Raw genomic sequence first — 56,178 nt, 5'->3', positions numbered from 1 at the left:
GGTGATCTCATATTCCTGCGGATTGACGCGCGGGGCGAAGCCCTCATTGGTACCGAAGGCGATAACGATCAGATCGGGCTTGTAGCTGCGCAGTTCCTCCGCGACGACCGAATCGTCGTTGCGGCTGAAATGGACGAGCTGCGAACCGACCACGCCGACATTGGAAAGCGCCACGCCGCCCCGATCGCGGAAGGTCGCCCAGCTGGTGATCGTCACCGGGCCGCCCTCGGTCACGACCGACACAGCGCCCTGCGCCTGATCGAACTCCATCTCGCGACATTCGGGCCGGGCGATCAGCGCACCCAATTCGAACCGCTCGGACTGCCCCGCGACGTTGATGACGAGCGCCCCTGCCCCCGGCTCAGCGATCGCGCAGATAACGAAGCGGTCGAACATCTGGTTCGCCGAGGCAGTCAGCCCGATACGCGCGCCTGAGGCATTGGAAGTGATACTGAACCCTGACAAACCAAGCGCCCCGCGCGGATCACGGGCGCCAGGGCCGAAGATCGAGGAGATCGTCCAGCCCGGCGACATCTCGACACTCACCCCGCGCGGGTTATAGCCCTGAAAGGGCTTGCCCGGTGGCATCACGCCACGACCGGCGCTGCCATAGCGCGCCTGCAGCGCATCGCGCCAGGCGCCGGTGATCGCATCGCCGGCGGTGTGGCTATCCCCAATCTGGAGAATATGAACCGGCTTGCCTCCGCCGCGCGCGCCTGCGAGCTTGTCGAAATAGGGCCGCAGCGCCGAATAGCCGCACAGTCCGCCCGCGCAGTCGGCGGTGACCGAGGGTGTTGCAGCAGTGGCAGCGGCCATAGCCAGGAGGCCGATCATTGGCGGCTCCTGCTCTGTTCCTCGAGCGCGGCACCAATATCGGCAGGCAGCAGATCGGTCGGAGCGCCCTTGGCCGGTGGATTGGCAACCGGAGTCTTTGGCTTGTCGGCCTTCTGCTCGCTCTTGCCCTCTGGCTTGGGACGCGCCTCGCCATCTGCTTTCGGCTCGGCTGCAGGCGCACCGGTTCTTGCGGGTGTCGCCGGCTCGTCTGCAAGCGGATCGTCGAGACGGGGTGGCCTCGGCGCGGCCTTCGCGGGCGGCGGAGCGAGCGCTTCCGGCGGAGGCGCCACCACCGGGGGCGGCGGTGCGGTGCCGCCAGCACGCGCACGCGCCTGATCGACATAGCTGCGGATGCGGCCGGCAAGGCCTTTGGTGATACGCACATAGCCAGCATAGGACATATGGATGCCGTCGTTGGCACGCATCAGCACGGGTTTCCCGGTAGCGGGATCCGGCAGATAGGCCGAATAGCGGCCGCCGGAATCGACACTGTAGGGAGCGGTCTCGATGAACGGAACGCCCAGACGGCCCATCAGATCGCGATAAAAGGCGTTCATCCGAACGACGTCGGCGTCATAGGCCGCCTCGCGCATCTTGGGGAGGCCGACCCAGTAGACGATCGCCCCCTGCTCACGCAGCATGGCGACATAGGATGTGACGCGGCGCGCGATGGCGGCCTGCCATTTCGGGGTCAGCAGCGCGTAGACATGGCCACCATCGGCGACGCCCATCATGTCGTTGGCGCCGAAGGAGATCACCGCGACGTCGACCGGCGCCTGCGCGAGCCGAGCGCGATCGTGGGTTTCGAGGTTCAGCGTCCTGTAGCGGGTGAAGCCGGTCGCCTGCTGGCTGAACTTGACGACCTGATAGCCGGACTTGCGGCTCAGCTGGTTGTAGAGCGCGGTCCAGATGCCGTCACCGAAACTGTCGCCGAACACGCCGACACGCACGGGACGGCCCGCCGCAATCGCGTTGACGATACCCGGCTGGATCGCCCGGGTCTCGGCCGTGACCGGCTGTTCGGGAAGCGGCGTTCCGGTGGCGCGCTTGGCCGGCACCGGACCTTCGTCACCGACGGGCGGCGGAGGCGCCACATCGGCATCGGCCGCAGCGATTTCGGTGGGCGCGACATAGCTTGCCTCGGGCGCGTCCTTGACACCGAAGGCATAGCCGATCGCCGCCCCCGCCGCCACGCCCAGAAACAAAACCGCCGTCCGATCGAGCAGAATTACCGCTGCCTTCATCGTGCCACCCGCACTTACTCCCAAACTACCTCGACGCGGCTGGACTGGTCAGCGGAACGCGATACCGATCGTCCTTAATATGCGGCGCGGCGCACTGTCGAGCGCGATCGGGCGGCCGGACGCGGGCAGATCACGGCTGGGCGGTTCGGAGGCCGGAAAAGCCTCCGAACCGCTGCCACAGGCTCGATCAGACGCGGGCGCGCTGCTCGACCACGCTTTCCAGGATGGTCAGCGGCAGGGCGCCTTCGAGCAACACCTGGTGGAACTGGCGCAGATCGAACTTCGCGCCCTGGATCGCCTTCGCCTTTTCGCGCGCGCGCACCCAGCTCATATGGCCGACCTTGTAGCTGCACGCCTGGCCGGGCCAGACGCAGTAGCGGTCGATCTCGCGCTGGGTCCGCGGGCGGGCGAAGCCGCTTGCCTCGACCATATAGTCGGTCGCCTTTTCGCGGCTCCACCGCTTGTAGTGGATACCGGTGTCGGTCGCGAGGCGCACGGCCCGGAACAGAAAGCTCTGGAGGAAGCCGACGCGGCCGAGCGGATCGTCGGCATAGACGCCCATCTCGTCCGCCAGCTGCTCGGCGTAAAGTGCCCAGCCTTCGACATAGGCGCCGAAGGGGGCATCCTTGCGCAGCATCGGCAGGTCCTTGGCCTCCTGTGCCAGGCTCAACTGCAGGTGATGACCCGGCGTGCCTTCATGATAGGTCAGGCTCGGCAGCGTGTAACGCGGCCAGTCGCCGGTATCCTTGAGGTTGATGTAATAGATGGCCCCGCGCGAGCCATCGAGCGCGGCCGAGTTGTAATAGCCGTTGGGCGCGCCGTCCTGGATGAAAGGCGGAACCCGCTTCACCTCCAGCGCAGCCTTGGGCAGGGTAGCGAAGGCCTCAGGCAGACGCGCGTTAATGCCCTTCACGACACCGTTAATATAGTCGATCAGCTTGGCACGGCCCGCATCGTCATTGTCGAACAGCTGGCGCGGATCCTTGTTCAGCGCGGTCAGCCGCTCGCCGACGCTGCCCTGGCCCATCCCCTGCCCCTTGAGGATGGTGTCGATCTCGGCGCTGATCTGGGCGACCTGTTCGAGGCCCATGCGGTGGACCTCCTCGGGGCTCAGCGTCGTCGTCGTCGCATTGGCGAGCGCGTCGGCATAGAATTGGTCGCCATTGGGCAGGCGCCAGCAGCCGGCATCGTGAACTGCCGCCTTGCGCAGGCCGGCGACCAGCGCGATCTGCCGGTCTAGCGCAGGGAATATCTCCGCGGTGACGATCTTCTCGGCCATCGCCTGCCAATCGCCGGGGATGGCCTTTTCCTTGGTCCGCCGGGCAATAGACTCCACGAGTACCGTGTTGGCAGCCGGCTGGTCGCGCAGCGCCTTCAACTGGCCGAGCGCGAGATCAAGGCAGAAGTCGGGCGCGAAGGCGCCGTAGCGGACGTCTTCCTGCTGGAAGCGGGTGCTTTCGTCGAGCACCCGGGCAAAGGCGCGAAGCCGCTGGATATAGGCATCGGCATCGCCCTTGCTCTCGATCACATGCTGGGAATCGAGGAAATCGGGCACCGAGGCATAAGGGCCGCTCAGTTGGCTGATCGCGTAAGGAACATAATAGCCGACCGTGTACCCATAGGGATAGCGCGACGCGCCATCGACGCGCTTTTCGAGCATATAGGCGACGACGTCATGGTTGAGCTGGCCGCTCGGCGACAGCTGTGCGCGGTCGATCGCCTTGAGCGCGGCGAGCGAGGCCTTGTCGGCTGCCAGCATACGCGCCTGGCTTTCCTTGGTGTAGCTGTCGAGCTGCGACCGCGCGGCCGCACGCTTGCCCTTGTCGAGGCCCAGGCTGGTCGCCGTTTCGGGGCTCTCGTCGATGTCGCGTTCGAAGATGCCGTCGACGAGGGTGAGGAGCGCCTTGTCTGCGGTGCCGCCGGTCGCGGCGGCCTCGGCCAGGCGCGGCAACATGCCCGCGAACAGAGCCAGGCCCGACGAGCCGATGAATTGACGTCTATCCATGAAAAATCTCTCCCAGAGCGGGTTATGGGCCGGACACTAAGGTCGGCCGCGCACGACGCAAGACTGTATGAGTCGACAAATACAGTCGGCCCCGCTGTCTGCGACGAAAGGAGAGAGAGAAAGGTCGGGGGGTTCTGTTGCCCGGCCCCCCCGGGGCCGCTGGATTCCGCTTCTGTTGCCCGGTGCGGACCGAACCGCGCTAATGCGTCGTAACCTTATCCGTTAGGATTCAGTTACGCGGCAATCGCGAGCGCCTCGTTATCGTTGGCACTTGTCATTTTGAACGGTTTTACGGCGCATTCAGGCCGGGCAAAAACATCGTCTTTGAACACACGTCGATCCTAGTTCGGCCCCGTCATGAAACTCGCCGAAGCGGGTTTCGTGGTGGAGCCGCCGGGTACCGCCCCCGGGTCCGCTGCATCTATTCCACGACATCATTTATCACCATAGCCGGGCGAACCCGGCAGGGACGATATAGGAGAGCGAGCAGCGGATTTGAAGGGCAAAGCGCGCCGACGGCAAAAAGCGTCGGCGCGACGGGCTCAATCCTTCTTCTTCAGCTCGGCGAGGATTTCGCGCAGCAGGACGACGTCCTCCGGCGTCGCGGCCGGTGCCTCGGGCTTCTTTTCCTCGACCTTCTCGAGCTTGCGGACCTGGCGGACGAGCAGGAACATGACGAAGGCGACGATCAGGAAATTGACCGCCACCGTGGCGAACTGACCGAAGCCGATCAGCGGAACGCCCGCGCTCTTGAGGTCGGCATAGCTGGTCACCGAGCCCTTGAAGTCGGCCGGGATCGCGCCGAGCCGCACGAAATGGCTGGAGAAATCGAGCCCGCCGGTAAGGAAGCCGATGACGGGCATGATGAGGTCGTCTGTCAACGACGACACGATCTTGCCGAAGGCGGCGCCGATAATGACGGCAACGGCCAGATCGACCACATTGCCCCGGTTGATGAAGGCCTTGAATTCACTGAGCATCGCTCGCGTCCCCTTTGGCTAGCCGATGAAATTGGTGCGATCCGATCATCGCGCCTGCGCCATAAAGGTCAAGCCGGCCATTGACCTTTGGCGGGACAGGCCTACCTGTCGCAATAATACAGTCCGTTCTACAGGGATTCCCGCATGAGCCTCGATCGCCGCTTCTCCGCTGCCCTGCTCGCCCCCGTCGCCGCCATCGCGGTTTCAGGCTGCGGCATTAACAGCGTGCCCACGGCGCAGGAAGAAGCGAAGGCGAAGTGGGCCGACGTGCAGACGCAATATCAGCGCCGCTCCGACCTGATCCCGAACCTCGTCGCGACGGTGAAGGGCTATGCGGCGCAGGAGAAGACCGTGCTGACCGACGTCACCAATGCACGCGCACGGGCGACCGGCATCCAGCTGTCGGGCGCCGACCTGCAGGACCCGGCCAAGGTCAAGGCCTTCGCCGACGCGCAGAACCAGCTGAGCGGGTCGCTTGGCCGGCTTCTGGCGGTGTCGGAAAACTATCCCGATCTGAAGTCGAGCGACCAGTTCCTGGCGCTGCAGAGCCAGATCGAGGGCACCGAAAACCGCATCGCGGTTGCGCGCCGCGACTATAATGAGTCGGTGCGCGCCTATAACACGCTGATCCGCACCTTCCCGACCGCGATCGGCGCCAAGGTGTTCCATGGTGCGCAGCCGATGCAGCCGTTCGAGGCCAGCGCCGGCGCCGACAAGGCCCCCACGGTCCAGTTCTGAGGCGGCGGTGACGGCGCTCGCCGCCCCGCCCGCCCGCCGATGGAAGGTCGTAGCCGCGCTCGTCGCGCTGTTGCTCGCGCTGGTCGCGGCATGGCCGGCTATGGCGCAGACCTTCCCGCCGCTGACCGGGCGGGTCGTCGACCAGGCGCAACTGCTGTCGCCCGAACAGGCGACCGCGCTGGAGGCCAAGCTCGCCCAGCTGGAACAACAGAGCGGGCACCAGATGGTGGTCGCAACGGTCGCCAGCCTCGAGGATTATCCGATCGAGGATTATGGCTATCGCCTCGGCCGGGCCTGGGGGATCGGCGACAAGAAAGCCAATGACGGCCTGCTGCTGCTGGTCGCCCCCAATGAACGCAAGGTGCGGATCGAGGTCGGCTATGGCCTCGAAGGAATCGTCACCGACGCGCTGTCGAGCGTGGTCATCTCGCGCCAGATCCTTCCCCGCTTCCGCGACGGCGACATGGCCGGCGGCATCATGGCCGGTGCGGATGCGCTGATCCCGCTGCTGCAATTGCCCCCCGACCAGGCCGAAGCCCGCGCGCAGAAGATGGTCGCCGGGGGACAGAAGGGCAAAAGCGGCGGCATCCCGATCGCTTTGATCTTCTGGGTCATCGTCATCCTGTTCATAGCCGGATCGAGCATCGCCAGCCGCTTTTCGGGCGGCCGGCGCTATGGCCGGGGTGGCAGCGGCCCTATCGTCATCTGGGGCCCCGGCTGGGGCGGCAATGACGATCATTGGGGCGGTGGCGGCGGCTGGGGTGGCGGCGGCGGCGGCGGCTTTTCGGGCGGCGGCGGGTCGTTCGGTGGCGGCGGTTCGTCGGGGAGCTGGTGATGGCGGAGATCAGGACCATCAGCGCCGAAGATATCGACCGCGTCACCCAGGCGGTGACGGCAGCCGAGGCGCGGACCGACGGCGAGATCGCGACGATCGTCAGCGAGCGGTCGGACAGCTATAATGACGTGCCGCTGATCTGGGCGGCGCTCGTCGCACTGCTCGCGCTGTCGGTCTATGCGGCGCTGCCAGATCTCTATATCGGCCTGCTCGACCGGCTGACCGGCGGCTGGCACGTCTGGACGATGCGCGAGTGGCTGACGACCCTGGTCTTCGCCACCGCGATCAAGTTTCTCGCGACCCGCTATATCGTCGCCTGGTGGCCGCTGCGCATGGCGCTGACCCCTGCGGCGACCAAGACGCGCCGGGTGCGTGCGCGCGCCGTCGCGCTGTTCAAGGCGTCGACCGAGCGCAGGACGCGCAGCCGCACCGGTGTACTGATCTACCTGTCGCTCAAGGAGCACCGCGCCGAGATCGTCGCCGATGAGGCGATCGTGGCCAAGGTCTCGCCCGATGCCTGGGGCGCTGCGATGGCCGTGCTGGTCGATCATCTGAAGGACGGTCGCCCCGGCGAGGGCATGGCCGCCGCCGTCACCGCGATCGGCGACGTGCTGGAGCAGCATTTCCCGCGCAGCGGCAACGACCCCGACGAAATTCCCAACCGGATGATCTGCCTGTGAACGACGACGTGAAGCCGGTCGAGACGATGTGGCAGGGCAAGTACATCACCGTCCGCCGCGAGGGGACGTGGGAATATGTCAGCCGCACGCGCGGCGTCCGCGCCGCTGTGATCCTGGCGATCGATGAAGGCCACGTCCTCCTCGTCGAACAATATCGGGTGCCGTTGAAGCGCAACTGCATCGAGCTGCCTGCCGGGCTGATCGGCGATACCGACGAGGGTGAGCCGGACGAAGAGGCCGCCGCGCGCGAGTTAGAGGAAGAGACCGGCTACCGCGCGGCGCGGATCGAGACGATCGGCGAATTTTCCTCGTCGCCCGGCATGGTCACCGAGACCTTCTCACTCGTTCGTGCCACCGGGCTCGAGCGCGTCCATGAGGGTGGCGGGGTCGAGGGCGAGAACATCACCGTGCACCGCGTGCCGCTGGCCGAAGTGCCCGCCTTCATTGCCGAACAGCGCCGGCTGGGCAAGATGATCGACGTCCGGCTGCTGTTACTGCTGGCCGGCGACATATTGGGCGACGCGGCCTGAAGGCAGGCGCCACCCGTACCGTCAGATGTTGATCGGACCCACGACGAAATTGTCGGCATAGGCCTGGAGCTTCAGCTTGCGCTCGGGCCCCGCGACGACATGGGCGGTCAGCCCTTCGCGCTCGGCATAGGCCTTGGCCGCTTCGAGCGTCGGGAAGGTCAGGCGGATCTGGCCGCGCGTGTCGCCCGAGCCGGCCCAGCCGGTCAGCGGATCGGCGCGCTTCGCTTCGGTGGGCTCATGCTCCAGCACCCAGCTGCCCGTGCGGGCGCGGCCCGACTGCATCGCATTCTTGATCTGCTGATAGATACGCGCGTGCGCCATATGATCGTCCCGAAGGATTTGAAACTCTCCGCCCCCTTGCCGCACCGGGCCGACCCGCGTCAAGAACGCTGCGCAGCCTTCTTCGTCCGCAGCGTGGGATCGGCGGCAGCCGGGTCGTCGGGCCAGGGGTGGCGCGGGTAACGGCCGCGCATCTCCTTTGCCACCGCCGACCAGCTGCCCGACCAGAAGCCCGGCAGATCCTTGGTCGTCTGGATCGGCCGACCCGCCGGCGAGGTGAGGCGCAGCGTCAGCGGCACCCGCCCGCCCCCGACCATGGGATGCGCCGACAGCCCAAACAGCGCCTGCGGCCGCACCTCGACCGCCGGCCCGCCCTCGGCGGCATAGTCGATTGGATGGCGGCTGCCGGCCGGCGATTGCAGATGTTCGGGTGCCAGCCGGTCGAGCGTCTGCTTGCCTTCCCAGCCGAGCAGGCCATGAAGCGCGTTGATCAGTTCGCCGGGCGCTATGTCGGACAGGCGGCGGCGCCCCTCGACCAGCGGCGGAAACCAGTCGTCGAGCGTCAGCATCAGCATAGCGTCGGACAGGTCGGGCAAGTCGCCGCCTTGAGCCGCTGCGAAAGCCGCTCGCCCGCGCAGGGCCTGAGCGGCGTCACTCCAGTCGAGCAGATCGAGCCCGCGCGTGCGGACGGCGTCGAGCAGGGCGGCAGCGATCATCGCGGGCGACGCGCTCTCGTCGCGTCCGGCAGACAGCACGATCGCCCCAAGCCGCCGCTCGCGCCGTGCCTCCACCGCACCGGTGGCCGCGTCGAAACGGGCGGTACGGCGCAGTTCGATATGGTCGGAGAACAGACGTTCGACGTCTGCCGCCTCGATCGGCACGGCCGACAGGATGCGTGCCCCCGAAGCCGCACCCTGGATCTCCGCCACCGCCAGCCATTCGCTCCGCGCCAGGCTGGACGTCGCGTCGAGCCGGAAGCCCCGCCCGCCGCTCGATATCCAGTCCTCGCCCGAGACTGACCGGCGCCGCGCGATCCGGTCTGGATAGGCCAACGCCACACAGGCGGCGACCATCGCATCGTCGCGCTCCTGCCCTTGCCCCACGAGCCGCGCCCAGCGCGCCGCGAGCTGGCGCGCTCCGTCCGCCCGACGCCCCCGCTCATTTCGCCAGCGGCGCAGGCGCAGATCGAGATCGGCATCCTGCCCGCCGAGACCGCGTTCGGACAGCAGGACCGCAATCTCCGCCGCCGTGCCGGCAAAGCCACCTTCCGCAGCGCGGATCAGCATATGGCCGAGACGCGGAGGCAGCGGCAGCGCGGCGATCGCCTTGCCATGCGCGGTCGGGCGTCCGTCCGCGTCGATCGCGTCGAGCCCGGCCAGCCGCTGGCGGGCTTCGGCCACGGCGGCCTCGGGCGGCGGATCGAGCCAGCGCAGGCTGGCGGGATCGCTCACCCCCCACAGCGCGCAGTCGAGCGTCAGCGACGACAGGTCGGTCTCGAGGATTTCGGGCGGATCATAGGGCGGGAGGCCCGCCGTCGCCGCCTGTTCCCACAGGCGATAGACGACGCCGGGCATCTGCCGGCCCGCGCGTCCAGCACGCTGCGTCGCCGCAGCCTGGCTCGCCCGCTCGGTAACGAGCCGGGTCATGCCCGCCGCCCGGTCATAGCGCGGGCGTCGGGCGAGTCCCGAATCGACGACGATGCGCAGTCCGTCGATCGTGATGCTGGTCTCCGCGATCGACGTGGCGAGCACCAGCTTGCGCGTGCCCTTGGGCGACGGCGCGATCGCGGCGCGCTGTTCGGCCGGATCGAGCGAACCGTGGAGGCGGTGGAGCGCGACATCATCCGGCAGGCCGGTCAGGCGCTCGGCAGTCCGCTCGATCTCGGCAACGCCGGGCAGGAAGGCGAGCAGGCTCCCCTCCCGCTCCTCCACCAGCGCCCGGCGGATCGCGGCGGCCATGTCGTCCTCGATGCGCCGCTCAGCCGAGCGGGGCAGATGGCGGATCTCGATCGGATGACCGCGCCCCGCGCTCTCGACCAGCGGCGCACCATCCATCAGCGTCGAGAAACGCGCGCCATCCAGCGTCGCCGACATCGCCACCAGCCGCAGGTCGGGGCGCAGCGCGGATTGCGCGTCGAGCGCCAGCGCCAGCCCGAAATCACTGTCGAGGCTGCGCTCGTGCACCTCGTCGAACAATACCGCCGACACGCCCGCCAGTTCGGGATCGGCCTGGATGCGGTTGACGAAAATCCCTTCGGTCACGACGAGGATGCGCGTGTCCGCCGACTGACGGCTGTCGAGCCGGGTCGCATAGCCGATGGTGCGCCCGACCGGCTCGCCCGCCAGCTCGGCCATCCGCTCGGCTGCCGCACGCGCGGCGAGGCGGCGCGGGGACAGGAGCAGGATACGGCCGTCGCACCAGCCTTCGCCGAGCAGGGCCGGCGCGACGGCGGTCGTCTTGCCGGCACCCGGCGGCGCCACCAGCACGGCATTGGGCCCTTCGCGCAAGGCGGCGAGCAGATCCGGGAGAACGGCTTCGATCGGCAACATCGAACCGGCTTTGGACCTATAAGCCCCTCTCTTTCAAGGGAGGGGATGGGGTGGGTGCGACGGCAAGGGGCTCGATGCCCCTTGGCGGCGTCTGTCGGTCGACCGGGGACGCTCGCTTCGCTCGCGACCCACCCCCGGCCCCTCCCTTGAAAGGGAGGGGTGAAGCGCGGGTCAGCAAGCGCGGGCGCCTGCGAACTGCGCGGCTTCATTGGAGCCACCGCTTAGGGCGGCAAACAGTGCCAGAACGTCAACGTCGATCAGCACATTCGCAGCTCTGAACCGACAAACCCCTCCCTTTCAAGGGAGGGGATGGGGTGGGTGCGGCGGCAGGGGGCTCGATGCCCTTGGCGGCGTCTGTCGGTCGACCGGGGACGCTCGCTTCGCTCGCGACCCACCCCCGGCCCCTCCCTTGAAAGGGAGGGGTGGATAAGAGTCAGTAGGCGCGCGCCACCGCGAACTGGGCGGCTTCGACCAGCGCAGCCTTGGCCATGCCGTTGGGGAAGCTGGCGAGCGCGTCGATCGCGCGCTGTGCATAATGGCGCGCGCGGGCGGCGGTGTCGGCCAGCGCCCCGGTCTGGCGGAGCAGTGCCGTCGCGCGGACCAGATCCTCGTCCTCGTTGCGCAGGCCCTCGATGGCCTCCCGCAGGAAGTCGCGATCGGCACCTTCGGCGCGGGCATAAGCGAGGATGACGGGCAACGTCACCTTGCCGTCGCGGAAGTCGTCGCCCGCGTCCTTGCCCATCGTCGCGCCGTCCGATTCATAATCGATGATGTCGTCGACCAGCTGAAAGGCGATGCCGAGATAGCGACCATATTGGTCGAGCGCGTCTTCCACCGCCGGTTCGCGTTCGGCGACGACCGCGGCGATCTTGCAGGCGGCAGCGAACAGCACCGCCGTCTTGGCGGTGATGATCTCGAGATAGCGCTCCTCGCTCGTCTCGATCCGGCGCTGCGCGGTCAGCTGGTTGACCTCGCCCTCAGCGATCACCGCCGAGGCGTTCGACAGGATGCGCAGGACGCGCAGCGACCCGTCTTCGACCATCAGCTCGAACGAGCGGCTGAACAGGAAATCGCCGACCAGCACCGAGGCGGCGTTGCCCCAGATCATGTTCGCCGTGCGGCGGCCACGGCGCAGGCCCGACTGGTCGACCACATCGTCGTGGAGCAGCGTCGCGGTGTGGATGAACTCGACCGTCGCCGCGAGCTTGAAGTGACGCTGCCCGGCATAGTCGAGCAGGCGCGCGCAGGCGAGCGTCAGCATGGGGCGCATTCGCTTGCCACCGCCGGCAATCAGATGGCCCGCCAGCTCGGGAATCAGCGGCACATCGGATTGCATCCGTTCGAGGATGACGGCGTTGACGGCGTTCATGTCGTTCGCCACGAGCGCCATCATCGGCTCCAGTGATGGAGCGGCGGCGCGGCGGATCGGGGTAACGGTCGCGGTCATGGGCTTGCCCATGGCGCCCGCGCGCGTGAAAGGCAAGCCCGGAGGCCACCTGTTTCGGCTCCAGCCGAGGCTTTTAAGGGGCCGGACGAAACTCGCCCTTGCCAAAGCGATAGGCTATACTCGATAGGCGGCGAACAGCATGAATTGGGGGCGTGGCGCCACATGGCCGACGAGACGTTGAACCGCTATCGCGAAAGCATCGACAATATCGATGCCGCCCTGATCTTCATGCTCGCCGAGCGCTTCAAGATCACCAAGGCGGTGGGCGAGCACAAGGCGAAGACCGGCCTACCCCCGGCCGATCCCGGCCGTGAGCAGGTACAGATTGAGCGGCTGCGGACGCTGGCCAAGAGCGCCAATCTCGATCCCGACTTTTCCGAGAAATTCCTGCGCTTCATCATCGACGAGGTGATCCACCACCATCGCAAGGCCGGCGCGGCCGGCTGAGCCCACCGCCGGCTAACGGAGCGAGGCCATGTCCTTCACCAAGGCGGTCGACCTGCTCCGGCTCGCGATGATGTGCAGCGGCCGGCGCGGCGTCTCGCTGAGCGAGGTCGAGGCCGAGTTCGCCTGCGTCCGCCGCACCGCACAGCGAATGATGGCCGCGCTCGAAGAGGCCTTTCCCGCCGCCGAGCGCCACATCGGCGAGGATGGCCGCCATTATTGGCGCCTCCCGGCGCGGGCGATCGCCCCCCTCCTGTCCCCCACGGCCGACGAACTGGCGGCCATGAGCGCGGCGGTCGGCGAACTCGATCGCGCCGGGATGACCGCCGAGGCCGGACGGCTGCGCGCGCTCGGTCAGAAGGTCCGCGCGCTGCTGCCGCCCGACAAGGGCAGCCGCCTGGCGGTCGACGAGGAGGCGCTGCTGGAAGCGATGGGCTATGCCGCCCGCCCCGGCCCCCGCCCCACGCTCGACGCGGAGGTCGACGCCGCCATTTCGCATGCTCTCAAAGGCCCGTTCCACCTGCGCATCACCTACCAGAGCCGCGCCGAGAATGCGCCGAGCGTCCGGACGATCGCGCCCTATGGCCTGCTGCTGGGCGCGCGGCGCTATCTGGTCGGCATGGACCTGGCGCGCGACGACGGGCGGCTGCGCCATTACCGCGTCGAGGATATCGGCGAGGCCGCCCCGCTCGACAGCAGCTTCGATTATCCCGAGGACTTCCACCTCGCCGACTATGCCGAGCGCGCCTTCGGCTCCTTCCACAACGACGCCGAATATGGCGAGGTCGTCTGGAAGTTCGCGCCCCACGCCGCCGACCGCGCGCGGCGCTTCCTCTTCCACCCGCGCCAGACGAGCGAGGCGCTGCCCGATGGCTCCCTGATCGTCCGCTTCGCCGCATCAGGGCATCTGGAGATGGCCTGGCACCTCTACAGCTGGGGCGATGCCGTCGAGGTGCTCGCGCCACCGGCGCTGGCGGACATGGTCCATCCGTTTCGGCGGACCGACTTCAAGGCGCTGCCTTAACCCGTCGCCGTCTCAAGCTGTTCGTCGCTGGCGGCGATGGGCAGGACGGCGCCGTCCGCCAGCGAAATGGACGGCTGGTCGAGCATCTCCAGCAGGTCCATGGTCGAAATCGACGCACTGGCCTCTGATGGCTCTGCGCGGATGGACTCGGCCATGGCCCGCGCCATTGCCGCGCATTCGACCAACCCCTGCACGAACGGCCGATTGCGCAACAGGAAGGGCAGCGCGCACAGGTGCACGCGCTTGAGGGCGACATCGCCATCGGTGCCGCACGTAAGATCCTCGGCGGGGTTCAAGCCGCTTTTCCAATCCTCTCCCTCGGCGAGCGCGCTGGCGCAGAGCTGCAGGCGCAAGGTGGGAAAGGGGAAGTGGTTGAGCGCCGCCGCCTGCGAGCCGCGTGCATCGATCAGTTCGTCTACCCGCCCGGTCCAGTCGGGCGAGCGCACCAGCCAACTCAGGCCCGAGCCGGGCGAGATCTCGTAATCCTTGCCCAGAGCCACCAGATCCACGGCCTGCGCATCGTGCAGGGCCAGCATGCGCTCGATCGAAAGATGGGGAACCGCCGCGTAATTGTCGGTGAACACGCGCTTGAGGCCGGCGTGAAGGCGGGCGAGATCGGCTGGCGATAGCGCGGGTATCACCTCCGCAAAGACTTCATGCGCCTTGAGGATGGCAATCCGCCACGCCGGAGTCCGGTGATTGGCATGCCAGGCCTTCACATCGGCCAGATTGGTCCGCGCATGCGCCCACGGGCCGCGCGCCTGCCGCTCAGCGAAATAGCGCTCGGCGAAGTCATCGGCGGTCGCATCGGCAAGGCCGATGGTCTTCGCCCAGTCCGGATCCGCGGCTGCGAGCGCGCGCGCGAACAGGACGAACAACCGATCCAGATCGCCATCCTCGCCGCGCACGCTTGCGGCGGCGCTTTCCGGCGTAAAATGCTCCAGCTCGGGCAGCGGATGCGGAAACCAGAAATCAGCCTCTGGCAACAGACCGTGCCGGCTGAACAGCGTCGCCCGCCAGGGGGTCTCGGCTACATAGACCAGCCGTCCGTCGCGCTCGACAAAGTCCCCGCGCTTCATCGCGATGCCCACAACCGCATCGATAGCCGACAGCGATGAGCCCAGCACGCCGATATGCACCGCAGCCTTTCCAGCGCTCTCCCCGGCCCCATTGCCCTTCGGCGTGATCGGACCATAGCCCGATGCGACGATGACCCGATCGAACGCGTCCTGGAAAGCCGAACCAGCGCCGTCCCGCCAGTTGACCCTGCAGCCATGGGGCAGGGCCACGACATCGATCACATCTGCCTGGCGATGGACCGAAACCGGTATCGGGCTGCGTTCGACAACGAGAGTGAACTGGTCGGCCAGCCACGCGCCCAGCACCACCCGGGAAAAGAAGGCGCGGTCATTGCCGGCATCGTCCCCGATGCCCCAGGCGTCGAGCCTGCCACGCGGCTGGCGCACCGCCCAGACGTTAAGCGGCTCGACCACCGGCGGGATCTCGATCCCTGCGATGTTGGACAATGCATGCGGGTCGTTCAGCTGTTCCGAATAGGCCAGCCCCGGCCCGCAGGTGTCGCCGCTCTCGAAAACGACAATCTCGCGCGCTGCGCCTGTGCGGGTAAGCGCTTCGAGCGTATAGGTGCCGGTCGCCCCCGCCCCGATAATGGCGATGCGTTCGCCCGACGCAGGGGGTGGGCTTGCGGTGGCAGAGAGAGTTCTGGTCATGAAAAAGCGGCCGTCAATCGGAGTTCTGTAACGCGTCCGAAATCACGGAGTTCCGAAGACAGGACGAACCGAGCGACAATTTCCTACACAAGCCGGGCTTCCGCATCCTGAACCCCCTCCCAGAAGGATGACCATTTCTGTCACCCCTATGTCCTACACCGGTCCTCGTCGAACTGGAAAGGACGAAGGACATGAGCATCGGCTTCGAACATCAGCCCATCGGTCGCTACATCATCGACATCGACGGATGCCTGCGCGCCACGGACCAGCGGGTCGTGGACGTGCGCGAATTGCGGGCGCTGCATGGGCGTATGGACGAGGATGCGCTGTTGGTGCGCGAACTGAACGGCGAGACGATCCCTCTGTCGGCAGACGAACGGATCGAGTTGAACGAGCATAGCGTCGCCTTCTTCCGCAGCTGCTCCGGCCCGCGCCTGTTTCGCTACTGCATCCCGCAGGTGACGATGCGCGGTGGCTGGTACGGCGGGCGGGCGATCGCCGCCTGATCGCTCAGGCGAGCAGGTCGAGCGTCGCGTCGGCCATCTTGCCGGCAGTCCGAAGCGCGGCAGCGCTGGCGGTGTAGAGCTGGACGCCGATCATGCGGTCGATGCTTTCCTCGGCCAGATCGACCGCAGGTGCTGCAACCATGCCATCAGCATCGGCGAGCGGGTTTTGGGGGTCATAGCCGGCGCGGTAGCCGGGCTCTTCCTCGAAGCGCACCGCCACGCCGCCGCCCGGCTGGGTCCGGCCGACCGCACGGATCGGCTGATAGACGGCGGGCACCGCTGCAGCGGTGGCGGCAGCGGTTGCGGGCGTATTGCTGGGCAGCGTGCCGAGCGTGCGCGCATTGGCGACGTTCGAGGCGGCGGCGGTGACGATCGCCTGCCCGAACTGCATGCCCGATCGCGCGATGTTGAAACTGTCCATGACGATGCTCCGGTTCGCAGCCGTCATCGGCCGGCACCGGCGAACAAAGGCTTCAGCGACCCGGTTAAGGGCGCGCTAATCGCCTTTCGCCGGCAAATGATGCGCGGGCGGAACCAATTGCCCGGCGACCCATTACGTCAGTCTCGGAAATGCAATATCGCTGCCACGCGGCGGCATGTCATGGGACCAGGGGCATGAACAGGATTCTGACGGGCGCTACCCTTATCGCGTTGCTCGCGCTGCCGGCGATGGCGGGCGCGCGGCAGGAGCAGAACGAAGCCGAGAAGCAGCCGAACCGCGTCGAGGACGTCGGCCGCGGCGCGGGCCGGATCGCGTCGCAACCGGCGCGTGACGTCGGCGTCGCCAAGACCAACATCCCGCCTGCGTTGCAGACGGCCGCCGAGGCACCCTACAGCCTGACCGGCATCAAGACCTGCCGCGACATTTCCAGGGCATTCGCACAGCTCACCGAAGAGCTCGGCCCCGACTTCAAGGCCGGAGACAAGCCCAAGGAGAATCGCGCGGGCAAGCTGGCCGAGGCCGGCGGCAAGACGATCGTCAACTCGATCATCCCGTTCCGTGGCCTCGTCCGCGAAGTCACCGGCGCGGCGCCTGCGCAGCGGCGGCTGGAGCGCGCGATCGACGCGGGTCTGGCGCGGCGCGGCTTCCTGCGCGGCGTCCACCAGACCCGCAAGTGCAAGACCGCGCTAAAATAATCGGCTCACGCAAAGCGCTTTGACGGCGGACGATCCCGCTCTATCCTCCCATTCCCATAACGATGGAGAGGATTCATGCTCGTCATGTTCGTCGGCGCCGACCGCGTCGAAACCGCCGTCAACGCCTCGCAGGTCACCTTCATCTCGCAAGTCACCGAGGGCACGCGCATCCGCTTCGGCGAAGGGCGCAGCGTGACCGTCACCGAGCCGCTGGGCGAGGTGGTCGAAAAGCTCAACTGGGGTATGCGCCCGCACGAATGACGCCGGGCGGATCCGCCTGAAGGCTCAGCCGAGAGTTTCGTCGAGCAGGCGCGCGAGGCGCAGGCCGCCGCGCGCGACCTGATGCCGCAACACCGGGATCAGGGCTACGATCCTGTCATTGTCGAGCACCGGTCGCGTCGCGGGCACCGTCGCGCAGGCGTCGCCGAGCAGCGCCGCATAGGCGTGATGCGCGATCTGCCAGCTCTCGCGGCTCCACTCTTCGACCGTACCGGCGGCTTCGGCCGAACGCTCGGCAACCGGAACCGTCGAGAGAATCCCCATCGGCCCACCCGGCGGGGTCGAGATGGCGCGATCCGCAAGCAGCCCGTCCCAGATGCTGTGCAAATTGCTGTTCGGACGGAAGCCATAATCGGCCTTCATATCGTTGCCCCCGCGATCGTGCCGGTCGCCCGCGTGCAGCGGCTGATGCAGGTCGCCCATGAAATGGACCAAGAAGACCAGCGCCTCGACCCGCACGCGGACCGGCTGGCTGCGGTCGGCGAGCAGGCGCACGTCGCGTTCGATCTGCCGCGCGACACAATTGCCGTCGGGGCAGTTCGCCTTGAGGTCGAACGGCCGGCAGACGTCGATATTCTGGTAATGCCAGTTATAGGCGTAGCTGTAGCGGTCCTTGAGGGTCTTGACGCAGTCGGCCCAGACCGAGGCCTGCTCGATCGTGCGCGCGGGACAGGTCGGCGTCTCGAGCAGGTCGCTGCGCGCCAGCAGCCGCCCGATCCGCGCGCGGGTCTGCGGCTTGACCGAGGCCATGGCGATGGTGGCGACGGTCTCATGCCCATATTCCCACCAGGCATGCGCCGGGGTCGCGGTACCGAGCAGCGCCGCCAGCATCAGCAGGAGCCGAATCATTCGCCGATGCCGTAGAGCTCGACGCGGTGCGGCTCGCCCCCTCGCGCCATGCCGCGATACATGCCCTGGCTGTTGAAGCACCAGCCACCGCGTCCCTGCGCGTCGACGCTGATCAGCCCGCCGACCCCGCCGAAGGCACCGATCTCGCCGATCACCGCGCCCGCCGCCTCGTCGAGGCCCGCGCCACCAAGTCGGACACGCGCCGACAGTTCGTGCGCCGCGCCGACCCGGATGAAATGTTCCCCCGATCCGGTGCAGGAGGTCGCCGCCCCCGCATCCTCGGCCCAGGTGCCGGCGCCGATCACCGGCGAATCGCCGATACGGTTCCAGCGCTTGCCGGTCAGCCCGCCGGTCGAGGTCGCCGCAGCGACATGGCCCTGCGCGTCGCGCGCGACCGCGCCGACGGTGCCATATTTGAGGTCGGCGTCGAAGGTACCGCCCTTGCGCAGCTCCTCATATTGGCGCCAGCGCTCGTCGGTGTGGAACCAGGCGGGGGCGACCTGTTCGATGCCATGTTCGGCGCCGAAGCGGTCGGCACCACCGGCGGTGAGCATGACGTGCGGGCTCTGCTCCATCACCGCACGGGCGAGAGTCACCGGGTTGCGCGCCTTTGTGACCGCGCTGACCGCGCCGGCATCGCGCGTCGCTCCGTCCATGATCGCGGCATCGAGCTCGTTGATGCCGTCGGCGCTGAAGACGGCGCCCCGGCCCGCGTTGAAATAGGGATCATCCTCCAGCACGCGCACCGCCGCCTCGACCGCGTCGACGGCGCTGCCGCCCGCGGCGAGGATCTTCGCGCCGGAATCGAGCGCGGCGACGAGAACGACGCGGGCATGGTCCTCCTGCTCCTTGCTGAGGTTCAGCTGGCGGAGCTGGCCCGCGCCGCCATGGATGACGAGCGTCCAACCTTCGACAGGGGCGCTCCAATAGGAAGAGATGGTGCGATCTTGGGACACGGGATCATCCGGATTATCGGGGCTCCGCGCGCGGCGGCCGCCCGGCATGGCAAGCGAACGCCCTCTTCCCGCGCGCTGCGGGACCCCGGCGAAACCGCACGTGGCGCTCCTCCGGAAAAGCCGGGGCGAACCGGCATGACGGCTGTTCTCATCAGGCGTTTGAGCCTATACGGGCGGCATCGATTTTCAAAGAGCGGAATCCCATGTCCCTTCGTCCCTGGCGTAACATCGAGCGGCGCAAGTCGCGGCAGATCATGGTCGGCAAGGTTCCGGTCGGCGGCGACGCCCCCGTGACCGTGCAGACCATGACCAACACGCCGACCGAGGATGCGCGCGCCACGATCGACCAGATCCGCCGCTGCGAGGATGCGGGCGCCGACATCATCCGCGTCTCCTGCCCCGACGAGCCCTCGACCGCCGCTCTGCGCGAGATCGTCCGCGCGGCGAAGGTGCCGATCGTCGCCGACATCCATTTCCACTATAAGCGCGCGCTGGAAGCCGCCGACGCCGGCGCCGCCTGCCTGCGCATCAACCCCGGCAATATCGGCTCGGCCGACCGCGTCGCCGAGGTCGTCCGCGCCGCCAAGGCCAATGGCTGCTCGATCCGCATCGGCGTGAACGCCGGCAGCCTCGAAAAGGATCTGCTCGAAAAATATGGCGAGCCCTGCCCCGAGGCGCTGGTCGAAAGCGCGCTCGACCATATCAAGCTGCTGCAGGACCACGATTTCCACGAATATAAGGTGGCGGTGAAGGCGTCCGACGTCTTCCTGGCGGTGTCCGCCTATATGGGCCTGGCCGAGGCGGTCGACTGCCCGCTCCACCTGGGCATCACCGAAGCGGGCGGCCTGATCGGCGGCACCGTCAAATCGGCGATCGGCATCGGCAATCTGCTCTGGGCCGGGATCGGCGACACGATCCGCGTCTCGCTGTCGGCCGAGCCCGAGGAAGAGGTCCGCGTCGGCTTCGAGATCCTCAAGGCGCTGGGCATCCGCAACCGCGGCGTCCGCGTCGTCTCCTGCCCCAGCTGCGCGCGGCAGGGCTTCGACGTGATCCGCACCGTCCAGACGCTGGAGGAGCGGCTCCAGCATATCCGCGTGCCGCTTTCACTGTCGGTGCTCGGCTGCGTGGTGAACGGCCCCGGCGAGGCGCGCGAGACCGACATCGGCCTGACCGGGGGCGGTGCCGGCAAGCATATGGTCTATCTGTCGGGTGTCACCGACCATACGGTGCAGGATGCCGACATGGTCGAGCACATCGTCCGCCTGGTCGAGGCCAGGGCTGCCGAGATCGAGGCCGCCGAAGCCGCGCAGGCCGAAGCCGCCGAATGACGCCGGCAATGCACGGTTGACGATGGGGGACTGCACGGCCGACCGGTCGGGGCAGCGTGAGGAACGAAGGCGCAGATGAAGCAATATCCGGTGGTGGTGGCCTTCGGCGTCGGCTGCCTCGGCATCGCCGTCTTCTCCGCCATGGATGCCGTGGTGAAGGCGCTGACGCTGATCCTCGGCACCTACAACACTTTGCTGTGGCGCAGTTTCGCAGGGATAGGCTTCAGCGGCATCCCGTGGCTCTGGTCGCGCCCCGCCCGCCCCTCGCGCCACGCGATGCGGCTGCATATCGAGCGCGGAGTCGTGTCCGCCGTCATGGCAGTGCTGTTCTTCTGGGGCCTCGCCCGCACACCGATGGCGCAGGCCGTCGCACTGACCTTCATCGCCCCCTTGATCGCGCAGGGCCTCGCCGTGCTGCTGCTGAAGGAGAAGATGAAGCGCGGCGCGCTGCTCGGCTCGCTGCTGGGCTTTTGCGGGGTGCTCGTCATCCTGTGGGGGCAGAGCAGCGCGAAGATGGGGCCGGAGGCCTTTCTCGGCGCGATCGCGGTGATGCTGTCGGCGGTCTGCTACGCCTACAACATCATCCTGATGCGGCGGCAGGCGCAGGTCGCCGATCCCTATGAGGTCGCCTTCTTCCAGAGCGTGATCGTGGCGCTCAGCCTCGCGGTCGCCATGCCCTGGCTGGCGGAGCTGCCGCCGGTCGAGCATTGGCCGATGCTGCTGCTCGCCGCGCTGCTGGCGACCCTGTCGCTGGGACTGCTCGGCTGGGCCTATGCCCGCGCCGAGGCCAGCTATCTGGCGCCGGTCGAGTTCACCGCCTTCATCTGGGCGACTTTGTGGGGCTTCATATTCTTCGACGAGAAGGTGGGCCTGCCGACATTGGCCGGCGCTGCCCTGATTGTCGCCGGCTGCATGATCGCCGCCCGCGCGCCCAATCTCGAAAGGGACGTCATCCCATGACCGCCACCACGACCTTGACCATCCGCCGCGCCCGGCCCGGCGACGAGCACGACATCCTCCGCCTGATCCGCGATCTCGCCACCTACGAAAAGGAACCCGACGCGGTCGAGGCGACCCCGGAGGGGCTGGCCGACAAGCTGTTCGGCGAGAATCCCCGCGTCTTCGCCCATGTCGCCGAACGCGACGGCATCGTCGTCGGCATCGCCGTCTGGTTCTTCAACTTCTCGACCTGGACCGGCCGCCACGGCATCTATCTCGAAGACCTTTACGTCGACCCGCAGGCGCGCGGCGGCGGCATCGCGCGCAAGCTGTTCGAAGCGCTGGGCGAAGCGGCCCGAGAGAACGACTGCGCCCGGATCGACTGGTCGGTGCTCGACTGGAACGAACTGGCGAAAGGCCTCTACCGCAAGCTGGGCGCGCGCCACATGCAGGATTGGGAGCCCTGGCGCGTCGACGGCGCAGCGCTGGAGGCGTTGGGGAAGCGGGGGTGAGCCGATGCAGGGCAATTAAGTGGAGTGTCACTGGAAACAAGAGAGTTCCAACGTACTGATCCCTTCTACCAGCTTTGTTCAAACACAGACCTCTGTTGAGGTAGGTGAGAGTTTCCTAAGATTTTGTGCCACCTAATCTCGCGATAAGCGCGGCTGGCGAAAGAACTTCAGCTGAACCATCGTCCTTCACCAGCCCGTCTGATCCGCTTCGGAACAAAGCTGACAAAATGATTTGCCTGTCGAGATCATTTGCAGCGGATTCTCTAGTCAAAGCCAAATAGGTTGTCGTCATAGTCGCACGCTCTTCAGCATCGTAGCGCAAATGATTTTCACTTATATATATTTTCGTCAGCAACCTTCCTACCCAAAATATAATTGCGCTTACAGACACCAAACCCGCCGACATTATGAAATATGCGCTACTCGGTATCTTTGAACCTCCTTTCTCGCTTAAGACAAGAAAAATCGATAATATGCTATACATTAATATTATTAGAAAAGCTGACGTTGGGAAAAATAAAGTTAGCCACTTCTTCATTACGTCTTTGTTTTCTTGGTGGCTTTTTGCTTTATTTCTCCAATATTCTACCGGTGCCTGAAGGCGCATCTGCTCTATAAAAGCTCTTTCTGTTTCCCGGATATTTTCTATAGCTTCCAAAGATTGGTTCGATATGTATTCTCGTTGCTGGCGAAGATTCGACCGCCCTCGCACAATTAGCTTAGCCGTCAGGCTCCTTATGCGGGCGCTTTCGTCAGACCAGGAAGCAATGGCCGCTTTCCGATCAGATTCCGCTTGATTTTCAATTGTGGAGATAGCCCTCCGAAAATTCTGCCTTTCCAGCTTCAGCCGCTCTCCAACTTCTTGAGCACGATCGAAGCTATCGCTTGCCAACATCAGAACGCCTCGAAATCCTTCAATATCTCTCACATCAGAAAGCGTGATCTGCTTTACATATATTCCGTACGCTGCACGGGCGCCTGCCACACCAAGCGATCTGGATATTTGACGAAGCCTATCGGCAATTAGACTCTCTGAATCTATCAACGGGCCAATGGGGCGGTATCGCGAAAATACTAGGTGGCCAACGTGTTCAACACTCTCTCCACGTGCTTTCGACTGCCTGATATCGGTCTCCAATTGAGAGAATGTCTGAGCCAGCAGATTACCTATACGGTCGGTTTCGCCTCGACCGCTCATGATCCACTTCCAGGCGCTTCGTTCGGATGCAATCCAGCCGAGCAAATCATCTAAAGTTTTGAAGTTTAAGGATGGAGCGTCTTCGCCAGATTTGAAGCGAAGTCCCTGCAGCTCAGCCAACGGCACCTCCCACACATATCAGCGTAAGAGTAGCTTATTCGGACTGAGTTCCACACAACAGCCCGTTTTATTCGACTGTTCCATATTGGATATGAATTACGCACGTCACGAGCGACGCTGCGTCATCGACGAGATACAATCACTCAAAAGTCACACACCTCGAAAAGGGACAAGCCTCGCCCCCCCCCCCCGCTACCGCCCCATCCAGCGATCCAGCTCGACATGGAAGTGCCGCAGCCGGGCTTCCTGCTCGCCCCAGAGCGGTCCTCGGGATTACGGTGACACTCCACTCAATTATCAACCGCCAGCCGAGGGCGCGCAATTAATTGCAGTGTTAGCGAATTGACAGTGTCACCGAATTGACCAATTCGAGCACGAGTCAAAACGGAAGGCGCGGGGGCAAGAATACATGATGCCAGCGCTTGCGCGCACCCCATGTTAAACGGCCGAACCGGCTTCAGCCCCCGCTATCGCGCGGGCCACTTTGCCTACCGGCGAACCGAGCTGCCGTCCCGAACGCTGAGGGCGGCATAGCATAGAACTTCTGCGTCGTCGACGCCGACGGGTTGCGTGTGCATCCTTAAAGTAGGCCGATCTAGTTCGTGGCGGCTCGTCCAAAATCGTTGGATTGCTCCGGATTACGGCGCACTCCAACCAACTATCTTCGACTTCCGATTTAGCGCGGATTCAGCCAGCCGCACGATGATCCCTACGCGGTCCGCTACCCCCCCATCCCCCTACCGCCCCATCCAGCGATCCAGCTCGACATGGAAGTGCCGCAGCCGCGCTTCCTGCTCGCCCCAGAGCGGTCCCCGGAAGCCACGCGAGCGAGCGCCCTTCTGGACGATCGGGAGGAGGTCGGAGTCCTGGTCGAGCACCTCGCCCATGCCGGGCGGTTCGCCGAGGGCGGTGTGGACCACGTCGGGGCGGGTGGCGCCGGTCAGATCGACGTCGGAGCCGAGCCCCATCCACAAGGGCGCGCCATAGCCGGGCACGTCGACATGCCGGTACAGGATCACCGTTTCATAGGTGAAGCGCTCGTGGTCGTCGGCGTCCGGCTTGAAGCGGTGGAGGAAGACGGCTTCCGGGTGGCAGCCGATCTGGGCGTTGGGGAAGATGCCGAAGATGGTGCTGTCGGTCAGCTGTGCGTCGCTGAAGCGGTCATAGTCGAGCCCCAGCCGCGTGGCGCGCTCGCGCTTGGCGGCGGCGATGGCGGAGCGACTGTCGCGCGCCGAACCCTCGAAGCTGTCGGGCTCGATCCCCGCGTCGCTGAGCATCGCGGCGATGCCGGGGTTGATCCCCTCCTGGTCCGGGAAATGCGAATTGGGCTGGCCGAAGGGCACGAACTGCCGGCTCATCCCGCCCGGAAAGAGATCGATATGGGTGCGATCGTCGAGGATGCCCATCGTCTGCGGGTGGATCGCGTGGAGATGGTAGCTTTCGTAGAAGGCGTCGATCCCGCCCTTCCAGTTCGCTGCCCAGTCCGAGCGGCGGTGCTGGACGACATGCATCTCGTCGATCCGGTAGGTCTCCAGCATCGGCAGGATCGGGCCGAGATAATCGGCGAGCGGCGGCGGCGCCTCGGCCATCGAGACGAACACCAGCCCCGCCGCCTCGGCGACGTGCAGCGAGGACAGGTCGGTGCCGTGGCACAGCACTTCCGGCCGGAACGTTTCCGGGTCGGTGACAGCCAGATTGCGGCCGTCGAGCCCGAACTTCCAGCTGTGGAAGGGGCAGGTGAAATCGTCCTGGCAGCCGACATCGCCCTGGACGAGCTGGCTGCCGCGATGGGGGCAGACATTGTAATGCGCGGCCAGCCCACCGTCGGGCTTCCGCACGACGATGAAGCTTTCCGGGCCGATGTCGTACTTCATCCAGTCGCCGGCTTCGCGGACGTCGCTGGACGGGCCGGCGAGCAGCCAGGCCTGGGTGAAGACCTTCTCCCACTCCTCGGCAGCGAAGGCGCGCGAGACATAGCGTTCGGGGTCGGGCCGGAGCGCGCCATTGTCGACATGCGGGGCGGGGCGGTCGAACGCATGGGTCGATCCGCGATGGACCGCCCACGCCCTGCTGTCATAGTTCATGCCGGGTCGCCCGCGCTCATGCGGCGGTCGAGTTCGGCATGGAAGTGCCGCAGCCGCCCTTCCTGCTCGCTCCACAGCGGCCCGCGGAAACCGCGCGAGCGCGCGCCCTTCTGCACGATCGGCAACAGGTCCGAATCCTGGTCGAGCACCTCGCCCAGCCCCGGCGGTTCGCCGAGGCCGGTGTGGACGATGTCGGGCCGGGTGGCACCGGTGGTGTCGATCTCCTCACTCAGTCCCATCCAGGCCGGGGGCGCGTAGCCCGGCGCGTCGACGTGGCGGTAGAGGATCATCGTGTCATAGGTGAACTGGTTGGGATCGGTCGCATGCGGCAGGAAGCGGTGGACGAACACCGCCTCCGGATGGCAGCCGATCTGCGCATTGGGGAACAGGCTGTAGACGGTGGAGTCGCTCAGCTGGGAATCGCTGAAGCGGTCATAATCGAGCCCGAAATCGGCGGCGCGCTTGCGCTTGGCGGCCTGGACGGCGGCGCGCGTTTCCTTCGCGGTGCCCTTGTAATCGGCCGGATCGATGCCCGCGTCGCGCAGCATCAGCGCGATGCCCGGATTCACGCTCTCCTGATCGGCGAAGCGCGGGCTCGGCTGCGCGAAGGGGACGAACTGCCGGCTGAGGCCGCCCGGATAGAGGTCGATCTGGGTGCGATCGTCCATCAGGCACTGGGTCTGCGGATGAACCGCATGGAGATGGTAGATCTCGGCAAAGGCGTCGACGCCGCCCTTCCAGTTGGCGCCCCAGTCGGACCGGCGGTGCTGGATCACATGCATCTTGTCGATCTCGTAGAGGTCGAGCTGCGGCAGGATCGGCGCGAGCCATTCCTTCAGCGGCTGGATGTCGGGATCCATCGAGATGAAGACGAGGCCGATCGCCACCTCGCAGCGCACCGACGACAGATTATGGTCGTGGCACAGCACCTCGGGGCGGAAGGTCTCGGGATCGGTCACTGCGATGTTGGTGCCGTCGAGGTCGAACTGCCAGCTGTGGAACGGGCAGGTGAAGCGCGACAGGCTGCCGAGGTCGTCGAGCACCAGCTGGCTGCCGCGATGCGGACAGACATTGTAATGCGCGTGAACCTGATCATTCTCGCCGCGCACGATGATGAAGCTCTCGCGACCGATGTCGAAGCGGGCGAAGTCGCCCTCCTCGGGAATGTCGGACAGCGGGCAGGCGATCAGCCAGCTCTTGGCGAAGACCTTTTCCCACTCCTCTTCGGCAAATGCCGCATCATGATAGCGCGCGGGCGACGGACGCGCCGTGCCGTTGTCGATGTAGCGATGTTCATAAAACGGGTGCGGTGCGCCCACATGGATGTTCCACAAGCGGAAGTCGTAGTTCATCGCCCTCTCTCCTTGGCGCCCGGGTCAAACCGGATTCGACAGCCATAAAAAAACATGCATGATTGTTTTGCAAGGGCAAAGCGACTGACCCTTAGGGAGAGATGCGATGAGTCGACTGTTCGGGCCGGTCTTTCAGATCGCCTATGTGGTGGAGGATGTGGAAGCGGCGATCGCGCACTGGACCGGAACGCTGGGCGTCGGCCCCTTCGTCCGCTTTCCGGTGCCACTCGCGGCCGAATGGCTGGAGGTGCGCGGCAAGCGCGTTCCGGCCGACGAGGACATCTTCGCGGCGGTCGCCATCGCCTATAGCGGCGACAGCATGATCGAGCTGATCCAGCCGGGCAGCGCCCCCTCCCCCTATCGCGAATTCCTCGCGGCGGGCCGGGCCGGCGTGCACCATCTCGGCACTTTCGCCGACGATTATGACGCGCAGGTCGCCGCCGCCCGCGCAGCGGGGATCACCGTCGCGATGGAGGGCGTGCTGCCGATCTCGCGCTTCGCCTATCTCGACACCGACGCGCTGTGGCCGGGCACGATGGTCGAGATCATCGAAGCCAAGCCCGAGATGCATGACTATTTCGGGGCGATCCGCGCCGCCGCGCGCGACTGGGACGGAAAGACGCCCACGGTCGAACTCTGAAGGCCCGTGCCACGCTGACCATCATCGGAAGCTACAACCACGAGAAGGAGAGAGACAGATGCCGAACATCCATATTCCCGATCATGCGATGGCCGATCCGCTCGGCTACGCCCTGACGCGCCACTCGCCGGTGATCGGCCGCGCAGCAGGCGAATTCGTGAAATCGGTCTATCAGTCGGTGCGCCTGCCGCTGCGGCTGGCCGAAGCCGCTCGCTATCGGATCGCCCAGATCAATGGCTGCCTCGTCTGCAAGGGCTTCCGCGCAGCCGATCACCTGGATGGCTATCTCGATGCGGTGGGCGGAGATCGCACGACCTCGCTCGTCGCGCGCGGCGGCGAGCGGCCGGACGAAGCGTTCTACGCGGCGATCGACGAGTGGCAGACGAGCCCGCTGCTGAACGACCGCGAGCGGCTGGCAGTCGACCTGGCCGAGCGCATGGCCTTTTCGCCGAACGAGCTTGGCTATGACGAAGAGTTCTGGGCGAAGATGCGCGCGGCATTCGATGATGCCGAGATCGCCGATCTGACGCTGGCGATCGGCAGGTGGATGGCAATGGGCCGCTTCACCCATGCCCTCGGCCTCGACACGGTGTGCCTGCCGACGTCCGCCGCCGCCTGATCACCACAAACAAAAAAAAGCGCCCGCGCGATGGACCAACCATCGCGCGGGCGCCCTTTTTCAAGGATCAGTTGCCGAGCTTGAAGCCCAGCTCCAGGCCATAATAGCGCGGTGCGCCGTACTGGCCGTTCGACCACAGGCCACCCACCACCTGAGCGGCAGTGATGTAGCGCTTGTCGGACAGGTTGCGACCGATCAGACGCAGATAATATTTGTTGTCGGCTTCGGCCAAGGTCACCGAGGCGTTCAGCAGGGTCCGGGCGTTGAGGAAGGTGTTTTCCGCCGGGCTGGTGATCGACTGGGTGAACAGGTTGCGGCTGACATAATTGGCACTGCCGTTGAACTGCAGCTTATAGTCGCCGACCGGCACCTCATAGGTTGCGTCGAGCGTCCACTGCCACTTGGGCAGGCGGTCGAGCGGCGCGGTGGCGAGGTCGTAGCCGGCGGGGATCGGCGTGGTGTAATTGTCGTACTTGCCGTCCTGATAGCCGAGCAGGCCGCGCAGCGTCAGGCCCCTGGTCGGGATCAGCGTGGTTTCCAGTTCGAGGCCCTTCACAGTCGCCTTGGCGGCGTTGAAGAAGCGGGTGACCTGGAATTGCTGCCCGCCAACGGCGAGCGGCACCACGATCTGCTTCTGCAGGTCGTTATATTCGACGTAGAAGCCGGTCAGGTTGAAGCGCAGCTTGCGATCGAACAGCTCGGTCTTGACGCCCGCTTCGTAACTGTCGGCCTTCTCGGGCTTGGTCGCCGAGGCGGCGGCTGCGAAAGCGGCGTTGTTGTCGCTGCCATCGGCGTTCACGAACGGATGGAAGCTGCCGATCTGGTCGTTGAATCCGCCCGCCTTGAAGCCGCGCGAGTAAGTCGCATAGGCGAAGATGTCGCGGGTAGCCTGCCAGCCGAGGCTGATGCGCCAGGTCGGCTCCTTGACGCTGTCGCGGACCTGGATGACGCCGGCCGGATAGTCGAAGACATTGGCATCGAGCGCGCCGTTGAGCGCGATCGACGGATCGAAGCCGCCGGTGAGCTGCTGCGCGAACACCTGCTGGCGACCGAACCAGGTCTTCTTTTCCCAGGTATAGCGTGCGCCACCGGTCAGGGTCAGCGTCGGCGTGATCTTGAACGTGCCCTCGAAGAAGGCTGCCTTCGACCGCGAACGCTGCGCGTTGCAGAGGATGTACGGATTGTCGTTCCAGTTGCCGAAGGGCAGACCGCCGCTTCCGAGATCGAGGAAGCCGAGCAGCTGGGCGACGCAGAAGGTGGTGTTGTCCTTCTGGTAGAAGCCGCCCGCGACGAAGTTGAACGGACCATCGAAGGACGAGGCGAAGCGCAGCTCCTGCTGATAGGTATTGCGATTGTCGTCGCGCTGCGCGTCGAACAGCGACAGGATCGTGCCGTCGGCGGCGACCGGCGCGGTGCCCATATAGGTGTTGGGCAGGCGCGACCGCTGCGAACGATAACCGCTGACCGAGGTCAGGGTACCGATGTCGGTCTTGTAGTCCATGTTAAGGTAGACGCCGTCAACGTTGACGATCTGCCCGTTCCGCATCTTGACCAGACCGCCCTGACGGTTGCTGATCGCGGCGTTGTCGAGCGGATCGCTGTTGCGGTTCGGGGTCGAACCGAGGCCCAGCGAGTGGAACAGGAAGGCGTTGGATGCCGGGGTGAAGTTGACCGCCGGCACGCTGTCCGAACGATCGCGCAGCATTTCGTACTGCAGCAGTGCGCTGAACGAATCGCCCGGCTCCCACAGCAGCTTGGCGCGGCCGTTCCACACTTCCTGGCCGCCGAGCGCGCGACCATCGCCGCAGCCGCTGCGGCCAGCGAACTTCGTCGCGATCTCGCCGGTGGCGAAGGGCGTGATCGGGCCATAGCAGCCACCCGCCTTATAATAGCCGTCGGACTTGGTGTAGCCGATGACGCCGCGGAAGGCGAGCGTCTCGCCAAAGCCGACGTTGACGGCGGCCTGCGGAATGACCGTGCCGAAGGAGCCGGCCTGGAGGCGGCCTTCGACGCTGGTCACGCCCAGTTCGGGTTCTTGGTCTTGACGACAACGGCGCCGCCGGTCGTGTTCTTGCCGAACAGCGTTCCCTGCGGACCGCGCAGCACTTCGACCTGCGCCACGTCGAACGTGTCGAGCAGCTGGGTCTGGACCGAGGGCACGACGAAGTCGTCGACCAGCACGGCCACCGGCGGCTCGAAATAGACGATGATGTTGTTCTGGCCGACGCCGCGGATCGAGAAGGACGCCGCGTTGAAGCCCGTGATGGTCGCCGCCGAGAAGTTCGGGACGAAGGCCGCGAGATCGCCGATATTGCGCGGGCTCGACTGCCGGATCAGCGATTCGTCGACCGCCGAAATGGCGATCGCGGTCGACTGAAGATTGGTGCTGCGGCGCGTGGCCGTGACGACGATTTCCTGAAGACCGCCCTGATCGACGACGTCAGCCGTCTGCGGCGCTTCCGCCGCCGACTGTGCGAGTGCGGGCCCCGCGATGAGCGCAGCCATCAGAGCCGCGCATGCAGAACCACCATACCAACGATGCTTGATCACCCCAAACCTCCTCTCCTGAACCCGACTCTTGCTGGCCGGGAGCGTTCAGAACGGGGCTGAGATTAGCGCGACGAAACAAAAAAGCAATCAGTCATGTATGTTTTATTTTTGCCGCAGGATGCGGGGATATCGGGGTTTGCCGCGACGCAACAAAAATGCATGCCGCTGAAAATGCCCCCTTGAAAAAGCATGCATGATTGTTTTCTATGCGTGTCACACGGCGCTAGCGCGCCTCATGGCGGGAGAGGGTCGCCGATGGCTTACAGCTTCTTGTCGCGTTTCCGGATCAAACCGGATCGCGAAGATCAATTCGTTTCGCTTGCCAAGCAAATGGAATCGCTCGTCGACCGGGAGCCCGGTACGCTTGCATTCAAATTCTTCCGGCTCGGCGAGCCCGGCATGTTCGCGGTGTACGAGTCCTTCATCGACGAAGCCGCCGACAAGGCGCACATGGAGACGGGCCATGGCAAGCCGCTGATCGAACAGATGATCGGCTGCATGGACGGCAGCTACGAGCGCGAAATGCTCTATGATCTGGACCCTGCCCGATGAGCGACGCCGTCTACAGCTATGGCAGGATGCTTCGGGCGAGCGCAGCGGCGCACGGTGCTTCGGACGCATTGGTCTTTCCGGGCCGAAGGCTGACCCATGCCGATCTTTACGCCTCGGCCCGCCGCTGGGCCAAGGCGCTGCTGGCAATGGGCGTCGAGCCCGGCCAGAACGTCGGCATCCTGCTGACCACTCGTCCCGAGTTCGTCGAGGTCATGTTCGGCGCGACGATGATCGGCGCCGTGGCAGTTCCGGTCAATGCGCGCTACCAGGCGCATGAGCTCGCTTTCCTGGTTCGCGACGCGGACCTCGTCGCGCTCGTCACCACCGGCGCGGTCACGGATCAACTCAACTTCTCGGAACGGCTAAAGACGGCCTTCCCGGCACTATGCGACGCCGATCCGAGGGCATTGGCCCTGGACGACGCGCCGCTCCTGCGTTCGATCATATGCCTCGATCCCCCGTGCCAGTCCTTCATGATATCCGCCGACGAAGCGCTTGCTGCAGGCGAAGCGATCGACGATGCGGCAGTCGACTCGCGCATCGATGCGGTCGACCCGGAACAGATCGCGCTGGTCCTCTACACTTCGGGCACCACCGCCAATCCCAAGGGCGCACTGATCAGCCACCGCGCGATCGTCGGCAACAGCCGTAATCTCGGCAAGCGCTATCGCATCACGTCCGAAGACAAGGTCTGGTCGCCCCTGCCGATCTTCCACATCGCCGGCATATTGCCGCTGACTATGGTGATCGACGCGGGTGGTGCCTATCTGACCGTGCCGCATTTCGACGCGGAAACTGCATTGGCGATGCTTGGGCGCGAGGGAGCGACGGTGGCCTATCCCAGCTTCGTCACGATCATGCAGGACCTGATCACCCATCCTACCTTCGCGACGACCGACCTGTCGAAGCTCCGCCTGATGAACTCGAACTTCGCCGTCCAGCCCGCCTGGATCAAGGAGGCGATGACCAAGGCGATGCCGCACACCATCCAGGTCGGCACCTATGGCCTGACCGAGGGCGCGGGCACGATCTGCACGAGCCGCATCGACGATCCGTTCGAACTGCGGACCGGGCGCCTGGGCGTCCCGCTCGACGAATGGGAAGTCCGGATCGTCGATCCCGAGACGGGCGAGGATTGTGCGCTCGGCGAGCGCGGCGAGATCGTCGCGCGCGGTCCGAACATGCTCAAGGGCTATTACAAGGCACCTGAGAAAACCGCCGAGGTCATCCGCGACGGCTGGTTCTTCACCGGCGACATCGGTTCGTTCGACGAGAGCGGCCACATCATGTTCCACGGCCGCACCAAGGACATGCTCAAGGTCGGCGGCGAGAATGTCGCCGCGGCCGAGATCGAGGCGATGCTCCAGTCGCATCCGGCGGTGAGGCTGGCGCAGGTCGTCGGCCTGCCCGACGCGCGCTATGTCGAGGTCCCCGCCGCCTTCATCGAACTGGTCGATGGCGGCCAGACGTCCGAGGCCGAGCTGATCGCCCATTGCCGCGGCAAGCTGGCCGGGTTCAAGATCCCCCGCCACATTCGCTTCATCGACGAATGGCCGATGTCGACGTCGAAGATCCAGAAGTTCAAGCTGCGCACGCAGCTGATCGAGGAATTGGGATTGGGAGAGGCCGCATGAGCGGAAAGAGCTTCATCGCCGAGCTGCGCGCCAAGCCTGGCCGCGGTCCCGATCTGATCGCGCTCCAGTGCGAGCTCAAGAGCCTGGTGTTCGAGAAGGAGCCCGACGCGCTGGTCTATGAGCTGTTCCAGTCGGAGGAGGACCCCGACCTGTTCCAGGTCGTGGCCACCTTCCGCGACGATGCAGCCTTCGACCACCACATGCAGATCGACTTCCACGACCGGCTGGTGCCGCCGATCCTCGACTGCGTCGAAGGCGAGATGAAGATCGCCTTTTATCGGTCGCTGAGCTGATGCCGAGCGCGGCCGATCTTGACGACCTGATCGCGCGCCGCGACATCTATGCGGTCCTAACCCGCTATTCGCGCGCGCTCGACCGCTGCGACGTCGAGGCGATGAAGACGGTCTACTGGCCCGACGGGATCGACAATCACGGCGTGTTCAACGGCAATGCCGCCGAGTTCGCCGAGTTCATCGTCCGCGAGATCCAGAACTGGTTCGAGGTCACGATGCACGGGCTGATGAACGTGCACATGGAGATCGACGGCGACAGCGCCTTCACCGAAACCTACCTCTTCGCCTATCACAAGGTCCGCGCCGACAAGGCCGACGAGATTTTCGGATCGCGCTACATGGCGATGTTCGAAGGCCATGGCCTCGATGCCGATCACCATCATTTCTATTTCGGTGGCCGCTATCTCGACCGCTTCGAGCGGCGCGACGGCGAATGGCGGATCTTCCACCGCCAGGTCGTGATGGACTGGAACGACAACAAGCCATCGGGCGAGATCCTGACCCAGGGCATGTTCGCCACGCTCGAACCGCGTGGACAGCGTGGAGCCGATGACCTGGTATTCGGCAAGGGCGGCCTGTGACGACCGCCCGCCACGAAAGTCCCAAGAGCTAGCCGCCGTCCCGCGCGGCTTGGAAGCCGGGGCGGCCGGGCCTGATAAGGGGTGGTCCGGACGTCCCGGCTCTCCTGTTCAGAGGAGAGCGGGGTTCTCGATCAGTTGCGCGAGCGCGGCCATGAAACGGCCGCCATCGGCCCCGTCGATCGCCCGATGGTCGCAGGACAGCGACAGGTGCAGCACCGGCACGATGCGGATCGCCCCGTCATCGTCGATCGGCTCGGGCCGGGCCGTACCGACCGCGAGGATCGCCCCCTGCGGCGGGTTGATGATGGCATCGAACTGCTCGACCCCAAAGCCGCCGAGATTGGACAGCGAGAAGCTACCCCCGCTGAACTCCTCGGCCTTGAGCTTGCCGCTGCGCGCGCGCTGGGCAAGGCCGGCCATGCGCTCCGAAATCTGCGCGACCGACAGTTCGTCGGCACTCTGGACGATAGGCGTGACGAGCCCGCGCTCGGTCGCGACGGCCACCGCGATATCGGCCGAACCGAAGCGATGGATGTCCTGGCCGTGGACCTGGATGTTGACCTGCGGCACTTCCATGAGAGCGAGCGCACAGGCACGGATCAGATAGTCGTTGACGCTGGGCCGCTGCCCCTGGACCGCCGCCCGCAGAGCAAGCAGGCGATCGGCGCGGACACGGCGACGGACATAGAAATGCGGGATCTGCTGCTTCGCCTCGGTCAGGCGCCGAGCGATCGTCCGCCGCATCGAGGACATCGGCATGATGTCGACCGAGCCGGGGACTGCTGACGATGCAGCGACGGCAGGCGCGGCAGGCGCGGCCTGTGCAACGGGAGCAGGAGCCGGAATAGCAGCCAGCACATCCGCCTTGCGCACCCGGCCACGCGGACCGGAGCCGGCAACCTTGGCGAGATCGACCGCATGGATCGCCGCGACCCGGCGAGCCATCGGAGTGGCGAAGACCGGCGAAGGCGGCGTCGGCGGAAGGACCCCGACCAGCGCGGGCGGAGCGGCGGGGCGGAGTGCCTCGTCGACATCCTGCGCGGTGATCCGGCCGCCACGGCCGGAACCCGATAGCGTTGCAACGTCGAGACCTGCCGCCAGCGCCTTGTCACGCGCAACGGGGCTGATAGCCACGCCATCGGGGATGGCGACCTGAACCGCTGCCGCTGCGGCAACCGGAGCGGCAGGCGCAGGCGCCTCGTCGCCATCGGGTGCGAAGCCGGCATCGACCGCCTTGAAGGACGCGACGACCGCATCGATCTCGGCAGCCGTCGCCTCGCCCCCATCCGAAAGCACCGCGAGCAGGGCGCCGACCGGATAGGTCTGGCCCGGCTCGGCGATCAGGCGGACGAAGCGCCCATCGGCCTCGGCCTCGACCTCATTGGTGATCTTGTCGGTCTCGATGAGGGTCAGCACCGTGCCCTTGGCGAAGGGCTGGTTCTCGGCGACCTGCCATTCGGCAAGCGTGCCTTCGCTCATCTCGATGCCCCATTTGGGCATGGTGAAGGGCTTGAGCTTGGCCATGGCGTCGCTCCTCAGCGCGCGAGGACGCGGCGGACCGCAGCCTCGATCTTCTGGGGAGACGGCACCCAGGCGCGCTCGAGCTCGCGCGCAAAGGGGATCGGGCTGTGCGGACCGGTTACCAGCTCGGGCGGCGCCTTCAGGCTGGTGAAGCTTTTGGTCGCGACCAGCGCGCAGATATCGGCGGCCAGGCTGCAGCGCGGCGGGCTCTCGTCGACGACGACCAGACGGCCGGTCGCCTCGACCGAATCCAGGATCGCCTCCTCGTCGAGCGGGCTGGTCGTGCGCAGGTCGATCAGGTCACAGCCGATACCGTCGGCGGCAAGCTTGTCGCAGGCCTTTTCCGAGAAGGGCACCATGCGACCGCAGGCGACGATCGTCGCATCGCCGCCCTCGCGGACGATGCGCGCCTCGCCGAAGCGCTGGCGATGGTCGCCCTCGGGCACCTCTCCCTTCACGCCGTACATCGCCTTATGTTCGAAGAACATGACCGGGTCGTCGCCGCGCAGCGCCTCGGTCAGCAGGCCCTTGGCATCGGCCGGCGTCGTAGGCAGCACGACCTTGAGACCCGGCATCGCCGTCAGCATCGCATAGACCGACTGGCTGTGCTGGGCAGCGGTGTTCATGCCGGCGCCGTAGATCAGGCGGATGACCGCCGGGCATTTGGTCTTGCCGCCGAACATGTAGCGGAATTTGGCGATCTGGTTCCAGATCTGGTCGAGGCTGACGCCCACGAAATCGGCGAACATCAGCTCGGCCACCGGGCGCTTGCCCGCAAGCGCGGCACCGGCCGCCGCGCCGACGATGGCGCTTTCCGAAATCGGCGTGTCGATCACGCGGTCAGGCCCGAATTTGGCATAGAGCCCGCCCGACGTGCCCCAGATACCGCCGATCGCCTCGGGCCCGCCTGCGGTCCCGTTGCCGCCGACGACGTCTTCGCCCAGCAGCATGATGTTCGGGTCGCGCTCCATCTCCGCATGCAGGGTCTGCACGATGGCATCGCGGATGGTCATGATCGCCATGTCAGCGGCCCTTCTCAGAAATAATCGACATAGACGTCTTCGGCGACGGTCGCCGGATCGGGCGCAGGCGCCGCGCGTGCCGCGGTCACCGAAGCGTCGATCAGCGCCGCCACCTCTGCGTCGATCGCGTCGAGCTCGGCCGCATCGAGCAGCTTCGCTTCGCCGACGCGGGCGCGGAAGGCCTTGAGGCAGTCGCGCTCCTCGCGCAGCCGGTCGACCTCGCCCTTGCCGCGATAGCGCTGGGGATCGCCCTCGAAATGGCCGTAGAAGCGCTCGGTATCGAGCTCGATCGCCGCCGGTCCGTTGCCGGCACGAACATAGTCGAGCAGCTCGCGCATCGTCTCATAGGTGTCGAAATAGTCGCAGCCATTGGCGCGCCACGCACGCATGCCAAAGGCTTCGGCCCGGCTGGCGATGTCCTTGGCGGTGCCGACCGCATAGGCGTCGCCGGTGTGCTCGGAATAATGGTTGTTCTCGAACACGAAGATCGCCGGGGCCTTGGTCACCACCGCCATGTTCATCGCTTCGAAGGTCGTGCCCTGGTTGCAGGCACCGTCGCCCGAAAAGGCGATCGCCACGCGCCCCTTGCCGTCGAGCTTGGCGGCGAGCGCCGCGCCCACCGCCTGCGGTGCGCCACCGCCGACGATCCCGTTCGCACCGAGCATGCCGACCGAGAGGTCGGCGATGTGCATCGATCCGCCGCGGCCCTTGCAAAGGCCGCCGGCCTTGCCGAAGATTTCCTGCATCATGCCTGGCACATCGCAGCCCTTGGCGATGCAATGGCCATGGCCGCGATGGGTGGAGACGATCATGTCGTCGACGCTCAGATGGTCGCAGACGCCGACCGCGACCGCTTCCTGCCCCGCATAGAGATGGGTGAAGCCGGCGATCTCGCCGGTCATGATCTCGTCATGCAGCCTTTCCTCGAACTGGCGGATCGTCGCCATGCGCCGATAGGCGCCGAGAAGCTCGTCGCGGCTCAGTTGCATCCTGCTTCCTTCAGATGTCGCCCGGCTTCTTGCCGCCCGGCCCATAGACATAGTCGTCCAGCACCTTGTGGAAGTGCCGGATGCGAAGTTCCTGATCGCCGATCCACAGGCCGGGGAAAGCGTCGGACTGCATGCCCTTCTGCACGGTGGGCAGGTTGAAAGCGTCCTGATCCAGCACCTGGCCGATCGACTTCTCGCCATGCTTGAAATGGCGATGCTTGACCCGCTCCGGCCACTCCTCGCCCTCGGGCACCAGCTCAAGCACCCAGATGTCGTAGAGCATCTTGTTCGGGTCGGTCGCGTGCGGGCGCTGCCGGAACATCATCACGTCGTCGGCATGGACGTTGAGCGAGACGTTCGGGAAGATGGTGTAGTGATAATCGTCGGTCAGCTGGTCATCGTTCAGCTCCGAATAGTCCTTGCCCTGCGCCTTGCCATGCTTGCGCTTGAACAACTGGACGTCGCGCCGGATGTCGCTGACGCGGCCTTCATATTCGGCAGGATCCATGCCGGCCTTGACCATGATCTCATAGATGGCCGGCGGGATCGACGAGGGGAGCGCCACGCGGCCCGAAATGGCAGCGAAAGGCACCAGATAACGGCTGTGCCGCTCATACACGTCGATCTGGGCATTGGTGTCGTCGAGATACCACTGCAGCTGCGGGTGGATGCCCTGGACATGATAGACTTCGCTGAAGGCGTCGACGCTGGCCTTCCAGTTGCAGTCCCATTCGACGGTAACGTCGCGCTGCCAGGCCATCCGCTCCATATGATAGGGGTCGAGATGCTGCGGCATCGGCGCGAGGAATTCCTCGAGCGGTTCGACATCGGGGTTGAGCGAGAACCAGACGAAGCTGCCCCATTCGCCACAGGGATAGGAGGGCAGTTTCATCCCCGGAGGACCGCCTTGCGGGAAGGTCGCCATGTCGGGAATACGCTCGATGCAGCCGTCGAGCCCATAGGTCCAGTGGTGGTAGAGGCAGCGGAAGGATTCCGCGTTGCCCAGCCCCTCGGGTCGCAGGCGGTTGCCGCGATGGAGGCAGACATTGGGGAAGGCGCGCACCGATCCGTCCTTCTGGCGGACGATGATCACGCTCTCCTTGCCGATGTCGGTACAGATATAGTCGCCCGGTTCCTTGATGTCGCACGAGCGTCCACCGAGCAGCCAGACCTTCGTCCAGACATGCTCCCATTCGAGCTTCATGAACTCTTCGGACGTATAGCGGGCCGCCGGGATCACGTCATAGCCGAGATCCGGATCCTCCGCTTTCCCGGCCGGAGTGCCATTGGGCCAGTCTTCGGGATTGACCCGGATGACATCGACCTTGCGCTTGACGTCCATCGCTGGGGCGACCTCAGAAATGGGTCCGGTTGGTGAAGGCCCCGTCGACGACGAGGTGCGAACCGTTGCACCAACTCGCCGCCGGGCTCGCCATGAAGACGACGCAGCGCGCGATTTCCTCGGGCGTGCCGAGGCGGCCGGCCGGATGCTGGCGAAGCTGGGACTGGTAGAATTTCTCCATCGTCCCCTTGATCATGTCCCAGTTGCCGCCCTCGAACTCGACCGGGCCGGGCGAGACGACGTTGACGCGGATGCCGTCCTTGCCGTGGAACAGGGCAAGCTGCTTGCCCCAGGTGACGAGCGACGCCTTCATCGCATTATAGGGCTGCGGTCCACCCATCGCCTCACCGGCGGAGGTGGTCGCGATCAGGACGATCGATCCCGACTTCTGCTCGATCATGCGCGGCAGGACCGCCTCGACCGCGCGAACCGGGCCCATGACGTCGACTTCAAAGGCGTTGTGCCAATATTTCTCACTGCCGAGGCCACCGCCAGCCGAGGAAATCGGGATCAGGACGTCGCAACCATCGAGCGCGTCGATCGCCCAGGTCAGCCAATCCTTGTAATCGTCCGCCTTCTTCACGTTGACGGCCTTGCCGACGACGTTGGTTCCGTAGCGCTTCAGGCTGGCGACCGCGTCCTTGACGCCGTCTTCGGAGCGCGCGGCAATGGCGAGGTCACAACCTTCGCGTGCCAGCGTCTCGGCCACCGCCATGCCGATGCCGCGCGCAGCCCCGACGACGATCGCCTTCTTCCCCTGCAAACCGAGATCCACTCTACCTCTCCGATCCTCACGACCCTCTGGCCTCCCGCCCTTTCTGCACTGAGGGTTCGGGCCAAGGCAAGACTAAAACATGCATGAATGTTTTTTATAGGCGCGCGCACTCTTCCCGCAACATCGCGGTCTGCTTGTGCTAAGGGGCGCTGAACGAGGCTGCTTGACAGCTTGCATCAAAAACAAACATGATTGTTTCTCGAAAAGGATTTTCCGTACGATGGCGTTGGCAGCAGTTCGTTCCGGTTCCCCCGCCCGCCAGCCGCGCGAACGCGGTCAGGGCGGGCAGACCCAGCAGTCGCTGAAGAGCGCACAGACCCGCGCCCGACTGATCGACGCGACGATCCGCTGCATCGTCAAGGTGGGCTATGCGAACACCACGACGCCACAGGTCGCTGCCGAGGCCGGCCTGTCGCGGGGTGCCATGCTCCACCATTTCGAAAATGGTTCGGCGCTGATCAAGGCTGCGATCGTCGAATTGCACGAGAAGCGCCTGCGCGCCTTCAGGCGCGCCGCCGACACCGAGAATCACGATGTCGATGCGCTGGTTCGCGCCTATTGGCGCCAGTTGCAGAAGCCGGCCTTCATCGCCTTCCACGAACTGGCGCTGGCAGCGCGAACCCATCCCGATCTCGCCAAGATCCTGCAGCCGCTGCAGGTGGAGTATCGCGAACGGTTCAACGCCCAGGCGGTCGCGCTCTTCCCCGAATGGCAGGGTAATCGCGAACGCTTCGACCTCGCCATGACGCTGTCGCAAACCATGCTCGAAGGCATGGCAATCAATTTGGTGACCGGTGCCATGGCCGAGGCGATGGTCGAACCGATGCTGGCCCTGCTGGAGCAGCAGATTCGCTCGATGAACCCCAAGCTCGACAAGGCCCAGGGTCAGCCCGGTTGAGGAAGCCCCCAGCGAATGCCACGACGGAGCAGTTCGGCAAACACCGGATAGTTCCACGAGCAGCGCTGGGGATGCGGCCAGAAATCGGCGACCGGACGCAAATCATAATGGCCTCGGCAATGACCGAGGGTGAGGTAGAGGATGGAACCCGGACCAACGCGCCGCTCGTACAGCACCGGAACCTCGGCTTCGTCCCATTCCGAATCGCGGAACTCCGGGCAGGAGCCGGTGAAGCTGGTGTGCAGCAGCACGTCGATCTCCGCCGTACGGTGGGTCAGATACAGTTCGTCCTCCACGCGGAAGTCGCGCAGGCCCTGGGTCAGCGCATGATCGCCGCGCGTCACGAAGACCTTGAACGGCGCGATCGGCGGGTGGCCGGCGAAGCGCGTTCCGAGCAATTTGGTGAAGCCCGGAGCGACGTCGGGCGTGTCGACCACGCCGTCGTCGCCGAAGCGCAGCGTCGCATTGGTCCCGTGCAGCGCGAACCAGCGTCCGCCGCGCGCGAGGAAGGCCGCCAGCGCCTCGGTCTGCGGCGCATCCGGCAGCACATCGCAGGTATAGGTGATCAGGAGATCGGCCGCAGCGAGGCTCGCCAGATCGCCATAGTCCGACGCCACCGACGTCCGTATCTCCGGCCGTTCGGCCAGAAGTTTCAGCAACTCCAGCCGTGCAAAGTCGATGTCATGAAATTTGCCAGCCGCGACAAGATGTACCTTCACGATTCCATTCCCCTTACGCACATGCGCATGAGGCTATGCCCGCCGATCGCCCTGACAAGGGGGGCCGTGCGATGAGCGGGCGTCTGAAAGGTCCTCTGGCGGGCGTACGGGTAATCGACTGCACCAGCGTGCTGATGGGCCCCTATGCCACGCAGATCATGGCCGATCTCGGCGCCGACGTCATCAAGGTCGAAAGCCCCGACGGCGACACGACCCGCTATTTGCCGCCCGGCCCCGACGCGACACGCGGCGGCATGTTCCTCAACGTCAATCGGGGCAAGCGCAGCCTGTCGCTAAACCTCAAGCAGCCTGAAGCGCGCGCTGCGCTGGTCCGGCTCGTCGAAGGTGCGGATATCTTCGTCCATTCGATGCGTCCCGGCGCGATCAAGCGCCTTGGCCTCGACTATGAATCGCTGCGCGAGGCCAATCCGGGGCTGATTTACGCCAATCTCTACGGCTTCGCCCGCAACGGCCCCTATCGCGACTATCCCGCCTATGACGACATCGTCCAGGCAGCGTCGGGGCTGGTCGATCTCCAGGCGCGGCTGTCGAACGGGGTGCCGACCTATCTGGGCACGGTCGTTGCCGACAAGGTGACCGGCCTGACCGGCCTCTACGCGATGCTCGCAGCGCTCTATGCGCGCGAGAAGACCGGCCGGGGCCAGGAGATCGAGGTGCCGATGTTCGAGACGCTGGTCTCGTTCACGATGATCGAGCATCTGTGCGGCTCACTGTTCGACCCGCCGCAGGGGCCGCCCGAATATCCGCGTGTCACCACCGCATCGCGCCGGCCGTACAAGACCAGCGACGGCTATATCGGTGTCATGATCTACAACGACAAGCATTGGCGCAGCTTCTTCCACGCGATCGGCGATCCCGAATGGACGCGCGATCCGATGTTCGCATCGATGCGCAGCCGAACCGAGAATATCGGCACGGTGCTGGCAAAGCTGGCCGATGTGCTGGCGGAGCGGACCACCGCCGAATGGCTGGATCTGTTCCGTATCGCCGAGGTGCCCGCCATGGCGATCGCGACGCCTCAGGACCTGCTCCACGACGAGCATCTCGAAGCGACGGGCTTCTGGCAGGAGCGCGACAGCGAGTTCGGCAAGCTCCGCTTCCCGGGAATCCCGACGAGCTTTTCGGAGACGCCCGGTGCGATCGGCGATCCGGGCCCGGCGCTGGGCGCCGACAGTCGCGCCATTCTGGCAGAAGCCGGCTTCGACGACGCCACCATCGATGCGCTGCTCGAAGGCGCGCGCAAGGTTCCGGCGTGATCGAGGCAGCACCGCAGGCCCAGTGGCGTGCCGCGCTGGCCGAAGGACGTTTCCTGTTACAGCGCGCGCGCGGTAGCGGCACGATCTTCTTTCCGCCGCGCCTCGCCGAACCGCGCAGCGGCGATACCGACTGGGAATGGATCGAAGCGTCGGGCATGGGCACCGTACACGCCGTGACCGTGATCCACCCTCGCCCGCCCGAGCCGCCCCGGGCGGTGGTGCTGGTCGATCTCGACGAGGATGTTCGCCTGATGAGCGAGGTCGAAGGCATGCCAGCGGAGGAGATCGCCATCGGCCTGCGCGTCCGCGCCCGGATCGGCGAGCGCGACGGCGCCCCCCTCCTCCTGTTCGAGGCGGCCTGACATGGCGGGCGACTTTCCGCGCGGGCAGGCAGCGATTGCCGGCATTGCGACCTATGGCATCGGGGAATGCCCCGGTCACACCACCATGGAGATGGCGGCCAAGGCCGGGCTCCTGGCGCTCGCCGATGCCGGCATGCCGCTGTCGCAGGTCGACGGGCTGTTCATCTGCCTGCCCGACGACGTGCTGGCCGGGCTCAGCTTCGCCGAATATCTGGGGCTGTCGCCGCGCTTCACCGACTGCAACCGGACGGGTGGATCGGCCTTCCTCAGCCATGTCGCGACCGCCGCGACGATGCTGGCGGCCGGCTATATTGACACCGCGCTGATCGCCTATGGATCGAACCAGCGCAGCGGCGGCGGCAAGCTGTCGACCCCGGTCGGCAGCAATGTCTGGGAAGCGCCCTATCGCCCGCTCTTTCCCGCCTCCTCCTATGCGCTTGCGGCGTCGCGCCACTTCCACGAGTTCGGCACGACGCGGCGCCATCTGGCCGAGGTCGCGGTCGCCGCGCGGGCCTGGGCGAACGGCAATCCGGAAGCCTTTGCCACCGGCCCGCTGACGATCGATGACGTGCTGGGCGCGCGGATGCTGTCCAGCCCCCTGTCGGTCAAGGACTGCTGCCTCGTCACCGACGGCGCCGCCGCGATCGTGATGACGCGGACCGACCGCGCGCGTGACGGTGCAAAGCCGCTCGTCCCCGTGCTGGGGGCCGCAGCGGCGACCTGGCACAATGCGATCTCGCAGATGCCCGACCTGACCACCACCGCCGCGAGCGAATCCGGTGGCCGGGCCTATGCGATGGCGGGAATCGGTCCGTCCGACGTCGACGTGGTCGAACTTTACGACGCCTTCACGATCAACACGATCCTGTTCCTCGAGGATCTTGGCTTCTGCCCCAAGGGCGAAGGCGGGCGCTTCGTCGAAAATCGCGGCATCGCGCCGGGCGGCCATCTGCCGGTGAACACCAATGGCGGCGGCCTGTCCTGCTGCCATCCCGGCATGTACGGGCTGTTCACGATCGTCGAGGCGGTGCGACAGATCCGCGGCGAGGCCGCCAACCAGATCCCGGACGTCGATATCGCGCTCGCCCATGGCAATGGCGGCACGCTGTCGAGCCAGGCGACAGTCATCCTGGGATCGGCCGCCACGCTCTGAATTGGCGACCGATCGGGCGGGGACGCTAAGTCGCCCGTCCCTCGGCATAGGCGCGGATGCCCTCCTGCGTCGCGAGGCCGCCGAGCGTTTCCTCGCCATAGGCGCGGCCGAAGCTCAGGCTCTCGTTGATGGGGGCGTCTGCGGCGAAGTCGTGCAGCGCGAGCGCGCGGCGGATCGTATCGCGGTCGAAACCGGCGATCGTCTCGGCCAGTTCGATGGCGCGCGGCATCAGCCGATCGCGGGGGACGACCTCCGAGATCAGGCCAAGCTCGAGCGCGCGCGCGGCACTGATCGGTTCGCCCGTGAGGACGATGTGGAGCGCGGTCGCGCGCGGCACCGAACGGGCGAGCCGCTGCACTCCCCCGGCAAAGGCGAAAAGGCCGCGCTTGACCTCGGCCAGCCCGAAGATCGCATGATCGGCGGCGACGACGATGTCGGCGGCCAGAGCAAGCTCGAATCCACCCGCTACGACGGCGCCGTTGGCAGCGACGATCAGAGGCTTGGTCCGGCGTCGCTCGGTGATCCCTGCGAAGCCGCGTCCCGGAACGAGTCCATGACCCGGCCCACGCTCGGCGGCCTCCTTCAGGTCCATGCCGGCACAGAAGCTCCGGTCACCCGCCGCCGTCAGCACCACCACGTGGATCGCAGGATCGCGTTCGGCGGTGTCGATCGCCTGATCGATCGCCGCAGAGGCCGCGACGTCCAGCGCATTGCTCCGCCGCTCGCGGTCGATCGTGATGATCCGGACCCCGTTTCGATCCTCGATGCGGACGCCCTGATCAGCCATGTGCCACAGTCTCCGCCGAACCCGACCAGCCGGGGAGGCTTTCGGGAAAGTCCGCCGGCATCGGCGTCGCATAGGCGCGGTTGCGATCGGCATGGCCGAGGATGCCGCGATAGTCGTCGGCATCGACATAATAGAGGAAGCTGATGATCCGCTCGCCGAAGCGCCAGCCCGCGGCGGTGCGGACGTAGCGGTCGCGGTAGCGCAGCGAGGCGACCATCATCCGGCCGTTGCGCCACAATTCGGCATGGCCCGACACACGACCGAAGGCGAGGTCGGGGTTCTCATCGGAAAAGTCGATCAGCACGTCGTGCATATAATGTGCGCCCGGTCCGAGCACGGTGAAACGGTGGCGATACTGGTCCATGATCGCATCGACCCCGCGCGCTTCCATCACCCCGTCCTGCGAGGCGACCCGGGCGTCGTCGGCGAACAGCGCCGCAATGGCGGGCATGTCGCGATCATCGATGGTGAAGCAATAGGCGGCGATGAGCCGGCGGATCGCCAGCTCGGATTCGACGCGGTCGAGCCGCTGCTCGGGGGTCATTCGGCACTCTCCACGGCCTGTCATCGTTCAGACCGACTATGGAGCGTGGGGCGCCGAATGCAATGCGCTTGGGCGGGCGCGCGCCGGTCAGGCCACCAGCCAGACCGCGAACAGAAGCGAAGCGAGGAAGCTGACCAATGTGGCGCCGATCACGGGCGCGACGGCCTTCCACCCCAGTTCCATCAGCAGGTCCATGCGAGAGCGCATGGCCGTCGCCGTGACAGCCAGCAGCAGCAGCCCCTTCGACGCGCTGAGCGCACTGTCCTTCACCGGTGCCGGGATGGGAAACAGGCTGTTGATCGTGACCACCGCAAGGAAGGCGGTAATGAACCAGGGCAAAGCCAGCCGTCGCCAGATCGGGCGCCCCGCATCGCCGCCGACGCTGCCGAGCCACAGGCTGGCGAGCGCTACGACGGGTGCGAGAAGGGCGACCCGCGACAGCTTGACGATCGTGGCATAGCTGCCCGCCGAATCCGAGAAGGCATAGCCGCCGCCGATCGCCTGGGCGACGTCGTGGATCGACGCTCCGATCAGGAAGCCCGCCTGCTGGTCGTTGAGTCCCAGTTCGGCCGCCAGCACCGGGTAGATCGACATAGCGAGCGCGCTGGCCAGCGAGACGCCGACGAGGGTCAGCGCAAACTGCGCCTGGCTGAGCCGTTCCTTGCCGATCACGCCATAGAGTGCGAGCGCAGCGCTGGCCCCGCAGATCGCGGTCGCGCCACCCGCGAGGATCCCGGCATAGCGCCCCTGCCCCGATGCGCGCGCAAAGACCAGAGCGGCGCCGAAGGTCAGCAGCATGACGACGACCAGCGCGGCGAAGGGGGTCGCGCCGAGCGCCTGGATCTGGGCGAAGGTAACCTGCAGACCCAAGACGACGATGCCGGCGCGCAGGCAGGTGCGCGAGGCGAAGTCGAGCCCCTTGGTGGTGCGTGGATCGCGCGTGACGAAGTTCAGCGACAGGCCGATGAGAAGGCCGAGCAGGATGATCGGGAAGCCATAATGGTCCGACAGCCACGCTGCGGCGGCCGAGCCGACGCCGCAGATCATCAGGCCGGGGATCAGGCTGTCGCGCTCTGGCGGCGGCGCCTTGGCATTTTCGGCAAGATGCAGTTCGCCGAACAGATCGCCACCATGCGGCGTCGCGTCCCAATCTATGCCCTTCATGCCGCTCCTGCCGTTTTTCTGTCTTACGGTGTCATATAATATTTCCCTTATCGCGGCGACACGCTAGTCTGCAAGTGTACAAACCGCTGCGTGACGGCGGAAGGATCGGGAGGGATGCGGTGAACCAGGGCAGCGGTGGACAGACGGTCGCGCGCGGGACGATAGGCCTCCTCATCGTTCTGCTCTTCCTCGGCAATGCGCTCAACTATGTCGACCGGCAGGTTCTCGCCCTCCTCAAACCTACGCTGGAGGCCGAATTCGGCTGGAGCGACGCCGATTACGCCCATCTCGGATCATCCTTCCAGATCGCGGCAGCGGGCGCGCTGCTCGCGGTCGGGTGGTTCGTCGACCGACTGGGCGTGCGCATGGCCTATGGCATCGCCGTCGTCGTTTGGAGTGCTGCCGGCATGGCCCATGCCCTGGCGATGACCGTGCAGCAGTTCGTCGCAGCGCGGATCGTACTGGCGGTCGGCGAATCGGTCAGCACCCCCGCCGGGCTTAAGGCAGCGGCGATCTACATGCCGCCTCGTCAGCGCAACATCGCCATCGGCCTTATCAACACCGCGCCGAATATCGGGGCGATCCTGACCCCCCTCCTGATCCCGCCGCTGGCGCTCGCCTTCGGTTGGAAAGCCGCCTTCGTGCTGACCGGCGCACTCGGCTTCCTCTGGCTCGCCGGCTGGATCTTCGGCACGCGCAAGCTCGTCCCCGTCGGCAACATACCCGAGCGAGCGCCTGTGAAGTGGGGCGACCTGCTCAGCGACCGGCGCAGCTGGACGGTGGTCGGCGCCAAGGCCTTCACCGACTGCGTCTGGTGGTTCGTGCTGTTCTGGATGCCCGATTTCTTCTCGCGCCAGTTCAACATGGCACAGGGCGATCTGGGTGGGCCGATCGCGGTGATCTTCGCCATGGCGGCGCTCGGCGCGATCAGTTCGGGGGCATTCTATCCACTGCTGCTCGGGCGCGGCTTCTCGGTCAACGCGGCGCGCAAGATATCGATGCTGTTCTTCGCCCTCGTCGTGCTCGCCATGCCGCTCGCGCTGACGGCGCAGAGTCCGTGGATCGCCGCGCTTCTGATCGGCTGCGGCCTGTTCGCGCATCAGGGCTTCTCGACCAACATCTTCGGGATGACGGCCGACATCGTTCCCGGCGTGCGCGTCGCCAGCGTCGTCGCGCTGGGCGCGGTGGCAGGCAATCTGTCGGGCACCGCGATCATAGAATTGGCCGGCTGGTCGCTCGATAACGGCCATGGCTATTGGCCCATGTTCGCGATCTGCGGCGGCGCCTATCTCGCTGCACTGCTGTTCATCCAACTGATGCAGCCCAAACTCGAACTCGCGCAGAACTGAAGGCGTCAGCTCGCTCGGCCGAGGGCAACCGCATAATGCGAGTGCCCTTGTCCGGCGAGCGTCTCGTCGAGCAACAGGAGCGCATCGAGCAGGGAATCATCCTCACCCACGCGGAAATTGGCGAGCACGTCGTTGAGCGCGAGATGATAGACCACCCCGCCGGTCGGAACGATCTCGGCCTTCGGGAAGATCTCCATGAGCGCATCGAGAATCGCTTGGCTATCTGCGGCTTCCGTTGGGTCGGCGGCGAGCATTTCCTCGATCGTAGGCCGCTTGGGCCGACGTGGGATCATGACCTGCTGGTTGCGCGGGTGCGGCAGGAAGCGGTCGGGCAACAATGTTCTGACGCGGGCCGCCAAATCCAGTTCGGCCTCGGTCCACTGAAAGCGCGTCGGCCCGACGAAGTCGTCCATGGCCAGCACGCCGCCAACGCTCAGTCCCGCCTTGCTCCAAAGCAGCGCCGCGCGTGCATCGAACATGTGGTGCAGCGCATTATTCCAGTAGATGAGGTCGAATGCGCGGTCAGGCGGGCGATCGAGTGCGTTGCCGATATGGACGGTGACCCGGTCCGCGACACCATGATCCCCGGCCTTGGCAAATATCTGTTCACGACGATGTTCGCCGATCTCGCACAGGTGAAAATGCTGGACGATCCCTTGTTGGAGAAGCTTCATTTCCTTCCCGCCGCTGCCGCATCCGACTGAGATCGCATGGCCGAAGCCGCCTGACGGAGCAGCCTGCTGGATCAGCCGGTTAAAACCCGCATGCGGGCCATCGATCGGTTCGCCGCAGACGAGGCGATTGACGTGACGGACGATCCTGGGGTGGGACCACCAGCGCGAATGCGCCGCCTCCTGCCTGACCGCCCAACGGGCGGCGGCGACCTCGAGCCTATCATCCATAGCGTCGCCCTAGCTGCGAGAGAGGCCGACGCGCAACCACAGGACTTACCCATAAAAAAGGGGCCCCCGGCAGAACCGGAGGCCCCAGTAGGAGATAACTGGAGAGACTTAGAAGTTCACGGTACCGGTCAGGCCCCAGTAGCGATCGGCGTCGCGCGGGATCTGATAGCGATAGGAACCGCCCGGACCGCCGCTCTGGATCGCAGCGATGTAGGACTTGTCGAACAGGTTGCGCACCTGGAAGGTCAGGCGATAGCGATCGTCGGCGTCACCGACGCCCAGCTTGACGTTGACCAGGCCATAGGACGGGATAGTGCCCAGGCGGGTCTGCACGGCGTTAGGCGTGAAGATCGACAGCTGCTTGGTCTGGTAATTGCCCTGGGCGCCGAAGAAAACATCGAACGCGCCACCCGTGCGCCAGCGATAGTCGGCCGAAAGCGACCCCTTCCACTTCGGCGCATAGGCGAGCGGCGAGCCGGCCGGAATTACCGCACCCGCTGCAGCGCCGGGCGCAACGCGGAAGCGATCGACCTTGGCGTCGGTGTAGGCAATACCACCGCTGATCGTCAGGTCGTCGACCGGGAACCAGTTGAGGTCGGCTTCGAAGCCACGGGTCGAAACAGTGCCCGCATTGGTGAAGCGGGTTACCACCACGCCGGCCACCAGATCCGGGTTGTTCGCCTGGAAATTCTTGTACTTGGCGTAGAAGCCCGCGATGTTCAGGGTCATGCGACCGTTGAACAGCGTGTTCTTCAGGCCCGCCTCGAACGCGTCCGACGTTTCCGGCGCGATCGAATTGGTGCCGGTCGCGGTCAGGTTGTAGAAGATGTTGTAGGCCGGGCCCTTATAGCCGCGCGTGTAGCTGCCATAGGCCATGATGCGACGGCTGATGTCGTACTGGATCGAGGCCTTGCCCGACAGATCGTCATTGTCGGTCTTGGTGCGGAACACGGTCGCGGGCTGGCCGGTGCCGGTCGGCGTCGTCGGGAAGCTCGGCTGGATGCCGGGGCCCGCCAGCGTCGTATTGCGGCTGTGGAAGACCTTCAGCTTGTCATAGCTGTAGCGCAGGCCACCGACGAGGCGCAGATCCTCGCTGACGTTCCAGGTCGCCTGACCGAAAGCGGCATAGTTGAGGAAGGTCGAGCCGAAGTCCGCCACGCCCGTCGGGAAGGTCGACGGATTGGCATTCGCGCTGCCGCAGGGGATCAGCACGTTGGTCGGAGCGCCGGGAGCCGCGGTGCAGACGATGTCGTCACGGCGGAAGATGCGGCGCGACTTGGCGTTCGAATAGAAGGTGCCGAGGACATAGCTGACCGTCTGATCGGTCGGTGAGGCGAGACGGAACTCCTGGGTGAAGGTGTGGCTCGTCTGCGGGCCCGAGTCATGCAGCTGGTTGAAGCCGACATAGGCACGGTCCAGCCAGTCGCCGTCGCGGATCTCGGTATTGTCCCAGCTGCGATAGGCGGTGATGCTGGTCAGCGTGTGGGTGCCGATTTCGAGATCGACCTGGCCCGAAACGCCCCAGCCCTCTTCCTTCGTCGACGTGACGAGGTCCTGGCGGATCTCACGCGTCTTGGAGCCGCGCGGCGTCGGCAGCGCGTTGAAGGCGAGGCTGGTCGTCGGAGCACCAGCGCCGGTCAGCGGACCGGTGCCGATAACCTCGGCGCAGCAATCATCGTCATTCTTGTAATAGTCCGCGGCGACATAGATGCGCAGCGCGTCGGACGGATTGTACAGGACCTGGCCGCGAACGCCGCGATGCTTGTAGCCGTTGACGTGGTTGCCGGTGGTCAGGTTGCGGATGTTGCCGTCATATTCGCCATAGAAACCAGTGAAGCGTGCGGCGAGATCCTCGCCCAGCGGCACGTTGACCGAACCCTTGAGGCGATATTCCTGGCGATCGAAATAGCTGGCGTCGACCGTGCCCGAAAACTCGTTCTTCGGCATCTGGGTCGTGATGTTGATGACGCCGGCCGACGCATTCTTGCCGAACAACGTGCCCTGCGGGCCACGCAGCACTTCCATCTGGGCGACGTCGACGAGGTCATTGAACGCCTCGCCCGAGCGGGCATAGACGACGCCGTCGACCACGGTCGACACCGACGGTTCGCCGGCGATCGAGAAGGTCGCGGTACCGACGCCGCGCAGGAAGATCGTCTGGTTGAGCGTCGTGCCCGACTTCAGGAAGTTGAGCGAAGGCACCAGCTGCGCCGCGCTTTCGATGCTCGGACGCGCGGTGGTGGCGAGCGCCTGCCCCGACAGGACCGACACGGCCACGGGAACGCTCTGCAGATTTTCGGAGCGCTTCTGCGCGGTCACGACGATCTCGGCGACCGACTCCTCTGCTTCGGCGGGAGTCTGGGCAAAAGCCGGTGCGGCATAGCCAATGGAAATAGCCGCCAAAGCCATGGCAGACGAGGCACGGAGCAACGATTTCACGGGTTTTCCTCCCCTTTTAGTCCGGGACTTTGCGCCCCGCTGCGAACGTTTCTGGAGCGGCTCACCTGTTTGGCATCACCGCTTGCGGCCCTTGTGTTGCGGCGGGAGCGACGATATGTCAAGCGGTGTCACACGAGACGGGCCATGGTGCGGCAATTCTGCAACAAGGCCCGCGACCAGAGGATAAACGCGTCTTGAAGCTCGAATTCGCCTCGAATTCCGATGGTTTCGATCTCCTGATAGGGGGTCGCACCCTGGTGTCGCACCGTCGCGACTGTCCAGCGCTTGTCATGGCGCAGGGCAATCCCGCGATCGAGATGTATCGCGGCAATTTCCGAATCGAGGACACCCCCACGCAACGGATCGCGCCGGGCGACTTCGACCTGACCGATCAGCATGTGACGCTGCTCGACGGCGACAAGGCGGTCGCCACCCTGTCGATCGACGGCCATCGGCTGAACGTCGCGACTTTATTGCCTGGCTATGACCGATTGACGCTCTCGCTCTTCGCAGACGCCGAGGAGTGCGTCTGGGGCGGCGGGGAGCAGATGAGCTATGTCGCGCTCAACGGGCGCCGCTTCCCGATCTGGACCAGCGAGCCCGGCGTCGGCCGCGACAAGAGCACCGAACTGACCCGCATCATGGACGAGCAGGGCATGGCGGGCGGCGATTACTGGAACAGCAATTACCCGCAGCCGACCTTCCTGACTTCGCGCTGGATCGCCACCCATCTGGACGAGAGCTGCTACAGCGTGCTCGATTTCAGTGACCCGGCGGCGCACCGCGTCGAGGTCTGGAAAGGCAACGCGGTCTTCGAGTTTTTCTCAGCCGACGGGCCGATCGAGCTGGTCGCGCAGATGTCCGAACGGTTCGGCCGCCAGCCGCCCCTGCCCGACTGGGCAATCGGCGGCGCGATCCTCGGCCTCAAGTCTGGCGCGAGCAGCTTCGACCGGATGAAGCGCTTCATCGACGCCGGCACCGCTGTTTCGGGCCTGTGGTGCGAGGACTGGGCGGGCATCCGCGAAACCAGCTTCGGGCGCCGGCTGTTCTGGGACTGGCATGTCGGCGAGCGCAGCGCGCAGCGCTATCCCGATCTCGAACGGCGCATCGCCGGCCTGAAAGCGCGCGGTATCCGCTTCCTCGCTTATGCCAATCCCTATCTGGCGGTGGACGGCGAACTCTATGCCGAAGCGGCGGCTGGGAGCCATTTCGCGCTGCGCCTCGACCGCGACGAACCCTATCTGGTCGACTTCGGCGAGTTCGACTGTGGGGTGGTCGACTTCACCCGCCCGGAAAGCCGCGCCTGGTTCGCCGAGCGCGTCCTCGGCCAGGAGATGCTCGACAAGGGCATTGATGGCTGGATGGCCGATTTCGGCGAATATCTGCCGGTCGACCTTCGCCTGGCCGATGGTTCGGACCCGATGGAGGCGCATAATCTCTGGCCCGTGCTGTGGGCCGAGGTCAACGCCATGGCGCTCGCCTCGCGCGGTCGCACCGGCGATGCATTGTTCTTCATGCGTGCCGGTTTTTCGGGCGTGCAGCGCCACTGCCCGCTGCTGTGGGCGGGCGACCAGTCGGTCGACTTCACCCGCCATGACGGGATCGGAACGGTCCTCGCCGGTGCGCTGTCTTCGGGGCTCGTCGGCAACGCCTACAGCCATTCGGACTGCGGCGGCTACACTTCTCTCCACGGCAATGTCCGGTCACGCGAACTGCTTGAGCGGTGGTGCGAGCTGGCGGCTTTCGCCCCGGTGATGCGCAGCCATGAAGGCAACCGCCCCGACGACAATCTCCAATATGACAGCGACGCCGAACTGATGGCCTGTTTCGCGCGGTGGAGCCGGGTTCACGCCCATCTGGCGCCCTATGTCCGCACGCTGTGCGACGAAGCCGTTACGACCGGTCTGCCCACCCAGCGTCCGCTCTTTCTCCACCATCCCGACGAGCGCGAATTGTGGACCGTGCAGGACCAGTTCCTCTACGGTGCCGACCTGCTGGTGGCTCCGGTGATCGAGGAAGGTGCCACGTCGCGCAACGTCCTCCTGCCGGGCTCCTCACCCTGGCGGTCGGCGTGGAGCGGCGAGGACCTTCAGCCGGGCCTCCACAGGGTGGACGCGCCGATCGGCCGGCCACCGGTCTTCTATCGGCCCGACAGCGCATTTTCGGGGCTGTTCGCGGCCTTGCCGGGGGTGTTGCAGGGGTGAGTGAAAGATCGAACATCAGGGATGTTGCGGCGCGTGCGGGGGTGGCGGTCAAGACCGTCAGCCGGGTGCTCAACGACCATCCCTATGTCAGCGCGGAAACCAAGGCGCGGGTTCAGCTGGCGATGCGCGAGCTCGAGTTCCGGCCCAGCATCGCCGCGCGCATCCTGTCGGGCGCCAAGTCGAACCAGATCGCGCTGATCTACGACAATCACAGCCCCTATTACATGTTTCAGATCCAGAATGGCTGCTGGTCGCGCTGCCAGGCGGACGGCATTCGCCTGCTCGCCCAGCCGGTCGACGTCGCCGCCCCCAATGTCGGCGATCAGGTGCGCGGGCTCGTCACCGAAACCCATGTCGACGGCATCATCCTGTCGTCGCCGGTCACCGACTGCGAAGAGGTTCTGCGGGCGCTGGAGGCGATGGACATACCCTTCGTCCGCATCTCCCCCGGCACCAACCATGCGCTGACCAGCTCGGTTTACATGGACGACGCGCAGGCCGCCGACGACATGACCACCCATCTGGTCAACATGGGCCACCGGCGGATCGGCTTCATCAAGGGCCATCCCAATCATATGGCGTCGGACGACCGCCTGTTCGGCTATCGCCGCGCGCTCGACAGGGCGGGCATATCCTATGAGCCGCAACTGGTCGCGAGCGGAGAGTTCGACTTCGACAGCGGCGTGTCCGCCGGCGCCACCTTTCTCGACATGGCCGAGCCCCCGACCGCAATCTTCGCGTCGAACGACGATATGGCGGCGGGCGTGCTCGCGGTCGCGCACGACCGGGGCCTCGACCTGCCCGGCGACCTGTCGGTGGCCGGCTTCGACGACACCACGCTGGCGCGGACCGTCTGGCCGCCGCTCACCACCATCCACCAGCCGATGTTCGACCTGGCGCACACCGCCACGGAGATCCTCATCGCGGGGGGCGACATCGCCCACCGCCGTCTTCCCCACCAACTGATCGAGCGCGGCTCCGTCGCGCCGCCACGCAGGACATGTTCATGAGTCTTCTTCCCCAGCCACCGGCTACCCGCACCCTGGGCACCAGCGGCATCGAGATTTCCTCAATCGCCTGGGGCATGTGGCGCCTCGCCGAGGACGGCCGCACCGTGTCGGAAGCGGCCCGTCTCGTCCATGCCGCGCTCGACGCCGGCATCACCTTCCTCGATACGGCGGACATCTACGGCTTCGACGGCGCCGATGGCTTTGGCGACGCGGAAGAACTGCTCGGTGACGTGCTGGTAGCCGAACCCGCATTGCGCGGTCGCATGGTCCTCGCGACCAAGGGCGGCATCCGCCCGCCTCTGCCCTATGACCAGAGCAAGGCCTATCTGGCCGAGGCGATCGACGCCTCGCTGCGCCGCCTAAAGGTCGAAAGCGTCGACCTGTGGCAGGTCCATCGCCCCGACATTCTCGCCCATCCGCAGGAGGTCGCCCGCGCGCTCGACGATGCCGTCGCCGCCGGCAAGATCCGCACGATCGGCGTGTCCAACTTCACCATCCACCAGACCGCAGCGCTGCAGCAATTCCTGGGCAACAAGCTGGTGTCGACCCAGCCCGAGATCAGCCCGCTGCGCATCACCTGCTTCGAAAATGGCGAGCTCGACCAGGCGATGATGCTCGGCCTCGTGCCGATGGCCTGGTCGCCGCTCGGCGGCGGCCGCCTCGCCCATCCGGAAGCACCGCGCGACAAGGCGGTGGCCGAAGCGCTGGGCAAGGTTGCAAGCGAGCAGGGCGTGTCGCTCACCGTCGCCGCCTATGCCTGGCTGATGGCGCATCCGGCGGGGATCGTTCCGATCATCGGTTCGCAGCAGGCCGAGCGGATCGCCGAGGGTGCGAAGGCCCGCGACGTCCGCTGGTCGCGTGAGGACTGGTATGCGGTGCTGGTCGCCGCCCGTGGAGAAAGGCTGCCCTGAGCAGCCGGTTGTTAGAGGATAGGCCTGGGAGGCGAATATGACGCAGCAATGCGAAGTGGCGTGGTTCTCCGCGCTGTGTGACGACGATTACGAGTTCCTCGGCGTGCCCGACAGCCGGCTGCAGTCTAGCTGGGAGCATTGCCGCAACATCGTGCTGCAGGCCGAAAAGGGCGGCTTCGACAATATCCTGCTGCCGTCGGGTTATCAGCTCGGTCTCGACACCACCGCCTTCGCGGCGGCGGTCGCGACGCAGGTTCGCCGCATCAAGCTGCTCTGGGCGACCCGCATCGGCGAGGACTGGCCGCCGCAGCTGGCACGCCGCATCGCCACGCTCGACCGCATCCTCGGCCCGAATGCCGCAGGAACCGGCGGCCGCCTGAACGTCAACATCATCTCGTCCGACATGCCGGGCGAGGCGCTGCCGGGCAAGGCACGCTATGCGCGGGCGACCGAGGTGATGAAGATCGTCCGGACGCTGCTGAACGGGCAGTCGCTCGACCATGAGGGCGAGTTCTACAAGCTCAAGCTCGATCCGCCGCGCATATCGACCATTTCGGGCAACTGCCCCGCCTTCTATTTCGGCGGCCTGTCCGAGGATGCCCGCGAGTGCGCCGCCGAGGGCTGCGACGTCTATCTGATGTGGCCCGACACGATGGACAAGGTCCGCGAGACGATCGCCGACATGAAGACCCGCGCCGCGCGCTTCGGCCGTGAACTGAAGTTCGGCTACCGCGTCCATGTCGTCGTGCGCGACACCGAGGAGGAAGCCCGCGCCGCCGCGGATCGCCTGCTGTCCAAGCTCGACGACGAGATCGGCCGCGCGATCCGCGAAAAGTCGCTCGACGCCAAGAATGTCGGCGTGCAGCGCCAGGCCGAGCTGCGCAGCGCAGCCGGCGGCGACGGGTTCGTCGAGGATAATCTGTGGACCGGCATCGGCCGTGCCCGCTCGGGCTGCGGCGCCGCCATCGTCGGCAATCCGGATCAGGTGCTCGCCAAGCTGCGCGCCTATCAGGCCGAAGGCATCGAAGCCTTCATCCTGTCCGGCTATCCGCATGCGGCCGAGGCCGACCTCTTCTCGCGCCATGTGCTGCCGCATCTGCAGCACGGCCCGCTCGAAGGCTGAACGGAGACGGCATGACGACGCCCCGGACGATCCAGGACCGGCTGTTCGACGTCGCCGTCATCGGCGGCGGCGTCAATGGCTGCGGTATCGCGCGCGATGCGGCGGGGCGCGGGGCTTCGGTCCTGCTGCTCGAACAGGGCGACCTCGCCCAGGGCACGTCGTCGGCCTCGACCAAGCTGATCCATGGCGGCCTGCGCTATCTCGAACATTATGAGTTCGGGCCGCTCTCTTATACACAT

At 65.8% G+C, this 56,178-nt stretch carries 55 protein-coding genes and 1 other RNA gene (1 of these 56 only partly in view); 28 read left to right on the top strand and 28 right to left on the bottom strand.

Annotated elements, in window-relative coordinates; translation table 11 throughout:
- The 5 genes from KAY22_RS01535 to mscL form a co-directional block, all read right to left on the bottom strand.
- On the bottom strand, nt 1–834 hold the 5' portion of the coding sequence (locus tag KAY22_RS01535) for a GDSL-type esterase/lipase family protein (RefSeq protein WP_296619251.1). Its footprint begins 564 nt before the window's first position; 834 of the gene's 1,398 nt are visible here — the first part of the coding sequence; its start codon is at nt 832–834; the stop codon falls past the left edge of the window.
- Complete coding sequence (locus tag KAY22_RS01530) at nt 831–2,078, bottom strand: GDSL-type esterase/lipase family protein (RefSeq protein ID WP_296619249.1); 1,248 nt, start codon at nt 2,076–2,078, stop codon at nt 831–833. Before KAY22_RS01530 ends, KAY22_RS01535 begins: the two co-directional genes overlap by 4 nt.
- A 187-nt stretch (nt 2,079–2,265) precedes the next feature.
- The gene (locus KAY22_RS01525) at nt 2,266–4,083 is read right to left on the bottom strand and encodes a DUF885 family protein (RefSeq protein ID WP_296619246.1); all 1,818 of its coding nucleotides are present in this window, start codon (nt 4,081–4,083) and stop codon (nt 2,266–2,268) included.
- Between the two features lie 160 nt (nt 4,084–4,243).
- Nucleotides 4,244–4,587: a transfer-messenger RNA gene (gene ssrA, locus KAY22_RS01520) on the bottom strand.
- Between the two features lie 38 nt (nt 4,588–4,625).
- On the bottom strand, nt 4,626–5,063 hold the full coding sequence (mscL, locus tag KAY22_RS01515) for a large conductance mechanosensitive channel protein MscL (protein WP_296619244.1): 438 nt from the start codon (nt 5,061–5,063) through the stop codon (nt 4,626–4,628).
- A gap of 144 nt (nt 5,064–5,207) precedes the next feature.
- Here mscL and KAY22_RS01510 point away from each other — a divergent pair, with 144 nt between their 5' ends.
- From KAY22_RS01510 to KAY22_RS01495, 4 genes are all read left to right on the top strand, one after another.
- Nucleotides 5,208–5,801, top strand: a complete 594-nt coding sequence (locus KAY22_RS01510; protein WP_296619242.1) for a LemA family protein — start codon at nt 5,208–5,210, stop codon at nt 5,799–5,801.
- 100 nt (nt 5,802–5,901) lie between these two features.
- A complete protein-coding gene (locus KAY22_RS01505; protein ID WP_296619285.1) occupies nt 5,902–6,636 on the top strand; it encodes a TPM domain-containing protein in 735 nt (244 codons plus the stop codon).
- A complete protein-coding gene (locus KAY22_RS01500) occupies nt 6,636–7,316 on the top strand; it encodes a hypothetical protein (RefSeq protein WP_296619238.1) in 681 nt (226 codons plus the stop codon). The genes KAY22_RS01505 and KAY22_RS01500 overlap by 1 nt, the downstream gene beginning before the upstream one ends.
- A gap of 26 nt (nt 7,317–7,342) precedes the next feature.
- Nucleotides 7,343–7,846: an NUDIX hydrolase gene (locus KAY22_RS01495; protein ID WP_296619283.1), complete on the top strand. Its 504-nt coding sequence runs from the start codon at nt 7,343–7,345 to the stop codon at nt 7,844–7,846.
- 21 nt (nt 7,847–7,867) lie between these two features.
- Here KAY22_RS01495 and KAY22_RS01490 read toward each other — a convergent pair whose 3' ends face one another.
- The 3 genes from KAY22_RS01490 to KAY22_RS01480 form a co-directional block, all read right to left on the bottom strand.
- Entirely contained in the window at nt 7,868–8,167 is a 300-nt protein-coding gene (locus KAY22_RS01490; protein WP_296619235.1) for an ETC complex I subunit, read from the bottom strand.
- A gap of 59 nt (nt 8,168–8,226) precedes the next feature.
- The gene (gene hrpB, locus KAY22_RS01485) at nt 8,227–10,674 is read right to left on the bottom strand and encodes an ATP-dependent helicase HrpB (protein WP_296619233.1); all 2,448 of its coding nucleotides are present in this window, start codon (nt 10,672–10,674) and stop codon (nt 8,227–8,229) included.
- A gap of 433 nt (nt 10,675–11,107) precedes the next feature.
- Entirely contained in the window at nt 11,108–12,121 is a 1,014-nt protein-coding gene (locus KAY22_RS01480; protein ID WP_296619231.1) for a polyprenyl synthetase family protein, read from the bottom strand.
- A gap of 162 nt (nt 12,122–12,283) precedes the next feature.
- Between KAY22_RS01480 and KAY22_RS01475 the strand changes: the two genes are divergently transcribed.
- On the top strand, nt 12,284–12,568 hold the full coding sequence (locus tag KAY22_RS01475; RefSeq protein WP_165322884.1) for a chorismate mutase: 285 nt from the start codon (nt 12,284–12,286) through the stop codon (nt 12,566–12,568).
- A gap of 28 nt (nt 12,569–12,596) precedes the next feature.
- Nucleotides 12,597–13,589 (top strand): WYL domain-containing protein, encoded by a 993-nt coding sequence (locus KAY22_RS01470; protein WP_296619225.1) that lies wholly within the window; start codon nt 12,597–12,599, stop codon nt 13,587–13,589.
- Here the strand turns inward: KAY22_RS01470 and KAY22_RS01465 are convergent.
- Nucleotides 13,586–15,319, bottom strand: a complete 1,734-nt coding sequence (locus tag KAY22_RS01465; protein WP_296619223.1) for an FAD/NAD(P)-binding protein — start codon at nt 15,317–15,319, stop codon at nt 13,586–13,588. The two genes, KAY22_RS01470 and KAY22_RS01465, sit on opposite strands and share 4 nt — an antisense overlap.
- Nucleotides 15,320–15,510: 191 nt before the next feature.
- Between KAY22_RS01465 and KAY22_RS01460 the strand changes: the two genes are divergently transcribed.
- Entirely contained in the window at nt 15,511–15,825 is a 315-nt protein-coding gene (locus tag KAY22_RS01460; RefSeq protein ID WP_296619221.1) for a hypothetical protein, read from the top strand.
- A gap of 4 nt (nt 15,826–15,829) precedes the next feature.
- Here KAY22_RS01460 and KAY22_RS01455 read toward each other — a convergent pair whose 3' ends face one another.
- Nucleotides 15,830–16,246, bottom strand: coding sequence for a hypothetical protein (locus tag KAY22_RS01455; RefSeq protein ID WP_296619219.1), 417 nt, complete (start codon nt 16,244–16,246; stop codon nt 15,830–15,832).
- A gap of 194 nt (nt 16,247–16,440) precedes the next feature.
- Between KAY22_RS01455 and KAY22_RS01450 the strand changes: the two genes are divergently transcribed.
- A complete protein-coding gene (locus KAY22_RS01450) occupies nt 16,441–16,962 on the top strand; it encodes a hypothetical protein (protein ID WP_366514053.1) in 522 nt (173 codons plus the stop codon).
- A gap of 75 nt (nt 16,963–17,037) precedes the next feature.
- On the top strand, nt 17,038–17,223 hold the full coding sequence (locus KAY22_RS01445) for a hypothetical protein (protein ID WP_296619216.1): 186 nt from the start codon (nt 17,038–17,040) through the stop codon (nt 17,221–17,223).
- Between the two features lie 24 nt (nt 17,224–17,247).
- On the opposite strand, the gene KAY22_RS01440 is transcribed toward KAY22_RS01445, so the two are convergent.
- Together KAY22_RS01440 and KAY22_RS01435 are read right to left on the bottom strand one after the other, a co-directional pair.
- A complete protein-coding gene (locus tag KAY22_RS01440; RefSeq protein ID WP_296619213.1) occupies nt 17,248–18,090 on the bottom strand; it encodes a S1/P1 nuclease in 843 nt (280 codons plus the stop codon).
- Nucleotides 18,087–19,046, bottom strand: a complete 960-nt coding sequence (locus tag KAY22_RS01435; protein ID WP_296619210.1) for an isoaspartyl peptidase/L-asparaginase family protein — start codon at nt 19,044–19,046, stop codon at nt 18,087–18,089. The genes KAY22_RS01440 and KAY22_RS01435 overlap by 4 nt, the downstream gene beginning before the upstream one ends.
- A gap of 203 nt (nt 19,047–19,249) precedes the next feature.
- Between KAY22_RS01435 and ispG the strand changes: the two genes are divergently transcribed.
- The 3 genes from ispG (at nt 19,250) to KAY22_RS01420 (ending at nt 21,825) form a co-directional block, all read left to right on the top strand.
- A complete protein-coding gene (gene ispG / locus KAY22_RS01430) occupies nt 19,250–20,374 on the top strand; it encodes a flavodoxin-dependent (E)-4-hydroxy-3-methylbut-2-enyl-diphosphate synthase (RefSeq protein WP_296619207.1) in 1,125 nt (374 codons plus the stop codon).
- A 75-nt stretch (nt 20,375–20,449) separates the two neighbouring features.
- Nucleotides 20,450–21,334 (top strand): DMT family transporter, encoded by an 885-nt coding sequence (locus KAY22_RS01425; RefSeq protein WP_296619205.1) that lies wholly within the window; start codon nt 20,450–20,452, stop codon nt 21,332–21,334.
- The gene (locus tag KAY22_RS01420) at nt 21,331–21,825 is read left to right on the top strand and encodes a GNAT family N-acetyltransferase (protein ID WP_296619204.1); all 495 of its coding nucleotides are present in this window, start codon (nt 21,331–21,333) and stop codon (nt 21,823–21,825) included. Before KAY22_RS01425 ends, KAY22_RS01420 begins: the two co-directional genes overlap by 4 nt.
- 115 nt (nt 21,826–21,940) lie before the next feature.
- Here KAY22_RS01420 and KAY22_RS01415 read toward each other — a convergent pair whose 3' ends face one another.
- The 3 genes from KAY22_RS01415 to KAY22_RS01405 form a co-directional block, all read right to left on the bottom strand.
- Nucleotides 21,941–23,143, bottom strand: a complete 1,203-nt coding sequence (locus KAY22_RS01415) for a DUF6161 domain-containing protein (RefSeq protein ID WP_296619201.1) — start codon at nt 23,141–23,143, stop codon at nt 21,941–21,943.
- Nucleotides 23,144–23,880: 737 nt separating this feature from the next.
- Nucleotides 23,881–25,227, bottom strand: a complete 1,347-nt coding sequence (locus KAY22_RS01410) for an aromatic ring-hydroxylating dioxygenase subunit alpha (RefSeq protein ID WP_296619200.1) — start codon at nt 25,225–25,227, stop codon at nt 23,881–23,883.
- Nucleotides 25,224–26,579: an aromatic ring-hydroxylating dioxygenase subunit alpha gene (locus tag KAY22_RS01405; protein WP_296619198.1), complete on the bottom strand. Its 1,356-nt coding sequence runs from the start codon at nt 26,577–26,579 to the stop codon at nt 25,224–25,226. Before KAY22_RS01405 ends, KAY22_RS01410 begins: the two co-directional genes overlap by 4 nt.
- Nucleotides 26,580–26,685: 106 nt before the next feature.
- On the opposite strand from KAY22_RS01405, the gene KAY22_RS01400 reads away from it, so the two are divergent.
- Both KAY22_RS01400 and KAY22_RS01395 read left to right on the top strand, forming a co-directional pair.
- Complete coding sequence (locus tag KAY22_RS01400) at nt 26,686–27,219, top strand: VOC family protein (protein ID WP_296619196.1); 534 nt, start codon at nt 26,686–26,688, stop codon at nt 27,217–27,219.
- A gap of 58 nt (nt 27,220–27,277) precedes the next feature.
- The gene (locus tag KAY22_RS01395; RefSeq protein ID WP_296619195.1) at nt 27,278–27,838 is read left to right on the top strand and encodes a carboxymuconolactone decarboxylase family protein; all 561 of its coding nucleotides are present in this window, start codon (nt 27,278–27,280) and stop codon (nt 27,836–27,838) included.
- Between the two features lie 67 nt (nt 27,839–27,905).
- Here KAY22_RS01395 and KAY22_RS01390 read toward each other — a convergent pair whose 3' ends face one another.
- Together KAY22_RS01390 and KAY22_RS01385 are read right to left on the bottom strand one after the other, a co-directional pair.
- Nucleotides 27,906–29,858: a TonB-dependent receptor gene (locus tag KAY22_RS01390; protein WP_296619192.1), complete on the bottom strand. Its 1,953-nt coding sequence runs from the start codon at nt 29,856–29,858 to the stop codon at nt 27,906–27,908.
- Complete coding sequence (locus tag KAY22_RS01385; RefSeq protein ID WP_296619190.1) at nt 29,855–30,388, bottom strand: Plug domain-containing protein; 534 nt, start codon at nt 30,386–30,388, stop codon at nt 29,855–29,857. Before KAY22_RS01385 ends, KAY22_RS01390 begins: the two co-directional genes overlap by 4 nt.
- Nucleotides 30,389–30,643: 255 nt before the next feature.
- Here KAY22_RS01385 and KAY22_RS01380 point away from each other — a divergent pair, with 255 nt between their 5' ends.
- Genes KAY22_RS01380 through KAY22_RS01365 form a run of 4 tightly spaced genes read left to right on the top strand, consistent with a single transcriptional unit; the run spans nt 30,644 to nt 33,448 of the window.
- Nucleotides 30,644–30,940: an antibiotic biosynthesis monooxygenase family protein gene (locus KAY22_RS01380; RefSeq protein WP_296619188.1), complete on the top strand. Its 297-nt coding sequence runs from the start codon at nt 30,644–30,646 to the stop codon at nt 30,938–30,940.
- Nucleotides 30,937–32,574: an AMP-binding protein gene (locus KAY22_RS01375; RefSeq protein ID WP_296619186.1), complete on the top strand. Its 1,638-nt coding sequence runs from the start codon at nt 30,937–30,939 to the stop codon at nt 32,572–32,574. Before KAY22_RS01380 ends, KAY22_RS01375 begins: the two co-directional genes overlap by 4 nt.
- The gene (locus KAY22_RS01370; RefSeq protein ID WP_296619184.1) at nt 32,571–32,867 is read left to right on the top strand and encodes an antibiotic biosynthesis monooxygenase family protein; all 297 of its coding nucleotides are present in this window, start codon (nt 32,571–32,573) and stop codon (nt 32,865–32,867) included. Before KAY22_RS01375 ends, KAY22_RS01370 begins: the two co-directional genes overlap by 4 nt.
- Nucleotides 32,867–33,448 (top strand): nuclear transport factor 2 family protein, encoded by a 582-nt coding sequence (locus KAY22_RS01365; protein ID WP_296619181.1) that lies wholly within the window; start codon nt 32,867–32,869, stop codon nt 33,446–33,448. The genes KAY22_RS01370 and KAY22_RS01365 overlap by 1 nt, the downstream gene beginning before the upstream one ends.
- 108 nt (nt 33,449–33,556) lie before the next feature.
- Here the strand turns inward: KAY22_RS01365 and KAY22_RS01360 are convergent, their stop codons facing one another.
- From KAY22_RS01360 to KAY22_RS01340, 5 genes are read right to left on the bottom strand one after another with little or no spacing between them, the layout of a single operon-like run.
- Nucleotides 33,557–34,972, bottom strand: a complete 1,416-nt coding sequence (locus tag KAY22_RS01360) for a 2-oxo acid dehydrogenase subunit E2 (protein ID WP_296619178.1) — start codon at nt 34,970–34,972, stop codon at nt 33,557–33,559.
- An 11-nt stretch (nt 34,973–34,983) separates the two neighbouring features.
- Complete coding sequence (locus KAY22_RS01355) at nt 34,984–35,991, bottom strand: alpha-ketoacid dehydrogenase subunit beta (RefSeq protein ID WP_296619174.1); 1,008 nt, start codon at nt 35,989–35,991, stop codon at nt 34,984–34,986.
- 14 nt (nt 35,992–36,005) lie between these two features.
- Nucleotides 36,006–36,980: a thiamine pyrophosphate-dependent dehydrogenase E1 component subunit alpha gene (locus KAY22_RS01350; RefSeq protein WP_296619169.1), complete on the bottom strand. Its 975-nt coding sequence runs from the start codon at nt 36,978–36,980 to the stop codon at nt 36,006–36,008.
- Between the two features lie 10 nt (nt 36,981–36,990).
- Nucleotides 36,991–38,322, bottom strand: a complete 1,332-nt coding sequence (locus KAY22_RS01345) for an aromatic ring-hydroxylating dioxygenase subunit alpha (protein WP_296619167.1) — start codon at nt 38,320–38,322, stop codon at nt 36,991–36,993.
- 13 nt (nt 38,323–38,335) lie between these two features.
- On the bottom strand, nt 38,336–39,097 hold the full coding sequence (locus KAY22_RS01340) for an SDR family oxidoreductase (protein ID WP_296619163.1): 762 nt from the start codon (nt 39,095–39,097) through the stop codon (nt 38,336–38,338).
- A gap of 220 nt (nt 39,098–39,317) precedes the next feature.
- Between KAY22_RS01340 and KAY22_RS01335 the strand changes: the two genes are divergently transcribed.
- Nucleotides 39,318–39,995 (top strand): TetR/AcrR family transcriptional regulator, encoded by a 678-nt coding sequence (locus tag KAY22_RS01335; protein WP_296619161.1) that lies wholly within the window; start codon nt 39,318–39,320, stop codon nt 39,993–39,995.
- Here the strand turns inward: KAY22_RS01335 and KAY22_RS01330 are convergent.
- Nucleotides 39,983–40,714: a ThuA domain-containing protein gene (locus KAY22_RS01330; protein WP_296619159.1), complete on the bottom strand. Its 732-nt coding sequence runs from the start codon at nt 40,712–40,714 to the stop codon at nt 39,983–39,985. The two genes, KAY22_RS01335 and KAY22_RS01330, sit on opposite strands and share 13 nt — an antisense overlap.
- Before the next feature lie 71 nt (nt 40,715–40,785).
- On the opposite strand from KAY22_RS01330, the gene KAY22_RS01325 reads away from it, so the two are divergent.
- From KAY22_RS01325 to KAY22_RS01315, 3 genes are read left to right on the top strand one after another with little or no spacing between them, the layout of a single operon-like run.
- Nucleotides 40,786–41,991, top strand: coding sequence for a CoA transferase (locus tag KAY22_RS01325; protein ID WP_296619157.1), 1,206 nt, complete (start codon nt 40,786–40,788; stop codon nt 41,989–41,991).
- Nucleotides 41,988–42,353 carry an OB-fold domain-containing protein gene (locus tag KAY22_RS01320; protein WP_296619154.1) on the top strand — a complete coding sequence of 122 codons (366 nt, stop codon included), beginning with the start codon at nt 41,988–41,990 and terminating at the stop codon, nt 42,351–42,353. The genes KAY22_RS01325 and KAY22_RS01320 overlap by 4 nt, the downstream gene beginning before the upstream one ends.
- 1 nt (nt 42,354) lies before the next feature.
- Nucleotides 42,355–43,506 (top strand): thiolase, encoded by a 1,152-nt coding sequence (locus KAY22_RS01315; RefSeq protein ID WP_296619152.1) that lies wholly within the window; start codon nt 42,355–42,357, stop codon nt 43,504–43,506.
- Between the two features lie 25 nt (nt 43,507–43,531).
- On the opposite strand, the gene KAY22_RS01310 is transcribed toward KAY22_RS01315, so the two are convergent.
- From KAY22_RS01310 to KAY22_RS01300, 3 genes are all read right to left on the bottom strand, one after another.
- Nucleotides 43,532–44,293: an enoyl-CoA hydratase-related protein gene (locus KAY22_RS01310; RefSeq protein ID WP_296619150.1), complete on the bottom strand. Its 762-nt coding sequence runs from the start codon at nt 44,291–44,293 to the stop codon at nt 43,532–43,534.
- Complete coding sequence (locus tag KAY22_RS01305) at nt 44,286–44,837, bottom strand: nuclear transport factor 2 family protein (protein ID WP_296619148.1); 552 nt, start codon at nt 44,835–44,837, stop codon at nt 44,286–44,288. Before KAY22_RS01305 ends, KAY22_RS01310 begins: the two co-directional genes overlap by 8 nt.
- 87 nt (nt 44,838–44,924) lie before the next feature.
- Nucleotides 44,925–46,001 (bottom strand): putative sulfate exporter family transporter, encoded by a 1,077-nt coding sequence (locus KAY22_RS01300; RefSeq protein WP_296619146.1) that lies wholly within the window; start codon nt 45,999–46,001, stop codon nt 44,925–44,927.
- Nucleotides 46,002–46,120: 119 nt separating this feature from the next.
- On the opposite strand from KAY22_RS01300, the gene KAY22_RS01295 reads away from it, so the two are divergent.
- The gene (locus KAY22_RS01295; protein ID WP_296619144.1) at nt 46,121–47,350 is read left to right on the top strand and encodes an MFS transporter; all 1,230 of its coding nucleotides are present in this window, start codon (nt 46,121–46,123) and stop codon (nt 47,348–47,350) included.
- Between the two features lie 5 nt (nt 47,351–47,355).
- Here KAY22_RS01295 and KAY22_RS01290 read toward each other — a convergent pair whose 3' ends face one another.
- Entirely contained in the window at nt 47,356–48,252 is an 897-nt protein-coding gene (locus tag KAY22_RS01290; RefSeq protein ID WP_296619142.1) for a class I SAM-dependent methyltransferase, read from the bottom strand.
- Between the two features lie 108 nt (nt 48,253–48,360).
- Nucleotides 48,361–50,691: a TonB-dependent receptor gene (locus KAY22_RS01285; RefSeq protein WP_296619140.1), complete on the bottom strand. Its 2,331-nt coding sequence runs from the start codon at nt 50,689–50,691 to the stop codon at nt 48,361–48,363.
- A gap of 194 nt (nt 50,692–50,885) precedes the next feature.
- On the opposite strand from KAY22_RS01285, the gene KAY22_RS01280 reads away from it, so the two are divergent.
- The 5 genes from KAY22_RS01280 to KAY22_RS01260 all read left to right on the top strand — a co-directional run.
- The gene (locus KAY22_RS01280; protein WP_296619139.1) at nt 50,886–52,895 is read left to right on the top strand and encodes an alpha-glucosidase; all 2,010 of its coding nucleotides are present in this window, start codon (nt 50,886–50,888) and stop codon (nt 52,893–52,895) included.
- Nucleotides 52,892–53,905 carry a LacI family DNA-binding transcriptional regulator gene (locus KAY22_RS01275; RefSeq protein ID WP_296619138.1) on the top strand — a complete coding sequence of 338 codons (1,014 nt, stop codon included), beginning with the start codon at nt 52,892–52,894 and terminating at the stop codon, nt 53,903–53,905. Before KAY22_RS01280 ends, KAY22_RS01275 begins: the two co-directional genes overlap by 4 nt.
- On the top strand, nt 53,902–54,816 hold the full coding sequence (locus KAY22_RS01270; protein ID WP_296619137.1) for an aldo/keto reductase: 915 nt from the start codon (nt 53,902–53,904) through the stop codon (nt 54,814–54,816). The genes KAY22_RS01275 and KAY22_RS01270 overlap by 4 nt, the downstream gene beginning before the upstream one ends.
- 37 nt (nt 54,817–54,853) lie before the next feature.
- Entirely contained in the window at nt 54,854–55,939 is a 1,086-nt protein-coding gene (locus tag KAY22_RS01265; RefSeq protein ID WP_296619134.1) for an LLM class flavin-dependent oxidoreductase, read from the top strand.
- A gap of 11 nt (nt 55,940–55,950) precedes the next feature.
- Nucleotides 55,951–56,178, top strand: a 228-nt coding sequence (locus KAY22_RS01260; protein WP_296619132.1) for an FAD-dependent oxidoreductase, incomplete at its 3' end; no start/stop codon positions are given.

This window comes from Rhizorhabdus sp., from assembly GCF_018006725.1.
GTDB lineage: Bacteria > Pseudomonadota > Alphaproteobacteria > Sphingomonadales > Sphingomonadaceae > Rhizorhabdus.
Note: the sequence above shows the minus strand (reverse complement) of the source record. Positions and strands in the feature narration are given on the sequence as shown.

Bases quoted from the DNA above. Each gene is read 5' to 3' on its own strand.
- KAY22_RS01360 (WP_296619178.1), bottom strand. From the start codon at position 34,972: ATGGCCAAGCTCAAGCCCTTCACCATGCCCAAATGGGGCATCGAGATG.
- KAY22_RS01310 (WP_296619150.1), bottom strand. From the start codon at position 44,293: ATGGCTGATCAGGGCGTCCGCATCGAGGATCGAAACGGGGTCCGGATC.
- KAY22_RS01510 (WP_296619242.1), top strand. From the start codon at position 5,208: ATGAGCCTCGATCGCCGCTTCTCCGCTGCCCTGCTCGCCCCCGTCGCC.
- KAY22_RS01530 (WP_296619249.1), bottom strand. From the start codon at position 2,078: ATGAAGGCAGCGGTAATTCTGCTCGATCGGACGGCGGTTTTGTTTCTG.
- KAY22_RS01345 (WP_296619167.1), bottom strand. From the start codon at position 38,322: ATGGACGTCAAGCGCAAGGTCGATGTCATCCGGGTCAATCCCGAAGAC.
- KAY22_RS01400 (WP_296619196.1), top strand. From the start codon at position 26,686: ATGAGTCGACTGTTCGGGCCGGTCTTTCAGATCGCCTATGTGGTGGAG.
- KAY22_RS01305 (WP_296619148.1), bottom strand. From the start codon at position 44,837: ATGACCCCCGAGCAGCGGCTCGACCGCGTCGAATCCGAGCTGGCGATC.
- KAY22_RS01500 (WP_296619238.1), top strand. From the start codon at position 6,636: ATGGCGGAGATCAGGACCATCAGCGCCGAAGATATCGACCGCGTCACC.
- KAY22_RS01455 (WP_296619219.1), bottom strand. From the start codon at position 16,246: ATGGACAGTTTCAACATCGCGCGATCGGGCATGCAGTTCGGGCAGGCG.
- KAY22_RS01300 (WP_296619146.1), bottom strand. From the start codon at position 46,001: ATGAAGGGCATAGATTGGGACGCGACGCCGCATGGTGGCGATCTGTTC.
- KAY22_RS01450 (WP_366514053.1), top strand. From the start codon at position 16,441: ATGAACAGGATTCTGACGGGCGCTACCCTTATCGCGTTGCTCGCGCTG.
- KAY22_RS01380 (WP_296619188.1), top strand. From the start codon at position 30,644: ATGGCTTACAGCTTCTTGTCGCGTTTCCGGATCAAACCGGATCGCGAA.
- KAY22_RS01290 (WP_296619142.1), bottom strand. From the start codon at position 48,252: ATGGATGATAGGCTCGAGGTCGCCGCCGCCCGTTGGGCGGTCAGGCAG.
- KAY22_RS01270 (WP_296619137.1), top strand. From the start codon at position 53,902: ATGAGTCTTCTTCCCCAGCCACCGGCTACCCGCACCCTGGGCACCAGC.
- KAY22_RS01490 (WP_296619235.1), bottom strand. From the start codon at position 8,167: ATGGCGCACGCGCGTATCTATCAGCAGATCAAGAATGCGATGCAGTCG.
- KAY22_RS01355 (WP_296619174.1), bottom strand. From the start codon at position 35,991: ATGGCGATCATGACCATCCGCGATGCCATCGTGCAGACCCTGCATGCG.
- KAY22_RS01445 (WP_296619216.1), top strand. From the start codon at position 17,038: ATGCTCGTCATGTTCGTCGGCGCCGACCGCGTCGAAACCGCCGTCAAC.
- KAY22_RS01505 (WP_296619285.1), top strand. From the start codon at position 5,902: ATGGCGCAGACCTTCCCGCCGCTGACCGGGCGGGTCGTCGACCAGGCG.
- KAY22_RS01495 (WP_296619283.1), top strand. From the start codon at position 7,343: ATGTGGCAGGGCAAGTACATCACCGTCCGCCGCGAGGGGACGTGGGAA.
- KAY22_RS01460 (WP_296619221.1), top strand. From the start codon at position 15,511: ATGAGCATCGGCTTCGAACATCAGCCCATCGGTCGCTACATCATCGAC.
- KAY22_RS01480 (WP_296619231.1), bottom strand. From the start codon at position 12,121: ATGACCGCGACCGTTACCCCGATCCGCCGCGCCGCCGCTCCATCACTG.
- KAY22_RS01350 (WP_296619169.1), bottom strand. From the start codon at position 36,980: ATGCAACTGAGCCGCGACGAGCTTCTCGGCGCCTATCGGCGCATGGCG.
- KAY22_RS01315 (WP_296619152.1), top strand. From the start codon at position 42,355: ATGGCGGGCGACTTTCCGCGCGGGCAGGCAGCGATTGCCGGCATTGCG.
- mscL (WP_296619244.1), bottom strand. From the start codon at position 5,063: ATGCTCAGTGAATTCAAGGCCTTCATCAACCGGGGCAATGTGGTCGAT.
- KAY22_RS01365 (WP_296619181.1), top strand. From the start codon at position 32,867: ATGCCGAGCGCGGCCGATCTTGACGACCTGATCGCGCGCCGCGACATC.
- KAY22_RS01265 (WP_296619134.1), top strand. From the start codon at position 54,854: ATGACGCAGCAATGCGAAGTGGCGTGGTTCTCCGCGCTGTGTGACGAC.
- KAY22_RS01405 (WP_296619198.1), bottom strand. From the start codon at position 26,579: ATGAACTACGACTTCCGCTTGTGGAACATCCATGTGGGCGCACCGCAC.
- KAY22_RS01395 (WP_296619195.1), top strand. From the start codon at position 27,278: ATGCCGAACATCCATATTCCCGATCATGCGATGGCCGATCCGCTCGGC.
- KAY22_RS01410 (WP_296619200.1), bottom strand. From the start codon at position 25,227: ATGAACTATGACAGCAGGGCGTGGGCGGTCCATCGCGGATCGACCCAT.
- KAY22_RS01465 (WP_296619223.1), bottom strand. From the start codon at position 15,319: ATGACCAGAACTCTCTCTGCCACCGCAAGCCCACCCCCTGCGTCGGGC.
- KAY22_RS01525 (WP_296619246.1), bottom strand. From the start codon at position 4,083: ATGGATAGACGTCAATTCATCGGCTCGTCGGGCCTGGCTCTGTTCGCG.
- KAY22_RS01425 (WP_296619205.1), top strand. From the start codon at position 20,450: ATGAAGCAATATCCGGTGGTGGTGGCCTTCGGCGTCGGCTGCCTCGGC.
- ispG (WP_296619207.1), top strand. From the start codon at position 19,250: ATGTCCCTTCGTCCCTGGCGTAACATCGAGCGGCGCAAGTCGCGGCAG.
- KAY22_RS01470 (WP_296619225.1), top strand. From the start codon at position 12,597: ATGTCCTTCACCAAGGCGGTCGACCTGCTCCGGCTCGCGATGATGTGC.
- KAY22_RS01335 (WP_296619161.1), top strand. From the start codon at position 39,318: ATGGCGTTGGCAGCAGTTCGTTCCGGTTCCCCCGCCCGCCAGCCGCGC.
- KAY22_RS01375 (WP_296619186.1), top strand. From the start codon at position 30,937: ATGAGCGACGCCGTCTACAGCTATGGCAGGATGCTTCGGGCGAGCGCA.
- KAY22_RS01420 (WP_296619204.1), top strand. From the start codon at position 21,331: ATGACCGCCACCACGACCTTGACCATCCGCCGCGCCCGGCCCGGCGAC.
- KAY22_RS01475 (WP_165322884.1), top strand. From the start codon at position 12,284: ATGGCCGACGAGACGTTGAACCGCTATCGCGAAAGCATCGACAATATC.
- KAY22_RS01440 (WP_296619213.1), bottom strand. From the start codon at position 18,090: ATGATTCGGCTCCTGCTGATGCTGGCGGCGCTGCTCGGTACCGCGACC.
- KAY22_RS01325 (WP_296619157.1), top strand. From the start codon at position 40,786: ATGAGCGGGCGTCTGAAAGGTCCTCTGGCGGGCGTACGGGTAATCGAC.
- hrpB (WP_296619233.1), bottom strand. From the start codon at position 10,674: ATGTTGCCGATCGAAGCCGTTCTCCCGGATCTGCTCGCCGCCTTGCGC.
- KAY22_RS01370 (WP_296619184.1), top strand. From the start codon at position 32,571: ATGAGCGGAAAGAGCTTCATCGCCGAGCTGCGCGCCAAGCCTGGCCGC.